The sequence below is a fragment of the Streptomyces sp. JNUCC 63 genome (assembly GCF_054366325.1).
Window position 1 is genome coordinate 7,402,703 of sequence record NZ_CM135963.1, and the last position, 56,267, is coordinate 7,458,969.

Genomic DNA, 56,267 nt, shown 5'->3' on the forward strand with positions numbered 1-56,267 from the left:
GTGCGCCGGCCCCGCCAGCAGGGTCAGCGCCAGCGAACCGAGCACCGCGCTCCGGCACACCGTCCGTGAGGCCATACGCTCCCTCTCCCGTCTCCGTCCGCGCGGCGATCCGTGCGGGATCGATCGCATTCGGGCGGGGCAAGCATCTCCCACCGCGTCAGGTCTCCACCGGCGACACACAGTTGGTCATTCGCCGATCACTGAGTGGGGTGGATCGGCGGAGGGGCGCCCTGGACGCCTGTATGTCCTACTCATGACAATTCAATAAGGCGGTGGACCGGGCCCGGACTGCGGTCGACGTCACCGCCGCCGGCACCCCGGCTCCGTCCCGGGAACGAGCCGGGCGGCTCAGCGCAGCATGTCCGCCCAGTTCGCGGGGACACGGCCCGCCGGGCCGGGCGTCGGCTGGTCCGCCGGGTGGCTCACCGGTGGCGCGAGCTCGGGGCCGGTCTCGTACAGCTCGTTCGTGTCGTAGTTCCAGAACCAGCCCTCGCCCGGCTCGTAGCTGCGGATCACCGGGTGTCCGGTGGCCCGGTGGTGGGCGGTGGCGTGCTTGCCGGGGGAGTCGTCGCAGCAGCCGATGTGGCCGCACCGCGCGCACCGCCGCAGGTGGAACCACCAGCCGCCGGCGGCGCCGCACTCGACGCAGCCGGTGCCGCTCGGCGGGACGCTGGGATCGATTCCGGTGTCGCTGGTCATGTCGGCTCCTGGGATGTCGTACGGTCCTCGGACGTGAGCGGCGGGCCGCCGGGCGCGGCGGAGGAGAGCGCCGTGCCGTCGGGTTCGACGGCGGTCAGGGGCAGCAGCACCCGGAAACGGGTGTCGCCCGGCACCGACTCCACGCCGAGGCTGCCGTGGTGCTTGTTGACGACGATCCGCCGGGAGATGTCCAGTCCGAGACCGGTGCCCCGGCCGACCGGCTTGGTGGTGAAGAACGGGTCGAAGATGCGCTCGCGGATCTCCGGCGGAACGCCGGGGCCGGTGTCCCGGAACTCCACCAGGAGCCGGTCGTCGTGGAGCGCGGTGCGCACGGTCAGCGTGCCGTCGCCGCCCGCGCCGTCCATCGCGCAGACCGCGTTGTCGATCAGGTTGGTCCACACCTGGTTCAGTTCGGCCGGGTAGGCGGGGATCCGCGGCAGCGTACGGTCGTACTCCTTGACGACCCTGATGCGCGGCCCGATCTTGCCCGACAGCATCAGCAGCGTGCTGTCGAGGAGTTCGTGCACGTCGGCGACCTGATAGGGGGCGCGGTCCAGCTGGGAGTACTGCTTGGCGGCGTCCACCAGCCGGGACACGCGGGTGGTGGAGTCCGCGATCTCGTCCATGAGCAGCTCGGTCTCCACCGTGTAGTTGAGCCAGCCCACGGCGCCCGGCAGGATCTCCTCCTCGACGGCCGCCGCGACCTGCTCCAGCCAGTCCACGTCGAGCCCGGCCTGTACGAAGGTCGGTGCGAGCTGCCAGCCCTGCTCGATGCCGTGGTCCTCGAGCCAGTCGGTGAGCGCGTCCTCGCGGTCGGCCGCCTCCAGCGGGGTGAGCGCCGGCGCCTTGGCGGCCCGCTCGGCGGTGCGTTGCTGGATGTCGATGAGGCTCGCCAACTGGTCCCGGGAGAAGGGCCCTTCGGCGATGAGGGCGAGCTTGTGCCGCATCCTGGCCACCCGCTCCCGCAGTGTCGCGGTGGCCCGGACGGCCGCCGACGCGGGGTTGTTGAGCTCATGGGTGAGCCCGGCGGACAGCGAGCCCAGCGCCAGCAGCCGCTCGCGCTGCCCGACGGCCGCCTGGGTGCTCTTCGACCCGAAGAACAGCCCCTCCAGCAGGTGCACCGCCATCGGGAACCACTCGCGCATGATGTCCGCGAACGTCTCGGCGGGCAGCACGAAGAACCGCGTCGGCTCGGTGACGCGCATCGAGTTGATGTAGACCTGGCGCAGCCGGTCCCCGAGGTACGCCTGCATGGCGCCCGCGTACACCCCGGGCTGCGAGGTCCGGGTGACCTCCACGTCGTCGCCGCCGACCCGGCGGGAGAGCACCACCGTGCCCTCGATCATCACGTAGAAGCAGGTGGCCGGCTCGCCCTCGGTGTAGACCGGACCGGGGTCGAACCGCTCCATCCGCCCCTCGCGGCACAGCCGGCCCAGCTGTTCGCCCGACAGCCTCTCGAACAGGAACAGCGAGCCGATCTCCTTCGGGCTGCACGGCATCGGCCGGCCGTTCACCGCGAACCTCCGAGGATGCCTGGTTCCTCAGGGCGAAAGACCGTCCATGGGACGGCTGATATGCCCTTTGGCGTGCTGAGCGAGAACCAAGCCGGCACGGCAACCCCTTTACTCGCAGTACCAGACCGGGCCGGTTCCACCCCGGCTGGTGTCGATCGTGCAAGACCTGCTGGTCCGCTGGGCCCGCAGGCGACGTGAGCCAGGAATCTCCCTGCTTCAGCCGGGGGAGGGTTCAAGACTGCTCCAGATACCGGTGGACGAGCATCACGGCCATGGCTCCCTCTCCTACGGCGGACGCGACCCGCTTGGCGGACTCCGCGCGCACGTCACCCGCGACGAACACGCCGGGCACATTGGTCTCCAGGTGGTACGGCGGCCGGTCCAGCTCCCAGCCGGCGGGCGGCCGCCCGTCGGGCGTGAGGTCGGGCCCGGTCAGGATGAACCCGCGTCCGTCCCGCAGCACCGTGCCGTCCAGCCAGTCGGTCAGCGGGGCCGCTCCGATGAACACGAACATCCACTGCGTGTCGACGAGTTCGCTCCGCCCGTTCGCCGTGTCGCGCAGGGTCAGCCGCTCCAGGTGGCCGGAGCCGTGCGCGGCCTCCACCACGGTGCCCGTGCGCACCGAGATGTTGGGCGCCTCCTCGATCTGCTGGACCAGGTAGTACGACATCGACGCCGCCAGCGACGGACCGCGCACCAGCAGGGTCACCGACTTGGCGCACCGGGCCAGGTACATCGCCGCCTGCCCCGCCGAGTTGGCGCCGCCCACGATGTAGACGTCCTGCCCCTGGCAGGAGGGCGCCTCGGTCAGCGCCGAGCCGTAGAACACCCCGCAGCCGGTCAGGTCCTGCGCGCCGGCCGCGGGCAGTTGCCGGTAGGACACGCCCGTCGCCAGGATCACGCTGTGCGCGGCGACCGCCGAGCCGTCCGAGAACCGTACGGTCCGCGCCGCACCGCTCACCTCCAGGCCCGTCACCTCGCGCGCGGTGAGGATCTCGGCGCCGAACCTGGCCGCCTGCCGGCGGGCCCGGTCGGTGAGCTGGGCGCCGGAGACGCCGTCCGGGAAGCCCAGGTAGTTCTCGATCCGGGAGCTCTGCCCGGCCTGCCCGCCGGTCGCCGAGCGCTCCACGAGCACCGTCCGCAGCCCCTCCGAGGCCCCGTACACGGCCGCGCCGAGCCCGGCCGGGCCGCCGCCGACCACGACGAGGTCGTAGAAGTCGGCCGCCGGTGTCGTCGCCAGCCCCACCCGGGCCGCGAGCTCGGGCGCCTCCGGCTCCAGCAGGGGCGTGCCGTCCGGGGTGACCACCAGCGGCAGCCGCTGCCCGTCCTGCCCGGCGGCGGCCAGCAGCCGCCTGCCCTCGGGCTCGTCGGAGGAGTACCAGCGGTAGGGCACCTGGTTGCGGGCCAGGAACTCCCGCACCTGGGACGACCGCGCGGACCAGCGGTGCCCGACCACCTTGGTGCTGGGCACCGGCCGGTAGTCGCTGCTCCGCCACGCCTGCAGCAGGTCGTCCAGGACCGGGTACAGCTTCTCCTCGGGCGGGTCCCAGGGCTTGAGGAGGTAGTGGTCCAGATCGACGACGTTGATCGCGTCGATCGCCGCGTTGGTGTCCGCGTACGCGGTCAGCAGCACCCGCCGCGCGCCCGGATACACGTCCAGGGCCTGTTCGAGGAACTCGATGCCGTTCATCCGGGGCATGCGGTAGTCGGCCAGGACGACGGCGACCAGGTCACCGCGCAGCTTCAGCTCGCGCAGCGCGTCCAGCGCGGACTCGCCGGACTCCGCGCGCACAATCCGGTACGAGGCTCCGTAGCGCCGCCTGAGATCCCGGGCGACGGCGCGGGAGACCCCCGGGTCGTCGTCCACGGTCATGATGACGGTCCGCATCGGCTCCACGGCCTGTGCCATGTTCGTTCTGCCACCCCGGGTGGTCGGATCGGCGGCCCGGTGCGCCCCCGCCGTCACCGCGCCGGCTCCCGCCCATCGTATGTTCGATCGTCCCGCTTCGCCCGCGTATGCGGCGGACGACTGTCCCGCCCGGCCGCTTCCGCGATCACCTGGTGGGGGAGACTGGGGCGAGGACGGCTCACCACACAGGGAGGCAGACGGCATGACGCGGCCGATCACGGCAGGGGTGGACGGATCGGAGGAGAGCCTCGCCGCGCTGGCGTGGGCGGGACGGGAGGCCGAGCGCCGCGGGCTGCCGCTGCGCCTGGTGCAGGCCTGGCGCTTCGAGGTGCACGACGCCTTCGACGCGGGCGACCGGGACACCCAGCGGCAGTGGGTGCGCGACGGCCTGGCCGAGGCCGCCCGGACGGTCACCGAACGCCACCCGGACCTGACGGTGACCACCGACGTCGTGGAGGACGGCGCCGTGGACGCGCTGCTCGCCGCCGCGGCGGAGTCGGAGATGCTGGTGCTCGGCTCGCGCGGCCAGGGCGCCCTCGTCGGGTTCCTGGTCGGTTCCGTCGGGCAGCAGGTGATCACCGAGGCCGTACGGCCCGTCGTCCTGGTGCGCGCCGGGGACGAGCCTGCCGTCGAGGCCGCGGGCCGCGAGATCGTCGTCGGCCAGCACGGCGCCCCGGAGGACAGCGCCGGTGCCCTGCGGTTCGCGTTCGAGACCGCCGCCGCCCGGGGCGCGACCGTCCGCGCGGTACGGGCCTGGACGCTGCCGCCGGTGTTCGCCTACAGCCCCGGCTCGCTCAAGCTGCTCGACGAGGCCGGCGGTCTGGAGCCGTACGAGCGCAAGGCGCTGGCGGCGGCGCTCCAGCCGTGGCGGGAGCGCTTCCCGGACGTCCCCGTCGTCGAGCACGTGGAGATGGGCAGCGCCGGCCAGGTGCTGCTGGCGGCGGCCGAGCGGCCCCAGTTGATGGTCGTGGGCCGGCGCGCCCACCGTACGGCGGTGGGCGCGCGGATCGGCTCGGTCGCGCACGGGATGCTGCACCACGCCGGCTGCCCGGTGGCCGTCGTCCCGCACACCTGAGTCACCGCGGCGCCGCGGGCGCCGGCGACTCGCGCGCCCTGGTCAGCGGCCACCCCGGCTCGCGTGTTCGCGGGCCCGCCGCGCGGCCTGCCGCACCGGGCCGTGGTGCACGGGGCCGTGTCCGGGCAGCGTCACGTCCGCGTCCAGCCTCTCGAGCACGTCCAACGAGGCCAGTGCCCGGGCGCGTTCGTGGTGGAACATGTCGGGCAGCAGCTGTGGGCCCCGGATGCGCGAGGTGGGGTGGCCGCTGACCAGGGCGTCGCCGGAGACCACCACGCCGGTGTCCGGGAGGTGGAAGACGGTGTGGCCCCGCGTGTGGCCGGGAGTGTGCACGGGCACGGGCCGCCCGGGCAGGTCCAGCGGGCCCGCCGCCGGGAACGGCTGGGGCGCGGCGACCGGGATGTGCGCGGTGCCGCCGACGCGGAGCGCGTGCACCGCCCAGGGCAGCACGCCCGGCCGCCAGCCGTTGCGCAGCACCCGCCCGACGCTGACCTGGTGCAGGAACTCCCGCCGAGCGTGCGGCACTTCGGCCTCGTGCAGATGCACCGGGGTGCCGTGGGCGGCGCGCAGGTACTCGGCCGAACCCAGGTGGTCGTTGTGCGCGTGGGTGATCAGCACGGCCGCCACCGCCTCGGGTGAACTGCCCACCGCGGCCAACGAGTCGAGCAGCCGCTGCCGGTCGCCCGGGTAGCCGGTGTCGATCAGTGTGGCCGCGTCGCCCTCGGTCAGGATCACCCAGTTGGTGTTGCTGCCGTGCACCAGGTAGGTGCCGTCGGCGACTTGCCGTACATCCGCGCTCATCGGTCTCCTCGCGTCCCAGGTGGCTGCCCGACGGGGGACAGCCAACCAGATCCGCCCGGGGACAGGGCGAGTGCGGGCACGGCCTCGCGCGTCGGATGCGGCGCCTTGCCGCCTCGGCGCACCGGCCGGACGGAACCGAACGCAGATCCGCGGCCCCGCGGCGCGGGCGGTCCTGGGTGCGCAGTGCTCCCAGGCGCCGCATCAGCCGCCCAGCAGTACCGCCGGCAGGTGCCGTCCTCCTCGCGCGAGGCCTCGGGACGGAGAACGCGGGGTCGGCCGGCCCGGGCGCGGCCCGCGGTCCGCCGCACGAGCTGGACCTGCGGGGCAACCGACGACGGCCCCGACGTCACCGGCCGGCGCTCCACCGTGGGACGCGCGCCAGGGCCGGGCGGGCCCCCGTATCGGCCCGGTCGGCCCTCCCCCTACCGGCCCGCACGCGGGATCCTGGTAGTGGCAAGGACAAGAGGAGGCCGAGATGAGCGGCGTGATCGAGCGGCTGCCTGCCTGGCCGACGCTGCCGGACCTGTTCGGCTGGGTCGAGACCGGATTCCCGGGTGGGCACGCCCCGGGTCTGCACGGCATCCGGATCGAGGAGCACATGGCCGACGGGACGTACGTCCTGAGGGCCGAACTCCCGGGTGTCGACCCCGAGAAGGACGTCGAGATCACCGTCACCGAAGGGGTCCTGACCCTGCGCGCCGAGCGCAGTGAGGAGTCCACGCAGAAGCACCGCACCGAGTTCAGCTACGGCACCTTCGCCCGTTCCGTCCGGCTGCCGGCCGGTGCCGAGGGCGACGAGGCGACCGCGGAGTACAAGGACGGAGTGCTGACCATCACGGTCCCGGTCCCGGAGGAGAAGGCGGGCGCCAGGGCCATCCCGGTACGGCACGCCTGAGAGCGGGAGGCGTCGATCCGTACCCCGAGTGCGCGGCCGGGGGACCACCGGCCGCGCTCTCACGCATCCGCGGCCGGGGGCACCCTGGGAAGCAGGTGGTGACGATGTATTGGTACCCGCATGGCATGAACGGCTGGGGCTGGTTCGCCATGAGCCTGGGGACGGTGCTCTTCTGGGCACTGCTGATCGCCGTCGGCGTGTTCTTCTTCCGGGCCCTGCAGCGCGGCGCCGAGCGGCCGCGTGTGCACGGCGACGCCTGGCACCCCACGCCCGAACAGCTGCTGGCCGAGCGTTTCGCCCGGGGTGAGATCGACGAGGACGAGTACCGGCGCCGGCTGGACGTCCTCCGGCAGAACTCCAGGCCGGCCGGGCACTCGCCCTGAACCTGGCGAGCACTGCGCGTGCGTCACGATGCAGGGCAACCGCGGTGCGCCACCGGAGCCGAACGGCCCTGCCGGGCTCCCGGAAGCAGCAGCCCCACGAGCGCCGCCCAGGGGCGGCGACGGCAGCAAGGACGGGAGCCGTGAGCCCGGGAACGGCGGCGGCCTCCCGCGGGTTCGGGCGGTCGCCGGTGAGCATCACGATCCGTCCGATGCCGGCCGTGCGCAGCCGGCGCAGTGGGCCGCGCCGCTCTCACCGGCGCCCGGGCCGGCGACAGCAGATGACGCTTCCGGCAGGCGCTTGAATCCATGCGTGTATCCGATACATTCGTGTATCGAACGGAGGTCCGGCATGGCGGTCGAGGGCGCACACCCGCGCGTCACCGGACGCCGGCTGCGCACGCGGGCCAAGCTGCTCGACGCCGCGTTCGCCGTCTTCGCCGCCAAGGGATTCGGCCGGGTGTCGATCGAGGAGGTCTGCGAGGCGGCCGGCTACAGCAGGGGCGCCTTCTACTCCAACTTCACCACCCTGGACGAGCTGTTCTTCGCCCTGTACCGGCAGCGGGCCGAGCTGATCGCCGACCAGGTGGCCGGGGCGCTCGCCGCCGACGGCCCCGACCTCGACGTGCCCGCCGCCGTCGACCGGGTCACCGAGGTGTTGCTGCTCGACCTGGACTGGCTCCTGGTCAAGACGGACTTCCTGGTGCACGCCGCCCGCCGCCCGGCCGTGGCCCGGACCCTGCTGGAACACCGGGCGCGGCTGCGCGGCGCCATCGCCGACCGGCTCGCCCGGGCCCATGGCCACACCGCACTGCCCGCCGTCCTCGGTGACCCCGACAGCGCCGCCCACGCGGTCGTCGCCGCGTACGACGGAGTCACCACCCGACTGCTGCTGGACAAGGACGTCGAGGGCGCCCGCGCCTGGCTGGGGCAGTTGCTCACCGCGCTGCTCACCGACGGCAGCGGCACCACCGCACCGTGAACACGAGAAAACCGAGAAGGGAACGGTCGCCATGGACGCGGACGTCATCGTCGTCGGAGCCGGCCTCGCGGGCCTGGTCGCGGCACACGAGCTGACCAGCCGGGGCCGCAGGGTCGCCCTCGTCGACCAGGAGAACGCCGCCAACCTCGGCGGGCAGGCGTACTGGTCCTTCGGCGGGCTGTTCCTCGTCGACTCCCCGGAGCAGCGCAGGCTGGGCGTCAAGGACTCCTTCGAGCTGGCCTGGAACGACTGGCAGGGCAGCGCCCGGTTCGACCGGCTGGAGGACGAGGACTCCTGGGCGGTGCGCTGGGCGCGCGCCTACGTCGAGTTCGCGGCGGGGGAGAAGCGGTCGTGGCTGCGGAGCCACGGCATCACGCTGCTGCCCACGGTCGGCTGGGCCGAGCGCGGCGATCTGCGCGCCGACGGCCACGGCAACTCCGTACCGCGCTTCCACATCGCCTGGGGCACCGGCACGGGCGTCGTGGAACCCTTCGCCGACCACGCCCGGCAGGCCGCCCGCGACGGGCTGCTCACCTTCCACCACCGGCACCGGGTGGACGAACTCGTCATCGAGGACGGCGCGGCGTGCGGGGTGCGCGGCACGGTCCTGGCCCCCGACGACGCGCCGCGCGGAGTCGCCTCCAACCGGGAGGGGACGGGCGCGTTCGAGCTCACCGCCCAGGCCGTGATCGTCACCACCGGCGGCATCGGCGCCAACCACGACATCGTCCGCCGCCACTGGCCCGCGAGACTCGGCACGCCCCCTTCGGAGATGGTCACCGGCGTCCCCGCCTACGTCGACGGCCGGATGCTCGACATCAGCGCGGAGGCGGGCGTCCGCCTCGTCAACCGCGACCGCATGTGGCACTACACCGAGGGCGTGCGGAACTGGAACCCGATCTGGCCCGGCCACGGCATCCGCATCCTGCCCGGCCCGTCCTCCATCTGGCTCGACGCACTCGGCCGCCGGCTGCCCGACCCCTGCCTGCCCGGCTACGACACGCTGAGCACCCTCAGACATCTGCGCACCACCGACGACCTCGCCGGCCACGACCACTCCTGGTTCGTGCTGACCCGGAAGATCGTCGAGAAGGAGTTCGCCCTGTCGGGCTCCGAGCAGAACCCCGACATCACCGCCAAGGACCGCAAGGCCGTGCTGCGCGACCGGCTGCTCGGCAAGGGCGCGCCCGGACCCGTACGGGACTTCCTGCGGCACGGCGCGGACTTCGTGATCGCCGACACCCTCGAGCAGCTCGTCGAGAAGATGAACGGCCTGACCGGCAAGCCGCTCCTGGACGCGGCCGAGGTCAAGCGCCGGATACAGGCCCGCGACCTGCAGATGACCAACCCCTACAGCAAGGACGCCCAGGTCCAGGGCATCCGCAACGCCCGCCGTTACCCGGGCGACCGCCTCGGCCGGGTCGCCACCCCGCACCGCATCCTGGACCCGGCGGCCGGCCCCCTGATCGGCGTCAAGCTGCACATCCTGACCCGCAAGACCCTCGGCGGCATCCAGACCGACCTCGACTCGCGTGCACTCGGCACCGACGGGCAGGTGATCGACGGCCTGTACGCGGCCGGCGAGGTCGCCGGGTTCGGCGGCGGGGGCGTGCACGGCTACAACGCCCTGGAGGGCACCTTCCTCGGCGGGTGCCTGTTCTCCGGGCGCGCGGCGGGGCGGGACGCGGCACGGCGGACCGCCTGACCGGGGCGGGGCGGCGGGCTCGCTTCTCCAGCAGGGCGGCCGGCACCGCGGCCCGGCTCTCCTCCGGTGCCTTGGAGGCGGTCAGCGGCGCCACATGGCCCCGGCGGGCCGGCTTCCTGAGGTGGTCGAGCGGTTCGGCGGCCTCGGGCGCGGCGAGCTCCGCCTCGTGAGGGCGCCGGAACTCGTCGTACGACCTCTCGCCGCCGTGGTGCCGGCGGCGCAGCTCGGTCGACGGCGTCATCGCCTTCGGCCACTCGTCGATGTGCGCGTCCTCCTTGGAGATGCCGCGCGGCCAGAGCCGGTTCACCGCCCGCCACCGCGCGAAGCGCGGAACGAGTGATTCCGGACTGGTTCCGGGCGCCTCGTGCGGGTACCCCGAGCGCCTGAGGGAGGAGGGAGATCACGAGATGAGCGCATCGGACGACGAGCTGCGGGTCGTGCACGAGCTGGCCGAGCTGGCCGCTCTCGTCGAGCAGCACCGGGGACTGTACGTCCGCTGGTCGCGTGGCCCCGGGACGGATCTCGGCGCCACCTCCAGCACCGACGAGCTCACGGGCGTCGCGATGACGGGCCTGTCGGCCAACCCCCTCGACGTGGAGGAGTGGTGGCAGGACCGGTCCCTGCGGCTGTGGGTGGCGCGCCGGCTGTACGACTACGCGCACCTGCCCCATGAGAAGGGCCCCGGCGTGCGCCCCTGGGTCCTCAAGGGCCATGAGCGGGGCCGGGGGCCCGACAACGAGCCGCTGGTGGTCGACGCGCAGCCGCTGTGCTGGATCGACTCCGGCGTCATCGGGGAGGCGCGGGCCGAGGTGGAGCGGCAGGAGGCGGAGTGGGGGCCGCTGCGTCGCTCCGGACACTGACGGCCCCCGCCGCTCCCCGCCGCTCCGGCTACCCGGAGCGGCGCCGCGCCGCCGCGCGCCGTTTCAGCGCGCGCCGTTCGGTCTCACTCGTGCCGCCCCACACCCCGATGCCCTGGTCCGTGTCCAGCGCCCACTGCAGGCACTCCTCCCGGACGGGACAGCGTCGGCAGACCGCCTTGGCCTGCTCGGCCTGCAGCAGCGCCGGACCGGTGGTTCCGAGCGGGAAGAAGAGGTCGGGGTCCTCGTGGCGGCATGCGGCGTGGTCTCGCCAGTTGCCCATGAAAAGTCACCTGCGATCGAATGTCGTCCGGCCTTGACATATACGTACTCGCCTTCGGGTCTCCGGACGACGCGCGGGTGAAACAGGGCATTCCATCAGACGGCGGACCTTCGCCGAATCCCCACACTCACTGCTCGCGCACGCCCCACGGGGAGCCGTACTCCGTCAGCAGGTCCAGGAAGGGGCGGGCCGGGAAGGCCTCCGGGCCGAGCACCCCCGCCCCGGTCCACGCCCCGGTGGCCACCAGTTCCAGGGCGACCACGGGGTTGACCGCCGTCTGCCACACCACGGCCTGGCAGCCGTACTCGGCCATGGACCACTGGTTGTCGACCACGTGGTACAGGTACACCTCGCGCGGCGCGCCGTCCCGGGTGCCGCGCACCCAGGTGCCCGCGCAGGTCTTGCCGTGCATCCGCTCGCCCAGCGTCGCCGGGTCGGGCAGACAGGCGGCGACGACGTCCCGGGGCGAGACGGCGACCGGCCCGTCCGGGCCCGGCACGGTGACCGGGTCGGTGCGGTCCAGGCCCAGCAGGTGCAGCGTCTTGAGGGTGTCGATGAACTCCCGGCCCAGCCCGTACTTGAAGGTCACGCGCTTCGCGTCGACCCAGCGCGGCACGAGCAGCACCTCCTCGTGCTCCACGTTCACGCACTCGACCTCGCCGATGCCCTCCGGGAAGTCGAACACCTCCGGCTCGCTGAACGGCTCGGTGGTGAACCAGCCCCGCCCGGACTCGTACACCACCGGCGGGTTCAGGCACTCCTCGATGGTGGTCCAGATGCTGAACGACGGAGCGAAGTCGTAGCCCTCCACGGTCAGGTTCGCACCGTCGCGGACGCCGATCTCCTCGATCTCGTCGAAGAGCTCGTCGGCCGCGTACCGCGCGAACACATCGGACAGGCCCGGCTCCACGCCCATGCCGACGAGCGCCAGCGCGCCCGCCTTCTCCCACTCCTTCGCCAGCGCGAACTGCTCGTCGCCGAGCTTGACCCCGCACTCCTCGTACGGCCGCTCGGTGTGCGGCCGGGACAGGGACATCGCCATGTCCAGATAGCCGGCGCCGGCCGCGCGGGCCGCCCGGAACAGAGGCATGACGAAACGCGGGTCGGTCGCGTTCAGCAGCATGTCGCAGCGGTGCCGGGCGAGCAGGTCGGCCACCGCCGCCTCGTCGCTCGCGTCGACGCGCTCGGCGACGAACCGGCGGTCGTCACCGACCGCCGCCACGGCGGACTCGGCGCGCCCCCGGTCGTAGTCGGCGACGACCATCGCCTCGAAGAACGGGCGGCGGGCCGCGATCCGGGTGATCGCGGTGCCCACACCACCGGCTCCCACGAGCAGTACACGCATGACGAGAACTCCCTCTCGGTCTCGGTCAGGGGATGGACTAGGAGGCCTCCGACCTCGATACAAGTGCGTCGCCCCGGTAAGGTCAATGGCGTTGGCATAAGAGCGGGGAGGCCCCATGCCCAAGCCGGTGGTTCCCGAGGAGAAGCGACGGCGCCGCCGCCCCACCCGGAGCGGCACCGTGCTGTCCGAGCACCTGATCGTCGACACCGCGCTGCGCCTGCTGCGCGAACACGGCAGCACGGGGCTCACCGCCCGCCGGCTCGGCCTGGCGCTCGACTGCGACCCGAGCACCCTGTACCGGTACTTCCGCGGCATGGACGATCTCACCCTGGCCATCGGCGACGCCCTCATCGGCCGGGCGCTGCACGGCTGGCAGGCCACCGGCGACTGGCGGGCCGATCTGCGCGAGGTGGGCCTGCGCATCCACTCCGCCTACGTCGCCCACCCGCAGGCCGCGCTGGTGACCGCCAACCGCGTCACCGGCCGGGCCAACGAGCTGGCCGCCGACGAGGCCGTCCTGGACGTGCTGCGCAGGGCCGGCTTCCCGCTGCCGGACACCGTGCGGATCTACCACGCCTTCGTCGACCAGACCCTGGCCTTCGCCGCCCTCGACGCCGCATCCCTGGCCCTGCCGAGCACCGCTCTGCGCGCCGACGAGGCGATGTGGCGCTCCACGTACGCCCGCCTGCCCGCCGCCACCCACCCGCGCATCGCCGAGGCGGCACCTCTGCTCGCCACCCGCATGGTCACCAGCGCCTACCCGACCGCCCTGGGCATGCTCCTGGACAGCGCGGCGGCCCAGCTGGAGCGCCTGCGCGCGGACAGGGCCGGAACCAGGGGGGCCGAGGGCACAGCCGGTGCTGAGATAGTGAATCCCCCACCGATAGATGTACTGACCAACCAGGAAACCCGTGGACACCAGCGAGAGCACCGACAGCAGCACCCCGCCGCACCCTGACGACACCGACGCACCGGAGCCCTCCAGAGTCGGCCGACACGGATGGCGCCGCTGGGCCATGGACACCCGCCCGCTGCGCCGCCCCGCCTTCCGCCGGCTGTGGTCCTCGACCATCGTCACCGCGGTCGGCAGCCAGCTCACCGCCGTCGCCGTGCCCAAGCAGATCTACGACATCACGGGCTCCTCCGCCTGGGTCGGCTACGCCAGCCTCGCCGGTCTGCTGCCGATGGTCGTGTTCGCGCTGTGGGGCGGCGCGGTCGCCGACACCATGGACCGCCGCAAACTGCTGCTGATCACCAACAGCGGCATCGCCGTCACCTCGCTGCTGTTCTGGCTGCAGGCCGTCGCCCGGCTCGACTCCGTCGTGGTGCTGATGGTGCTGCTCGCCGTGCAGCAGGCCTTCTTCGGGCTGAACGCCCCGGCCCGCAACGCCTCCATCGCCCGGCTGGTCCCGGCCGGGGAACTGCCCGCCGCCAACGCCCTCGGCTCGACCGTCATGCAGACCGGCCTGGTCGCCGGACCGCTGCTGGCCGGCGCGCTCATCCCCGTCATCGGGCTGCCCGAGCTGTACCTCATCGACGCCGTGGCCCTGTGCGCCACCGTGTGGGCGGTGCTGCGCCTCCCGCCGCTGCCGCCCCTGACGGAACCGGCCGCCCGCCGGGCGGGGCTGCGGGAGATAGCCGCGGGGTTCCGCTACATCTCCGGGCACAAGGTGCTGCTGCTGTCCTTCCTCGCCGACATCATCGCCATGGTCTGCGGCATGCCCCGCGCCCTGTTCCCGCAGCTCGCCGCCGAGACGTACGCCTCCTACGGCGAGGGCCTGGCGCTCGGCCTGCTGTTCGCGGCCATTCCCATCGGCGCGGTGATCGGCGGGCTGTTCTCCGGCACCTTCTCCCGGGCGCGACGGCACGGCTGGATGGTGATCGGCGCGGTCACCGCCTGGGGAGTGGCCGTCGCCGGTTTCGGGCTGAGCCGCAGCCTGTGGGTCGCGGTGGCGTTCCTCGCGGTCGCCGGCATCGCCGACATGGTCTCCATGGTCTTCCGCGGCGCCATCCTGCTGTCCGCCGCCACCGACGACATGCGCGGCCGGATGCAGGGCGTCTTCACGGTCGTCGTCGCGGGCGGCCCGCGCCTGGCCGACGTGCTGCACGGCACGGCCGGCTCGGCCTTCGGCCCCCGCGCGGCCGTCACCGGCGGCGGCCTGCTGGTCGTCGCCCTGATGCTGGTCCTGGCGGCGGCCGTACCGGCGCTGCGCCGCTACCGGATCTGACCCCTGCCGGCGGAGCGCCGGGACACCTCGTACTGCTCCAGCAGCTTGCCCCGGGTCATCTCCAGCCGGTGGGCGAGGACCTCGGCGACGGTGCGCACCAGTGACAGCCCGAGCAGCGGATCCTCCACACACAGGGCGAGCACCGCCGAGGCGTCGAACTCGTAGGCGCGCACCGGGCTGAACGCCTCCGCACCGAAGTCCCACTGGTACGGCGGGAACAGCCAGGACCAGCCGAGCAGGTCGCCCGCACCCAGGCTCGCCACCTTCACCCGGCGCGTGGGCGTCACCTGCTGGTCCAGGTGTACGTCGCCGGAGCGGATGACCCAGAAGCGGTCGGCCGTGCCGCCCGCCTCGAAGATCCTGGCGTCCTCGGGGAAGGAGACCTCCCGCGCGATCTCCATCAGGCGTTCGCGCTGCTTCTGGGGGAGGGCGGTCAGCAGTTTTATCGCTTTGGTCATGGCCCGGGGCTCCTCGCCGGCGATTGGTTCCGCGCATGTGCCTCATGCCCATTTCAGCGGCTGCGAGCGCCTCGGGCACCTCGGCGGAGGCGACTTGACGCTCACCGCGGCGAGGCCTGTTCGGGCGACCCGCGCTGGAAGGTGGCGTACAGCAGCCACAGCGAGGGCACCAGCACCACCGCGCCGACGCCCAGCGAGGCCAGGACCGCCGTCAGGACGGAGCCGTTCGCCGCGGCCTGGGACACCGTGGTGCTGCCGACCAGCATGGCCGGGTACTGGGCCGCACCCCAGGCCCACAGGATCGCGGCGACGGCCAGGGCGGCGGCTCCGCGGGCGGCCACGAAGCGGCGGCGGGCCAGCAGGGCGAGACCGGTCAGGCCCGCCACCGCGCTGAGGATCACCAGGGGCAGCGCCCGGTGGGTCAGCCCGTGGAACAGCTGCGGGGCGTCCGCGTGCAGCACACCGATGCCCGCCAGCGCCACGGCGCCCGCCGCCACCCCGCTGATCACGGCGTCGCGGGCGAAGGCCGCGGCCAGTTCGGGCCGCCCCTCGCGGTCCGCGTCGGCACACAGGTACACCGCCGCAAGGTGCGCACAGGTCACCACGGCCAGCACTCCGCCCAGCAGCGAGGTCGGATTGAGCCAGCCGGTCACCACATCGCCCCGGGCGAGGCCCGGCGGGACACGCCCTGAGGCGACACCGCCCGCGACCGTGCCGAGGAAGAACGGCGTGAGCAGCGACGACAGCGCGAAGCACGCCCCGAACAGCCGCTGCTGCCACAGTTCGGTGCTGGCCTTGCGGAAGGCGAAGGCGGCGCCCCGCGCGATGATGCCGAGCGCCGCCAGGGTCAGCGGGATGTACAGCGTGGACATCACCGCGGCGAACACCGGGGAGAACGCCGACCACAACATCACCACCACGAAGATCAGCCACACGTGGTTGGCCTCCCACACCGGCCCGATGCTGTGCTCGATCAGCCCGCGCCGCTCCCGCCCGCGCTCGGGGCCGCCGGCCAGCAGGTCCCACACCCCGGCGCCGAAGTCGGCCCCGCCGAACAGGGCGTAGCAGGTCAGTCCCACCCACATCACGGCGAGCGCCGCGTCCGTGAGCACGGTCACCTCCAAAGGGTCGTGGGAGGGTTCAAACGACGGGATACCGTGCGACGTCCCCCTCCTGCGGGGCGCGCGGCACCGGAGTGCCCCGGGCCAGACGGCGCAGTACGTACACGGTGGCCACGGTCATGGCGGCGTACACCGCCAGTACCAGCCACAGCCCCGTCATCAGTCCCGGAGCGGGGTTGACGGCGTCCCGTACGCTCATCACGCCGTACACGATCCACGGCTGACGGCCCAGCTCGGTCACGCTCCAGCCGCACTCCAGCGCCACCACCGCGGCCGGGCCGGTCAGAGCGGCCAGTGCCAGGAACAGGCGGGGTGTGGACAGTTCGCCGCCGGTGCGGCGGCGGTGCCACCACTGCCACAGCAGCCATACGCCCATGAGCAGCAGGAAGAAGCCGGCGGCGACCATCAGGTCGAAGGCCCAGTGCACGCCGGTGACCGGCGGCCGCAGAGCGGGCGGCACGCGGTCCAGGCCCCGCACGACGGTGCCGGGGGAGTAGCCGACCAGCAGGGACAGGCCGTTGGGGATCTCCAGGCCGTACTTCAGCCCGTGGTCGCCCGTCACGCCGCCGAGGGTCAGCGGGACGTGCGAGCCGGTCCGGTACACGCCCTCGGCCGCGGCGAGCTTGGTCGGCTGGTAGTCGGCCAGGAATCGCGCTGCCCAGTCACCGACGACGATCTGGAACGGAGTCGCGATCGCCCCCAGCGTGAAAGGGATGAAGAACCCCGCCCGGTGGTAGGCGTCGCGGCGCCCGCGCAGCAGGGCCACCGCGTACACGGAGGCCGCCAGGAACGAGGCCACCATGAAGGCCGCCAGGATCATGTGCACGGTCTGCGGCGGGCTGGCCGGGTTGAGCATCGCCGCCCACGGGTCGACGTGGACGACCCCTCCGTCGCGCAGGGTGAAGCCGCGCGGCTGGTTCATCCAGGCGTTGGCGCACACCACGAAGAACGCCGACACGGTGCCCGCGATCACGATGGGGACGCCGGTCAGCAGATGGCGGCGGGGCGGCAGCCGGTCCCAGGCGTACAGATAGATGCCGAGGAAGATCGCCTCGAGGAAGAAGGCGATGCCCTCCAGGGCGAACGGCAGCCCGATCACCTGGCCGAACCTGCCCATCAGCCCCGGCCACAGCAGCCCCATCTCGAAGCTGAGGATGGTCCCGGAGACGGCGCCCACCGCGAACAGCACGCCCATGGCGCGCGCCCACCGGCGGGCCAGCAGCCGGTGGGCCGGATTGCCGGTGCGGATGCCGTACCACTCGGCCAGCAGCGTCAGCGCCGGCAGCCCGACGCCGAGGCAGGCCACGATGATGTGCCAGGCGAGCGAGAAGCCCATCTGCGCCCGCGCCGCCGCCAGATCGCCCTCCGACACCCGGCGGGCCGCGTCCGCGGCGAGCACTCCCGGGCCGAAGAGCACAGTGCGCATCACGAGAAGTGCCAGTACCCGGATCGGACCGTACGAACCGGCGTCTACCGGAATGAAGCGGGCGAGCGTGAAAAAGCCCTGGCTGGACGGGGGAAGCCAGCCAGGGCCGTTTGCGGCGGCGTACGGGGGACGCCTCGGGTCGACCCCGTCCGCCGCGTATGGATGAACCGTAAACTATCTCGGTTCGATTCACGCAGCCGGGACCCGTTCACGTGATCGGACTCACTCCACCGGTCACCCGGCGTCACCCGCGACCACCCTGACCCTCTCCAGTTCGGGATCACTGGCGTCCGGGAGGTTCATTCCGGCCGCAAGGCCTGTCGTCAGGTAGCGGAGCACCGCCCTTGTCAGTCGCTCGCCCGGCAGAACGGCCGGGATCCCCGGCGGGTACGGTGTGATCGTCTCCGCGGCGATCCGCCCGGCGGCCTCGGCCACCGGTACGTCCTCGGTGGGACCGAAGAACGCGTCCCGCGGCAGCCGCGCCTGCCCCATGCGCAGCGCGGACGGCTCGGGCACGTCCACCCGCGGGGCGGGGGGGAGGTCCGGCGCGGCGCCGGCCAGGCTCTTCAGCGCGGCCGGCAACTCCTGGATCGTCTCGTGGTCGTCGCCGTGGGTGATCTGCACGCCGATGCGGCGATGGTCCGTCAGATGGGCGTCGACGCCGCGGTGTTCCCGCAGCCAGTCGGCCGCCTGGTAGCCGGTGACCCCGAGCCCGGTGACGTCGATGACGACGGGCAGGGGGTCGAAGTCGTCGGCCAGGCCGGGGCCGCAGAAGTCGTCGCGGTCGTTGACGTGCATCCCGTCGATCTCCTCGATCGCCGAGCGCACCTCGGCCGCCAGCTTCAGCGCGCCGCCCATGACCTCCTGCCCGCGCAGGGCCATCTGCCGGCGCCAGCCGTCCAGACCGGCGTAGATCAGCACCGACGGGCTGGTGCTGCCCAGCAGGTCCGCGCGCATCTTCAGCAGCGCGGGCGGGACGAGGTCGCCGCCCAGATGGAAGACGGATCCCTGTTCGAGGCCGCTGCCCATCTTGTGGATGCTGGTCACGCAGATGTCGGCGCCTGCGTCCATCGCCCAGGACGGCAGGTCCGGGTGGAAGGGCAGGTGCGCGCCCCATGCCTCGTCCACGACCAGCGGCACCCCGCGCCGGTGGCAGACCTCGGCCACCGACGGCAGGTCCGCGCAGGCCCCGTACGGGGTGGGGCTGGTGATCAGCGCGCCCTTGGCGTCCGGGTGGGCGTCGAAGGCCTGCTCGAACTCCGCGGACGACGGCGGATGGGCGATATGCCGCCCGGCGTCCCAGCGGGGCTCCACCCAGACGGGTTCGATGCCGGACAGGATCAGACCGGACGCGACCGACTTGTGGGCGTCCCGGCCGATCAGCAGCTTCTCGTGCGGGCCCGCGACGGCCAGCATCGCCGCCTTCACGGACAGGGAGCTGCCGCAGGTGGTGAAGAACGTGTGCTCGGCGTGGACGGCGTCCGCCATCAGCTCCTCGGCGCGCTCCAGCACCCGGCCCCGGGTGAGCCGGTCGTCCAGGCCGCCCGAGGCCAGTACGTCCCCCAGGAAGACCGCGTCGCCCAGCACCTCGCGCACCGCGGGATCGGCGCCGCGGGCCTGCTTGTGCCCGGGAGGCGTGAAGGACAGCCTGCCCACGCGGCGGTAGTCGACAAGTGCTTCCAGAACCGGTGCTCGGGTGTGGTCCACAGACATGGAGGCGCGGGTACCCCGGCCGCCGGCCGGTACGCGCCGCGCCGCCGCGGCCCGCGGGCGCCGGTCAGCCCTGTTCGGCGTGCCTGCCCGGGGTGAGGATCTCGTCCAGCACCCGCAGCACGGTCTCGTACGTCATGACCCGCACGGCCGCTTCGCGCGCGGCGTCCGGATCGGTCGCCCCGAGGGTGTCGCGGCGGTCCTGCCATCGGTGCTCCTCCTCCACCGCGCAGGTCCTGGCGCGCTGGATGCGCCGCAACAGCTCGTCTGAGTCCACGACTTCGGTCATGTCCTCCCCCTACCCGCTCGGGCGCACTGTGATGGCCCTCCCGTGTGCCGCCGATGTGGAGGTTTGGCGGGGCGTGCCGAGGCTAGCCGGACTGGGAGGACCCGCGACGCCGCACAGGCGCGGGTCTCCCGCCGGGTCCGGCTTCCTTCTTCACCACCCAGGGAGCGAGGAGAATGTGCGAGAAGCACTGGACCACCCCCGTCGTCGAGGTGCCGTGTGCCGCGGACGGCTCCGGGCAGTCCCGGCCGTGCCAACCGGCCGACGCCCGCCGGGCGGTGGAACGCGCGATCGACGAATGCTGCCGTGCGCGCCGCACCCCGTGTGACGTGCACGCCCTCTCCGACGCCCAGCTCGTCGCCTCGGAGCTCACCACCAACGCGATCCTGCACGGCGGCGGCGTGACCGGCTTCCACGTCGACCTCGTCGGGTGCGGTGTGCGGGTCTGCGTGAGCGACCGCAGCGACCGGCTGCCGGTGGTCCGGCCGCCCGTGGACCGCGAGGGCCGGCGCCGGGTCGGCGGGCGGGGCTGGCCGATCGTGTGCCGGCTGGCCCGTGACGTCCAGGTCTGCGACCTGCCATCCGGTGGCAAGTGCATCAGCGCAGTGGTGCCGCTGTCCTGAGCCACCCTGCCTCCGCCCTGGCCGCACACCGCCGGCGGCTTCCCGCAACTTGCCCGGTGCAAAGAATTCCGGGAAGCGGAGTTTGTCCCCTCCGCCGCCGGGCAGACGGAATCTCGTGCTTCGGACCGGAGGCGCGTCAGCGGGAGCGACACTGCTGCCCCGGTAGGCCCTCCGGGTGACCGGGCGGCATCACACCTTCCGCGGTAAGTCCCTGAAACCCCCATGTCCAGGAGCGATCCCGCATGCTCATTGACAGGTCGACAAGCCGTGCCGACACCCCCGAGGACCAGGCCGCTCCCGCCCGGCGGCCGCACGACGACGCCCCCGACACCGCCGCCCTCTTCAGGCGCCTGGCCGCTCTGGAGGACGGGCCGGACCGGGAGGCCGTCCGCGACGAACTCGTGACCGCGTGGCTGCCCATGGCGCACCGCATCGCCGGCCGCTTCCGCGACCGCGGCGAGTCGATCGAGGACCTGCGGCAGGTGGCGGCGCTGGGCCTGGTCAAGGCCATCGACCGGTTCGACCCGGACCGCGGGGCCTTCGAGAGCTACGCCGTGCCGACCATCACCGGCGAGGTCAAGCGGCACTTCCGGGACCGGATGTGGGCGCTCCGGGTGCCGCGCCGGGTGCAGGAACTGCGCAACAAGGTGCGCGTGGCGCGCCGCGAGCTCACCCAGAACCCCGGCAGCCCCGAGCCCTCGGCCGCCGCCATCGCCGCGCACACCGGGCTGACCGAGGACGAGGTCAACACCGGGATGGAGGCCCTCGACAGCTTCAGCACCCTGTCCCTGGACGCCGAGATGTCCACCGGCGGCGACGGGTACAGCCTCGTGGACACCCTCGGCGCCTCGGACTCCTCGTACGACGTCGTGGTCGACCGGGAGTCCGCCAAGGAAGGACTGCGCAGGCTTCCCGAACGCGAACGCGCCATTCTCTACATGCGCTTCTTTGAGGACATGACACAAAGTCGCATCGCGGACCGGCTCGGTATCTCCCAGATGCACGTCTCCCGGCTCATCAGCCGCAGCTGCGCCCGCGTACGCAACGAGGTGCTGGCCGAGCGGACCAACCGCCGCGGAGGCGGACCGCGGCCGGCGGCCGTCTGACAACCGACAGGAGAGCGATACCGAGTGCTGATGCCCCACCCCGAGTTCCTGCGTAAGCTCATCGCCGCCTACGGGACGGCGCCGGCCGAGAGCGCGCGGGCGCGGGACCTGGCGTACACGCTGTGCGTGTCGACCGGGACCCGCGACGTGAACCTCGCCCTGCGGACCGCCCACCGCATGCTCGCGCCCGCCGGAGCCGCCCCGCTGACGGTCTGACGGACGCCCACAGGCACGAGCTGCCCGTATGCGCACCAGGCGCGTACGGGCAGCTCGTGTGTGGAGCCGGGCGCCCGGGGCATCCGCATGGCCGGAGGTGGAGATGGACACGAGTGCCATGGCCCGCCCTGAACGGACGCGGGTCCGGCGGGTCGCGAAGGGATCGGTGATCGAGGGAGCCGCGCGGGCGGGACTGGTCGCGTGGGGTGCGATCTACCTGCTGGTGGGCGTGCTGGCGCTGCGGATCGCCTTCGGCGACGGTACGCGGCAGGCGGACCGCGGCGGTGCGCTCGCCGCGCTCGGGGACGAGCCGTTCGGGGCCGTGCTGCTGTGGGCGCTGGGCATCGGGCTGTCCGGCATGGCGGTGTGGCAGCTGTCCGAGGCGGTGTGGGGCACCACGGGCCCGGACGGCCGCAAGCCCCGCAAGCGGCTGGCCTCGCTGGCCCGCTGCGTCTTCTACGTCTGCGTGGCCTGGTCCGTGCTGTGCTTCGCGGCGGGCTCCGGCGGCGGCAGCCGGTCCGGCGACGCGCAGTCCCGTGACCTGACGGCCCGGGCCATGACCGTGCCCGCCGGTCAGTGGCTGGTCGGCGCGGTGGGCGTCGGGATCGTCGTGATGGGCGTGTGGATCGGAGTGCAGGCGCTGCGGCGCCGCTACCACGACGAGCTCAAGTCGGGGGCGATGTCGCCGAGGATGCGCCACCTGGTGGACGTGACCGGGGTCGGCGGGGGCGTGGCCCGCGCCCTGGTGTTCGCCGTGGCGGGGGTCTTCGTGGTGCGGGCCGCCGTCGACTACCGGCCCGAGCGGGCCAAGGGACTGGACGACACCCTCCGCTCCTTCGCCGACGCCCCGCTCGGCCCCTGGCTGCTGGCACTGGTCGCGGTCGGCTTCGTACTCTTCGGCCTGTTCTCCTTCGCCCTGGCCCGCTGGCGCCGGGTCTGAGCCCGCCTCGGGGTGCGGGCGGTGCCGCGTGAGCCGCGGTCTCCGGCGCGCCCTGCGTCTGAGCTCGCCCGCGCGGGGAACACGGAGCGGATGAACGAAGACGAGCTTCCGTCCGACGGCAGGGCCGTGGAGGTGTACCTCGACCTGCTCCGCGTCCGCATGCCCGAGGAGGACTACGAGCTGTTGCTGGGCGTCGTCGACCCCGTTCTGCGGGCGATCGAGGAACAGGGCGTGCCCTCCGCGGACCTCCCACTGGAGGGCGCCCACGCGCAGGGCCTGCCCCAGGAGATACGCGACGAGGCCGCCCTGGTCATCGCCACCGCGGTCACCGGCCGGCTGGACAACGAGCTGGTCGTCCTCGACATCGAGGAGACCGGCCCGGTCCGGGTGGTCACCGACGCCGCGACCGCCGCCGACCCGGCACGCCTCACCGAGATCGCCGACTACATCCGCGACCGCCACCGGGAGACCGAGGAACTGCGCGGAATCGCCGAAGCCAGCGACATGCCCACCGACTTCTGACCGCACCACTCCGCGGCCCGTCCCGGCAGGGCGTGCCGACCTGAACCGGCACGGCACGCGCCCCGCTCCCACCTGCCTCCCGGCCGGGCGGCTTCCCGCGATGCACTCCGCCCGGGCTCGGCGGCACGCGGGGTTGCCGGTGCCGGTTTGGCATGTCGGTCCGGCTGGTGTCCTGGTCCGGTCTGTGTCTCGGGCGGGCGGCTTTCCGCGATGCACTCCGCCTGGGCTCGGCGGCACGCGGGGTTGCCGGTGCCGGCCCGGTATGTCCGTCTGGCTGGTGTCCTGGTCCGGTCTGTGTCTCGGGCGGGCGGCTTTCCGCGATGCACTCCGCCCGGGCTCGGCGGCACGCGGGGTTGCCGGTGCCGGCCCGGTATGTCCGTCTGGCTGGTGTCCTGGTCCGGTCTGTGTCTCGGCCCGGCGGCTTCCCGTGATGCGCCCCGCCTGGGGCCCGGCCGGCCCGGCATGCGGCCAGGGCCGGCGGTGTGCGTCGCCGCGTGGGTCCCGGCACCGGAATGCCGAGTGGGCGGCCCATGCCCACGACCGCCTCGTGCAGGCGCTGCGGATGTCCTGGCATCCGGTCGGTGACGTGGTCGTACCGGTGGGCGCCGGGTTCCCCTCCGACTCCAGCCGGCCTGAGCCGGCACGGCACGCGTCCCGCTCCGGCCTGTGTCCCGGCAGGCCCGCTCCCGCGGCGCACCCCGCCCGGCCACCCGGCACGTGGCCAGGTGCGCGTCACCGCGTGGGCGCCGGCACCGGAACGCCCAGTGGGCGGGCCAGGCCCACGACCGCCTCGTCCAGGCGTTGCAGATGCCGTAGCACCCGGTCGGTGACGCGGCCGTACCGGGAGGTGCCGGGTGTCCCCTCCGAGTCCAGCAGGGAGGCGATGCTCGGGCCTCGTTCGACCTCGGTGGTGGTGTGCTCGCCGGTCAGGTGTGCGCTGATCGTCGCGATGTTGCGGGTGATCCGGGCGCAGGCCTGGCGCAGCCGGGGATCCCCGGCGATCGACGGGTGGGCGGGCAGCAGTTCGGCGGTCGCCGCCAGCGACCTGGCGTGATAGGCACAGGTCTCCAGGAGCGCCACGACGTACTGGACGGTGTTGCGCCGCGCCCGCATCGGCGTGATCGGATGCGTCAGCGGCTGGGTGGCCCCCCGCAGGTCACCGAGCGCCTTGTCCAGGTCGCGCGCCCGGTCGAGCAGATCGGCCGTCGGCGCGCCGCTGAGCTGCTCGACGGCGGAGTCGGCGACGTCGGCCAGCCGGTCCAGCACCGTGACGAGCAGCTCGTCCGTACGGCGGTGGGTGTGCACCGGCAGCACCAGCGCCGCCGCGATGATCCCGCAGGCCGCGCCGAGCGCCGTCTCCTGTACGCGCAGCACCAGCGTCGCCGCGCTGTACGTGTGCATCAGCGTGTACAGCAGCCCCAGTGCCGCGGTGACGAAGAAGGACATCAGCGTGTACGACAGCGGGGCCGTGTAGAACATCAGGAAGACGAACACCAGCACAAGGCCCAGCGCCGGCCACGTGTACGGCCCGATCAGCCCCGCCAGCACGATGCCGGCCACCACGCCGAGCACGGTGCCCACCAGGCGGCGATAGCCCTTGACCAGGATCTCGCCCGTGGAGGAGGTGTTGATGAAGACGATCCAGCAGGTCAGCACCGCCCAGTACCAGCGCTGGCCGGAGAGGAACTCGCCGCCGACGATGGCCAGCGCCGAACCCACCGAGACCTGCACGGCCGCGCGCGTGGTGGGCCGTTCCAGTCCGGTCGGGGCCTGCTCCTCCCGTTCGGCCTCCTCGGCGCCCGCGATGGCGGCGTTCTCGGCGTCCAGCTCCTCGCGGGAGCGGACCGTCGCGGGCGCGTCGTCGGACTCGTCCTGCGGCTCGTCCAGCGCGATCCTCAGGCCCAGCACCGCGCGGGCGGCCTCGCCGATACCGCGGAAGACGTCCTGCACGGCCGGCGAGGCGGGCGGCAGGTTCTCCTCGTCGCGATAGCCCAGGAGCCGGTTGCGCACGTGGGACATGGCGGTCCCGCCGCCCTCCCCGACGGGCCGCAGTACGAGCATCGCCAGCGCCCGCAGGTCGCGGCGCAGCGTCTCGGTCGCATCGCCCCGCACCGGCAGCCGGCCGCCCGAGGGGACGGGCGCGCCGGGCAGGTGGAGGGTGAGCGTGTTCGCCCGTTCGGCGCTGCGGGCGTTCAGCAGGAGCAGTCCCAGCCGCTCGGCGGCGAGCTCGGCGTCCGCGATCCGCCGCTGCACCAGCCGGGCCACGGCCTCGTCGGAGGCGCCCTCCTGAAGCCGGGACTGGATCATCATGGCCGTCTCGTGCAGCCGGGCCGTGCCCTCGCGCACCGCCTCCAGGACCTTCTCCACCTCGTCCGGGCCGGCGTCCAGCAGCTCCAACTGGGCGCTCACCAGCTGGGCCAGACGTGCCCGGAACGCCTCGCGCAGCCGCTGCAGAATGCCCGCCGGCGTCTCGTACACGATCACGAACCGGACCAGCGCGCTGCAGGCGAACGCGATCGCGATGACGCCGTACAGCCCGGGCAGCGTCGGCGCCGTGGCACCGACGAACAGCGACATGAAGTAGACCTGGAAGCCGATCAGCCCCAGCGCGTTGCCCCGGTCACCGAACCGGCGGCTGTAGACGGCGCAGAAGATCAGGACGACGAAGAAGACGTCCCCGGCCACGACGTACGGGTTGAGCAGCGCGCCGAGCGACAGGGACGCCAGCGCCACCGGAAGGCCGAGGGCGAGCGTGACGGCCTGCCGCCGACGCTGCTTCTCGCGGATGGCGAAGGTGGCCACCATCGACGAGAGCGCCCCGGCCACCAGATGCGTCACGGGCACGCGCAGCACGCCGAGCACGGCCAGCGTCAGCGCGAGCGAACCCGCCGTCCGCGACCCTGCGGCCAGCCTCAGCAGGCCGGGATCGGATGCCGCGATACGATCCCGCAGCCGCACCCAGACCGGCACCTGTGCTGCTCCCACGCCGCCGTACACTCCCGTCCTGCGTCGTGATCCGCTCGCCCAGCATGGCACGCCGCGGCCGGACCGCCCCTTCGCGGCCCGGCCGTCCCCGGCGGGATGGGTCCCGCGCGGTGTCAAAGCCGCCCGGAGTGTTCCCGCGCGACGTACTCCCGCACCTGGTCGGGCGTCATGTACGAGTCGGTGTACTCGAAGTCCTTCAGCTTGGCGGGTTTGCGGGCCTGGAATCCGGTGCGGACGAAATCGTCCCCGGCGACCGCGTTGAGCAGCCAGCTCGTCCCGACCCTGATCTTGGCGACGTTGGTGCGCAGCGCCCCCAGGTGGTAGCCCCGGGTCACCGCCTGGGCGGGCAGCCCGTGCAGTTCCAGGCCAAGGGGCTTGGCGACCGCGTCCTTGCCGCCCAGGTCGACGACCAGGCCCAGGTCCTTGTGCTCGTACGGCCGCATGGGCTGGTTGCGCAGGGTCGCGATGAGGTTCTCGGCGACCTGCTTGCCCTGCCGCGTGGCGTGCTGCGCGGTCGGCGGGCAGACGGCTCCGTCGCCCTTGGCCAGGTCCGGTACGGCCGCGGAGTCGCCGAGCGCGAACACCCCGTCGTAGCCGGGCAGGCACATCTCGGCGGTCACCGCGAGGCGCCCCTTGACCGTGTCCGCGCCGAGAGTGGCGATCAGCGGGCTCGCCACCACGCCCGCGGTCCAGATCAGTGTGCGGGTGGGCACCACCCGGCCGTCGGTGAAGGTGACCTCCTCCGGGCCGGCCTTGGCGATGGACACCCCCAGGGAGATCTCGATGCCCCGGCGGCGCAGGTCCTCCTGGGCGCTGCGGCCCAGCCTGTCGCCCAGCTCCGGCATCAGCTTGGGCGCGATGTCGATCAGATGCCACTTGATCAGCGACGGGTCCAGCCTGGGGTAGCGCTGGACGGCGGCGTGCGTCAGGCGCTGCAGGCAGGCGGCCGTCTCGGTGCCGGCGTACCCGCCGCCGACCACCACGAACTGCAGCCGCGAGGCGCGCTCCGCCGGATCGTCGCTGGCGTCGGCCAGGTCCAGCTGGGAGATGACGTGGTCGCGGATGTAGGCGGCCTCGGCGAGCGTCTTCATGCCGAAGGCGTGGTCCGTCAGGCCCGGGATGTCGAACGTCCGGGTGACGCTGCCGGGGGCCAGCACGATGTAGTCGTACGGCTCGTCGACGATGCGGTCGGTGATGGTGCGGATGACGCAGACCTTGGACCTCAGGTCCACGCCGATGGCCCCGCCCGGGATGATCCGGGTGCGGTACTTCGTGCTGCGGCGCAGGGAGAGGGCGACCGACTGGGGCGTCAGCACCCCCGAGGCGACCTGTGGCAGCAGCGGCAGATAGAGCTGGTAGGAGAACGGCGTCACCAGAGTGATGTCGGCCTCGCTGGGGGAGAGCCTGCGTTCCAGACGGCGGACGCACTCCACGCCGGCGAAGCCTGCGCCGACCACCAGGATCCTGGGTCGTGTCACGGTGTTCATCCCTTCTGCGGCTCCGGGCGGTCTGCCTGGACGTCATGCGACTGCCCTGGATCGCTGCCTTCGCACCTTCGGTCCCACCGTGCCGCCGGTCGCCGTCCGGCACGGTCACCCTCCACGGGTTCCCAAGATCGGGCGCGGTATCGCGCACATGGGTGCCCCAGGCCCCTCCCGGCGGATCAGGGGCGCAGGCGGGACGTGACCTCGGACGGGGGCCGTGCGGCGGGCAGTTCGGCCGCGCCGGTGATGTGCGACAGCAGCAGGCACACGTCGTCGTCGCGTTCGGAGTCGCTCAGCAGGGGGTCCAGGATGCGGTCGGCCGAGCCCTCCAGGTCGGTGTCCAGTTCCGCGGAGCCGAAGGAGCCGAGGGCCGCCGCGAGCCGCTGGATGCCCGGGTCTATGCCCCGCGCCCGCCGCTCCACCAGACCATCGGTGTAGAGCGCCAGCGTCGAGCCGGGGGCCAGGCGGACGGTGTGGTCGCCGATCTCCTGGCGCAGCGGGATGCCGAGCATGGCGCCGGGCCTGGCGTCCAGGATCCGCACCTCGCCGTCCGGCAGGCGCAGCACGGGCGGCGGATGCCCCGCCGCGGCCCAGGTGAGGGTGGGGTCGCCGGGGCGGAAACGGGCGATGACCGCGGTGGCGTACAGGTCGGGCTGCAGATGGTGCAGGAACACGTGCAGCCGGGTCAGCAGCTGGCCGGGGCTGCCGCCGTCGACCGCGTAGGCGCGCAGCGCGGTGCGCAGCTGGCTCATCATCACGGCCGCGTGCAGCCCGTGCCCGGTGACGTCGCCGATGACGGTGATCAGGCTGCCGTCGGGCTGCCGGAAGGCGTCGTACCAGTCCCCGCCGATGTTCAGCCCGTGCGTGGCCGGCAGATAGCGCGCCGCCAGGGCCAGGCCCGGCGTGGTCGGCAGGTCGGTGAGCAGCGCGCGCTGCAGCGTCTCGGCGATGTCGCGGTTGTGCTCGAAGCGGCGCGCGTTGTCGAGGGCGATGCTGGCCCGGCGGGTCAGCTCGATCAGCATCACGGCGTCGTCCGGGTCCCAGCGCTCCCCGGGCGGCGACAGCGTCAGCACACCCAGCGGCGCCCGCCGGGTGAGCAGCGGGATGCACAGCAGCGGCCGCTTCGGGTTCAGCGCCGACGGCGGCTGGTCGTCGACGCCCGGCAGGTTGCCGGAGTGGTCGGCCGCATACTGCGGGCGCCCGGTGCGGGCCGCGAGCACGGCGGCCGCCGGATGCGGCGCGGACGCGTGTCGCTCGTCCTCCTGGTCGAACAGCCATACGTCGAGGCTGCCGGCGTACCGGGGCACCAGCAGGTCCGGCAGCCGGCGCACGATCTCCTCGTGGTTGAGCGAGGCGTTCAGCACGGCACTGGCGTCCGCCAGGAACGTCAGTCTGCGCCGGGCGTCCTCCGCCTCGGTGCGTGCCTTGCGCTCGGCGGCGAACGCCTCGCGCTGCGCCCGTCCGGCCGCGTCCAGCTCGGCGTGCAGCGCCAGGACGCCCTGGTTGGTCTGGTGCAGCTCCTCCCGGTGGAAGGCGACCAGCTCCTCCTGCTCGGCGAGCTTCTCCAGCGTCAGCGCGGTGTCCTCGTCGGCGCCCAGCAGCGCCTCGGCCAGGACGGCAGGGTCGTCCGGTACGTCGGCGTCCGGCAGCCGGCCGTCCGGCACCTGTCCGGTCTCGGGGCAGGCGACGGAGGTCCGCCAGGGCGGTTCCCCGGCGGCGCTCGCCTCCCGGTCCGGGGTCAGCGTCAGGTGCAGGAGCCCCTCGTCGGCGCCGGATGCCGGGCCCTGGAGGGTGAGCCGCCAGGTGCCGCCCTTGGTCAGGCACTGGCGCAGCCGGGCGCTGAGGTCGGTGGCCAGCCGGGTGCGGCCGAGCGCGGGCACACCGCAGGCGGTGACCAGGCGGGCGACGGCGATACGGGCCCGCGCCGCGTCGGTGACGGTGCTGATCTGCCATGTACGCGTCATGGACGCCCCGCCGGGGTGGGGGCCAGAACGGCCACGGCGGTGTCGTCCCGTACCGGGCGGGCGGAGCTGCCGGCGTCCCGGATGGTCACGGCGGCCGTCACCGCCGGGTCGGCGGCGCGCACATCCGGCTCGGACGGCGGGGTCCAGCGGCTCGGCAGCCCGTCGCTGTGCAGGACCAGCAAGCTGTCGGCGGTCCAGTCCAACCGCGTCTCGGGCAGCCTCGCGGGCCGGTGCGCGCCGACGATGCCCGGCCGGGACAGCAGATGGCGCCAGGTGTCGCCCTCGCGCAGCCGGGCCCCGACGTTGCCGACGCCGGAGAAGCACAGCCGTCCGGCGTCCAGGTCGAGCTGGGCCAGGGCGACGGCCGCGCCCCGGGTGCCGCGCAGCGCCGTGTCGAGCCGGCCGAGCAGGTCCGCCGGGGTCAGATGGGCGGCGCCGCGCAGCGTTTCGACCGCCGTGGAGGAGGCGTGGGCGGCCTCCGGGCCGTGACCCAGGCCGTCGGCCAGCATCAGGGTGAGCCGGCCCCCGGCCCGCACCCACGTCCAGACGTCACCCGAGTGGTCCGCGCCCCTGAAGGGGATGTTGATCCCGCCCGCACGCACCGGGGCCACCGGCTCCCGGACCGCGGCCCCGGCACGCCGGTCGGCGGCGCCGATCCGGGCCAGCGCCACCGTGCCCCGGCCGGGTGCGCTGTGCAGGTGGAAGTCGTCGGCGGCCCGCCGGCAGGTGCCGAGGCCGGCACCGAGCGACCGGGTCGTGGAGAACCCGTCGCGCAGCGCGGCGGCGACGTCGGCGATGCCCGGCCCGTGGTCGACCGCCGCCACCTGCACCACCGGCGTCTGCTCCCCGCCTTCCCGCGGCGCGGGCGGCGGGACGACGTCGATGAGGACCTGGCCGCCCTCCGCGTGCTTCAGCAGATTGGTGGCGAGTTCGGTCGCCACCAGCGCGGCGGCAGCGGTACGCGGCTCGTCCAGGCCGGCCAGCGCGGCCGCGCCCTCCGCGGCGACCCGGGCGTCGCGCACCCGGGTCGAGTCGTGCACCGGTACGTCCCACACGCGCGGCATCAGGTCACCCCCCGCGGGTGCGGGGGCCGCGAGGCCCAGGACGTCACGGTGACGGTGGTGCCGGCGCCGGGGGCGCTGTCGATGGCGAACTCGTGCACCAGGCGCCGGGCGCCGCCCAGGCCCATGCCCAGCCCGTCGCCGGAGGTGTAGCCGTCGCTCAGCGCCCGCTCCAGGTCCGCGATGCCCGGCCCCTCGTCGCTGAAGGTCAGCCGCAGCCCGTGCACCCGCCCGCTGACCACGTGCGCCGCCTCCATCTGCCCGCCCCCGCCGTGCACCAGGGCGTTGCGGGCCAGCTCGCTGGCCGCGGTGACCAGCTTCGTCTGGTCCACCAGGCCGAAGCCGAGCTGGGCGGCCGCCTGGCGCACGTGCTGGCGCACCCATACCAAGTCCATGTCCGAGCGGATCGGCAAGCAGGCCTGAACGCCCGCCGCGGTGTCCATCACGGGCTCCCCGGGCGCGTGCCGCCGGGACGGAGCACCGGGTCCGTCCCGCCGAGCAGCCGCAGGGCGTCCTCGGTGGTCAGCGCCGTACGCAGCCCGGGCAGCGTCAGACCCAGCTCCACCATGGTGATCGCCACCGCGGGCCGCATCCCGGCCACCACCGTCTCCGCGGCCAGCAGCCTCGCCTTGGCCGCGATCTCGGCCAGCACCCGGCCGAGGAAGGAGTCGACGATCTCCACGCCGGAGACGTTGATCACCACACCGGTGGCCCGGTTGCCGGCGATGGCCTCGCCGAGGTCCTGCAGGAGCTGATCGGCCGTGCTGTCGTACAGGTCTCCCTGGAGGGTGATCAGGAGCACGTCACCGAGCCGGAGCACCGGCACGTGTCCCGCGGCGGGCCGGGAGAAGCCGGCGGTCACCGCTCACCCACTTTGCCGGCCGACAGGGTGACGATGTCCGTGCCCAGCTTGCGCAGGGCGTAGGCCAGGGCGTCGGCGAGGGTCGCGCGGGTGACCACCGTGCCCAGGTCCAGGCCCAGGTGGACGATGGTCTGCGCGATGGCCGGACGGATGCCGGAGACCACGCACTCCGCGCCCATCAGCCGGGCGGCGGCGACCGTCTTCATCAGGTGCTGGGCCACCAGCGAGTCGACCGTCGGCACCCCGGTGATGTCCAGGATCGCGAAGCGCGCCTGCTGGTCGATGACCGCCTCCAGCAGCGTCTCCATCACCACCTGGCTGCGGGCGCTGTCCAGCGTCCCGATCAGCGGTACGGCCACGACGCCGTCCCACAGCTTGATCACGGGCGTGGCGACCTCCAGCAGCTGCAGCCGCTGCCGGTCGATGAGGGCCTGGCCCTCGTGGAGCGCGGTCTCCAGCACCACCACCCGAAGGGTGCCCATCAGCACCGTCAGGAGGTTCGTGCACTCCCGCAGCAGCTCCGCCGGGGCGTCCGGGAGGTCGGCGAGCAGCAGGTCCAGCACCGGCGGACGCAGGGCGTCCACGTCGTTCGACACCTGTGAGGGAGTCAGGCCCGTACGGGTGCGTGCGGCCCCGATCCTGGCCAGCTGCTCGCGCACCACCACGAACCCACCGGCCTCCGGGTCCGCCGTCCGGCCCGAGGCGGCCACCTGGGCCAGGGCGTCGACCACGGCCCGGCCCGCTTCCACCGCCTCGTCCCGGGAGACGGTGAACACGGTCCGGAAGAGGGTCTCGTCGGCCCAGCGCTGGGCGATCTGCTCCCGGCGGCGGTGCAGGAAGTCCCCGACCTCCCGAGCCGGCGACCCCTGCTGTCCTACCGCTTCCTGCTCCGGCACCCTGTTCAACTCCTCAATCGCGTTCTTCCGCCGCCGGCCCGCCGCAGGCCGGGGAACGGCGGTATGACCCTTGCCGGACGACCACTGTAGTGGCGGGCATACGTCGTACGGCACCGCGTCCGCGGGCTCCGGGCCCGTGATCGAGCGGCGGCCGGGCAGGGGTGTGCGCCCCGGCCGGCGGCAGCCGCCGGGGCACGGCCACCGGGCGCACGCCCGGCGGCCACGAGTGTGTTCACGATGTCGTCGGTTCCGGTGAACCAGCCCCGCGGCGGCCCGCTCAGCCCTGCTGCTCCTCGTTCTCCTCCTGCTGCTGGTCCACCAGGACGAGTGCGTCGTCGGCGGTCTTGGAGACCGGGACCGTGATGCTGACGCCCGTGAGGTCGAGGATCCGGCGCACGGCCGGGGTGGGGTCGATGATGTGCACGCTGCCCGGCCGGTCGCGGACCTCCTGGTACACGCGCAGGATGATGTTCATGCCGGAGGAGTCCATGAAGGGCACGCCGGAGAGATCGAGCAGGAAGTGCCGTCGGCCGTGGTGGAGCTGGTTGGCCAGATGGGCCTGCAGCTCGGTCGCGGTGTCGACGTCCAGGTAGCCCTCGACCGTGAGCAGGGCGACGTCCTCCCGGGGCAGGGTGACCTCGACGGACAGCGGGTTCTGGGCAATGGGCACGAGTACCTCCAACGAGAGCCGACAGCCAGTGCTGGTTACCCCCGTCGGCGACTTCGATGCACACCGGTTTTGTGACCGAACTCTCACAGCCGCCGCCGGTGGTGACCGCACTGCGCCCCCGCGCCTACCCCCGGGCCGAAGGCTCATGCGCGCCCGGGCGAAGCCCCTGGGGCAGCGGTGTGCCCCCGGCGGCGTTGAGCACCTCGGCCGTGATGAAGCTCGCCCGCTGCGAGGCGAGGAAGACGTACGCCGGCGCCATCTCGGCCGGCTGCGCGGGCCGCCCGAGCGGTGCCTGCTTGCCGAACTCCTTGGTGTCCGGCAGCGTCGCGGGGGTCAGCGGTGTCCACACCGGCCCCGGAGCGACGGCGTTGACGCGGATCCCGTCCGACGCCACCATCTGCGCCAGCCCCTGGGTGAACGTGACGATCCCGCCCTTGGTCATGGCGTAGTCCAGCAGGTGCGGGCTCGGCTTGTACGCCTGCACGGACGTGGTGTTGATGATCGAGGCCCCGGCGCTCATGTGCGGCAGTGACATTTTGCACAGCCAGAACATGCCGTACAGGTTGGTGCGCACCACCCGGTCGAACTGCTCGGTGGAGAGGGCGCCGATGCCGTCCGGCTGGGACATCTGGTACGCCGCGTTGTTGACCAGCACGTCGATGCGGCCGAACTCCGCGACCGTACGGTCCAACAGCTTCCGGCACTGCCGCTCCTCACGGATGTCGCAGGCCACCGGCACCGCCGTGCGTCCGGCCTCCTCGACCAGCCGGGCGGTCTCCCCGGCCTCCTTCTCCTCCTCCGGCAGGTGGGTGAAGACCACGTCGGCTCCCTCGCGTGCGAAGGCGATCGCCACGGCCCGGCCGATGCCCGAGTCGCCGCCGGTCAGCAGGGTCTTGCGGCCGGTGAGCAGACCGCTGCCCCGGTACGACTCCTCCCCGTGATCCGGCGGCGGGTCCATCGGCCCGGTCCAGCCCGGGTGCTCCTGCTCCTGCTGAGGGAACTCCGGCTGCGGATGCCGGGTCGTCGGGTCCTGCGGGCGGCCGTCGGTCATGGTGCACCCCCGTGGGGTACGCCCGTGATCGGCGGGCGAGCGTGCGTAGCCGCGTCCAAGTGCCCCGACCCGCACGACACCCACCCGACGAAACGGGCACCACCGCCGGACCCGGACCGCCTGCCGTGATTTTCCGCCGCGACGGCACCCGGCCACAGCGGCGCAGCCCGGCGGTGCCGAACCGGCATCGGCCCGCCGGCACCCCCGACCCTGCCCGACCGGGCTGGTGAGGCTCCTGTGCGGAGCCGGACCCGTCCCCGCCGGACGGGCGCCGCGCGGCTCAAGGCGCCGGCCCCGAACGGAACTACCCGACCCGGATGCCCACGATGCAGGTGTCGTCGTCCGTGTCCGACCTGCCGTAGGTCAGCAGGCGGTCCAGTTGCTGGTCGAGGGTCTTGGGCGCGCTGCTGGCCGTGGTGAGCAGGTGGGTCAGCGACTCCTCCACGGAGCGGTCCCGGCGCTCGATCAGGCCGTCGGTGTACATCAGCAGCGTGTCCTCCGGCGCGAACTGCACCTCGGTCTCCTCGTAGGAGGCCTCCGGTACGGCACCCAGCAGCATGCCCTTGACCAGCGGCAGCGCCGCCGCCTCCCGGCCGCGGACCACCACGGGCGGCAGATGGCCGGCCCGCGCCCAGCGCAGCATGCGCCGCCGAGGGTCGTACAGCGCGCAGACCGCGGTCGCGGTGACGGCACCGGTCAGGTGGTGCGCCACGATGTTCAGCCACGACAGCAGCTGGCCCGGCCCGGCCCCGGTCACGGCGAGCCCCCGCAGCGCGTTGCGCAGCACCACCATGCTGGTCGCGGCCTCGATGCCGTGGCCGGCCACGTCGCCCACGCACAGCAGCACCAGCCCGGAGGGCAGCACCACGGAGTCGTACCAGTCGCCGCCCACCAGCTGCTCGGTCTCCGCCGGCCGGTAGCGCACGGCGATCTCCAGACCCGGCACCCGCAGCGGCGCCTGGGTCGGCGGCATGATGGCGTGCTGCAGCTGCAGGGTCAGCCGGTTGCGCTCGGTCGCCTGCTGCTCGGTGTGGGCCAGCTGGTCCCGCGTGGCGGCGAGCGCCACCTCCGTCCAGTGCTGGGCGGAGATGTCCTGGTAGGCCCCGCGGACGACGAACAGGCGGCCGTCGGTGTCCAGCACCGGCTCGGCGACCACCCGGATGTGCCGGGTCACCCCGTCGGGCCGCTGCAGCCGGAAGGCGGCCGAGGCCGGCCGGCGGTGGTGCAGCAGGGTGCGCAGGAACCGGCCGATGGCCACGGCGTCGTCCGGGTGCGCGTGCGCCTGCAGCTCCTCCAACGGCACCGGAGGGCTCGACGGGGCACGGCCGTACAGGTTGAACAGCTCGTCGTTCCAGGTGATCTCACCCGTCAGCAGGTTCTCCTCGAACCCGCCGATCCGGCCCAGCCGCTGCGCGTGCTGGAGCAGGCTGGCCAGCCGGGCCGTCTCGTCCTCGATGCGCCAGATCAGCAGCACGCTGTTGCCGTGCCGACTGATGCTGATGTCCGCGACCGCCGACAGCGACACCTGGTCCACCAGCGCGGTCAGCTGCATGCGGTGCGTCCGGAACGGCTCACCCGTGGCGTACACCCGCTCCACCCGCTGGAACAGCTCGCTCTTCCCGGCGGCCATCGGGTAGGCCTCGAGCAGCAGCGCGCCGCTGATCACCGCGCGCGGCCGGCCGGCCGGGTCGAGGAAGCGGCTGTTGACGTGCTGGATACGGAAGTCCACCAGCTGCCCCGAGCCGTCGATGTACGGCACGAGCACCAGCGCCGGGTCGTGCAGCCCGTCGGCCAGGTCCATCAGCTCGGCGGCGTCCGGCAGGACCCGGGGCTCCTGGCCCAGGTCCTGGCGCAGCGTGTACGTCTCCAGGGTGTGCGCGCACAGTTCGGCCAGGGCCTCCACCTGGCGCACGACCTGCGGCGGCTGCGGCTCGAGCGGCCCCGGCCAGACGATCTCCAGTACCCCGTGAATACGGCCCCCGGTGCCGGCCGGCACCGCCACCCGGCCGCCGTCCGGGTACACATGCCGGCCGATGGTGGGCAGGCCGGTCTCGGCGAGCGAGGCGAACCACTGGCCCGTGCGCTCGGTGAGCCCCCGGCGGGCCACCGTGGCCACCTCCGGCGGCACATACCGCCAGCGGGTGGCCTCGGCCGGGGAGAAACCGGCGCTGCCGGCCAGGGTGAGCGAGCCGTCGGCGCCCGCCGCCCAGACCGCCACCGCCACCGCGCCGAGCGGGCGCAGCGCGTGCTGCAGCAGGGAGTCGGCGACGGCCTGAGTGTCGTCCGCGGCCAGTGCCCCGCTCTCCGCGGCGCGCAGCCGCACGGCCGAGTCGCGCTCGGAGGCTTCCGCCGCGGTGGCCAGGAAGGCGTCGGTGACCTCGGTCACCCGGTCGCGGGCGGCCTGGTTGATGACCTCCACCGCGAACTCCAGCGGCGTCACCTTGGCCTGCTCGGTCAGCTCCGCGAGCTGCCGGGCGGCCTGCGCCGGACCGCAGCCCAGACGCTCGACCAGAATGCCCTTGGCGAGCTCGATCAGGGCCCGGCCCTCGGCCTCCGCCTGCGCCGTGCGGACCTCGCGGCGCAGCCGCTCCACCGTCGCGGCCAGTCTGCCGACGGGAGAGGTCGGGGAGAGGCCCGCCAGGTCCAGCGGCTCCGGACGAGGCTCGGCGGCGGCCGGCTCACGTGGCTGCTCGGTCGTGCTCACGATGCGAAAGCTCCTCGGCTGGACGACGCTGGGGCGCGGACCGTGCCGCGCCGGGCTGAGCCCGCCCCGCCGGCGGGCGGGACGGGCACCGGCGCGCTCACGCGTTCAGCCAGCGCCGGACGCAGGCGATCAGGTCGTGGGTGTCGACGGGCTTGGTGACGTAGTCGCTCGCGCCCGAGGACAGGGACTTCTCCCGGTCTCCCGGCATCGCCTTGGCGGTGACGGCGATGATGGGCAGGTCGGTGTACTGCGGCAGCTTGCGGATCTCCGCCGTGGCCGTGTACCCGTCCATCTCCGGCATCATCACGTCCATCAGCACCAGCGCGATGTCGGGATGGGCGAGCAGCGTCTCGATGCCCTTGCGCCCGTTCTCCGCGTGCAGCACCCGGAAGCCGTACATCTCCAGGATCCCGCTGAGCGCGAACAGGTTGCGCGCGTCGTCGTCGACGACGAGGACGGTACGGCCCTGGAAGGTGCCGTCGACGGGCGGCGCGAGGTCCTGCGGGTCCTCGGACCGGACCAGGGACAGTACGTCCCCGGGCTCCTCCGCCGACAGGTGCAGGGCGATGCGTTCGCGCAGCTCGTCCAGGCTGGAAAGGAATTCCAGGGAGCCGTCGTCCGCGTGCGACCGCAGCGCCTCCGCCCGGGCCGCGTCCGGGCGGTGACCGCTGTGCACGAGCACCGGAACGCCCGTCAGCCCCGAGTCGCCCTGAAGCGCCCGCAGGAACCGGGACGCCTCACCCTCGGGCATGTCCAGGTCGAGGACCACGCAGTGGCACGGTTCGGCGGCCAGCGCGCCCGCCGCCTCCTGCGCTCCCACGGCGGTGATGACGTCCACCGCGGGCAGCCGGCCGCCGTCGTCCGGGCTGTGCCGGGCCACGTCCGTGACCACGCTCTCGGCGACCAGGGTCAGCAGCCCGCGTGCCCGCTCCTCCACGACCAGCAGCCGGCGTCGGCGCTGTCCGGCCGCCGGGCCCGCGGGCCGCGGCACGGCGACCGGGGTGGCCGTGGCCGCGGAGACGAGCTCGGCCGGCTCCTTCTGCGGGGAGTGACCGGTGCCGAGCAGCTGCTCGAAGTCGGGCCGGGCCACGGGCAGGAAGAGCGTGAAGGTGCTGCCCCGGCCGGGCGCGCTGTCCACGGCGACACCGCCGCCGAGCAGATGGGCGATCTCCCGCGTGATGGACAGGCCGAGGCCCGTCCCGCCGTACTTGCGGCTCGTGGTGCCGTCCGCCTGCTGGAAGGCGCCGAAGATCGACTCCAGGTGCTGCTCCGGGATGCCGATGCCGGTGTCCTTGACCCGGAACGCCACGACGGCGCCGCCCCGGACGACCCCCTGGGGCACCTCGTCGTCCGCCGCCGGTTCGACGCACAGCTCGACACCGCCCTGCTCGGTGAACTTCACCGCGTTGGACAGCAGGTTGCGCAGGACCTGACGCAGTCGGGACTCGTCGGTGAGCAGGTCGGCGGGCGCGCCCGCCGCGGTGCTCACTCCGAACTCCAGGCCCTTCTGGGTCGTCATCGGCCGGAAGGTGGCCTCGACGTACTCGATGAGCCGGCGCAGCGACACCCGCTCCGGGGTGACGTCCATCTTGCCGGCCTCGACCTTCGACAGGTCGAGGATGTCGTTGATCAGCTGCAGCAGGTCGCTGCCCGCGGAGTGGATGATGCCCGCGTACTCCACCTGCTTGGGGGTGAGGTTGCGCGAGGGGTTCTGGGCGAGCAACTGGGCGAGGATGAGCAGGCTGTTGAGCGGAGTGCGCAGCTCGTGGCTCATGTTCGCCAGGAACTCCGACTTGTACTTCGAGGCCAGCGACAACTGCTGGGCGCGGGTTTCGAGTTCCTGCCGGGCCTGTTCGATCTGCAGGTTCTTCGCCTCGATGTCGCGGTTCTGCGCCGCCAGCAGCGAGGCCTTCTCCTCCAGTTCGGCGTTGGAGTGCTGCAGCTCCTCCTGCTGGGCCTGCAACTCGGCGGAGCGGGCCTGGAGTTCGGCCGTCAGCCGCTGCGACTCGTCCAGCAGCTCGTCGGTCCGGGCGTTGGCCACGATCGTGTTGACGTTGACCCCGATGGCCTCCCGCAACTGCTCCAGGAAGTCCCGGTGGATCGGCTTGAACGGGGTGACCGCCGCCAGCTCGATCACACCGAGGACCTGGTCCTCGAACAGGATCGGCAGCAGGACCAGCGCGGCCGGCACGGCCTCGCCGAGACCGGAGGAGATGGTGACGTAGCCCTGGGGCAGCTCGTCGACCGTGATGGTACGGCGGCTGCGCGCGGCCTGGCCGACCAGGGAGCGGCCGAAGGAGAAGCGGGTGGGGCGGGTGTCGTCGTCGGGGCGGCCGTAGGAGCCGACGAGCCGCAGCTCCGCTCCGCGCTCGCCCTCCTCGGCGAGGTAGAAGGCGCCGTACTGGGCCGACACCAGGGGAGTGAGCTCCTCCATGATCAGCTCGGCCACGACGGGCAGGTCGCGGTGGCCCTGCATCAGGCCGGTGATCCGCGCCAGATTGGTCTTGAGCCAGTCCTGCTCCTGGTTGGCCCGGGTGGTCTCGCGCAGGGACTCCACCATGGAGTTGATGTTGTCCTTGAGCTCGGCGACCTCGCCGGAGGCCTCCACGGTGATCGACCGGGTCAGATCGCCCTCGGCCACGGCGCTGGCCACCTCGGCGATCGCCCGCACCTGGCGGGTGAGGTTGCCGGCCAGCTCGTTGACGTTCTCCGTCAGCCGCTTCCAGGTGCCCGAGACGCCCTCCACCTCGGCCTGGCCGCCGAGGCGTCCTTCGGTTCCGACCTCGCGGGCGACGCGGGTGACCTCGTCGGCGAAGGCGGAGAGCGTGTCGACCATCGTGTTGATGGTCGTCTTCAGCTCCAGGATCTCCCCGCGCGCGTCGACGTCGATCTTCTTCGACAGGTCGCCCCGGGCCACCGCGGTCGTCACCAGCGCGATGTTGCGCACCTGGCCGGTGAGGTTGTTCGCCATCGAGTTGACGTTGTCGGTGAGGTCCTTCCAGGTGCCCGCCACGTTCGGCACATGGGCCTGGCCGCCGAGGCGTCCTTCGGTTCCGACCTCGCGGGCGACGCGGGTGACCTCGTCGGCGAACGCGGACAGCGTGTCGACCATCGTGTTGATCACGTCGGCGAGGGCGGCGACCTCGCCCTTGGCCTCGATCGTGATCTTGCGGGACAGATCGCCACGGGCCACGGCGGTGGCGACCTGCGCGATGGAGCGGACCTGACCGGTCAGGTTCGACGCCATCACGTTGACGTTGTCCGTCAGATCCTTCCAGGTGCCCGAGACGCCCTTGACGTCGGCCTGGCCGCCGAGGCGTCCTTCGGTGCCGACCTCGCGGGCGACGCGGGTGACCTCGTCGGCGAAGGCGGAGAGCTGGTCGACCATCGTGTTCATGGTGTTCTTCAGCTCGAGGATCTCGCCGCGGGCGTCGACAGTGATCTTCTGGGAGAGGTCGCCCTCGGCGACCGCGGTCGCCACCTGGGCGACGTTGCGGACCTGGCCGGTGAGGTTGCCGGCCATCGAGTTCACCGAGTCGGTCAGATCCCGCCAGGTGCCCTTGACGCCCTTGACGTCGGCCTGGCCGCCGAGGCGTCCTTCGGTTCCGACCTCGCGGGCGACGCGGGTGACCTCGTCGGCGAAGGCGGAGAGCTGGTCGACCATCGTGTTGATGGTGTTCTTCAGCTCGAGGATCTCGCCGCGGGCGTCGACGGTGATCTTCTGGGAGAGGTCGCCCTCGGCGACCGCGGTCGTCACCTGGGCGACGTTGCGGACCTGGTTGGTCAGGTTGCCCGCCATGAAGTTCACCGAGTCGGTGAGGTCCCGCCACACGCCGGCGACACCGGGCACCTTCGCCTGGCCGCCGAGGCGTCCTTCGGTGCCGACCTCGCGGGCGACGCGGGTGACCTCGTCGGCGAAGGCGGAGAGCTGGTCGACCATCGTGTTGACGGTCTCCTTCAGCTGCAGGATCTCGCCGCGCGCCGGCACGTCGATCTTCTGCGACAGATCGCCCTTGGCCACCGCCGTCGCCACCTGGGCGATGTCACGGACCTGGGTGGTCAGGTTGCCCGCCATGGCGTTGACCGAGTCGGTCAGGTCGGCCCAGGTTCCGGAGACACCGGGCACCTCCGCCTGCCCGCCGAGCGTCCCCTCGGTGCCGACCTCCCGGGCCACTCGGGTGACCTCCGAGGTGAACACGGACAGCTGATCGACCATGCCGTTGAACACGGTCGCGATGTCACCCATGAGCCCGTCGGCGTCCTCGGGCAGACGTGTGCCGAAGTCGCCGTCCCGCACGGCCGTCAGACCCGCCAGGAGCTGCCTCAGCTCCCGGTCGCCCGGCACGGTGTCGACGGCCTCGGTCCTGTCGCTGGTCATGCGTACCCTCGTCCCGCTCCCCAGGGAGTCCTCAACAGTGAGAACTCGTTGTATTTCCGCATGTCACAGATCTGCGCGATGACAAAATACGAGGCAGGCTAACCCACTCGTACGGCGCCGGACAAAGCACTGCGCCCATGACCTCGCTTTTCTTCCGGCGGGAGCCGCCGCCGCGCCGAATGCGACCGTCCCGGCAGGGTAGTTGCTGCTGTGAGAGCCGATGGAGTGGAAGGAGCAGTGTGACCATCGACATCATCTGGTCGTATCCGCCGCGGGTCGGTCCTGCCGAGGGGCTGGAGCTGACCGGCTTCACCGTCGTCGCCGCCGACGGCACGATCGGCCATGTGGACAGGGAGGCCGACCCCTTCGGGATGCGGCATCTGGTCGTGGACACCGGAGCGTGGGTGTTCGGCCAGAGTGTGCTGGTGCCGGCGGGCGTGGTGACCGGCATCGACCCGGAGGAGCGGCGAATATCGGTGGCCTGTTCCAGGGGTGAGATCAAGGCGGCGCCGCGCTTCAGGACCGACAGCGAGACGAGGGACCGGGACTATCTGACGCGCGTGGGGGACTACTACCACCGGCTTCCGCCCCGCGAGCCGAGCACGGCCTGACGGCGGGACACCGTCCCGCCGTCACCAGGGCAGGAAGACGTGCACGTCCTTGCCGTGGTCGTGCACGACCACGCTGACCTGGTCGCACAGGGTGTGCACCAGGTGCCAGCCGATACCGCCGCCGCCCCGGCTGGGATGGAACGGGCGCGGGGCCGGCGGCGTGGTGCTGGTGTCGCTCAGCGTGACGTGCACCCCGTCGAAGGTCCGGCGCATCCGCAGCGCGAAGGGGCCCGGTGCGTACTGCACCGCGTTCGCCGCGAGCTCCGTGACGACCAGCAGGATGTCGTCCCAGTGTTCCGGTGCCGTCGGCAGGGAGGCCCGCGCGAGGTCGTCGAGGAACTCCTCCGCGGCGAGGCGCGCACCCGTCACGTGGTGCAGCTCACCCGTGAAGCGGGCAGTGCGACTCGGAATCCCCTCGGTAGCCAGTGTGTTGTCCCAACGCGGCTCGGTTGCCATATCGCCTTCCCGGCCCGGCGTGAGCAGGGCATCGTCCTTTCTTTCCCTTCCGTCCCACTGTCTTGTTCCCGTGCGCGCGGACCCTACGCGTGCGCATCCATCCGCAAGGGACGCCCTGCCTCCGGGAAAGGTTCCGGTACCGCGCGGGCGCCGGTCCCGGGCGTCAGGCGGCTGCTCCGCGGGTGTACATACGGGAGTCGTGGAGCGTGCCGTGGGATTCCCAGGCGGGAAGGCAGCAGGCCTCGTAGAGGTCCTGCCAGGCGCGGGCCGTGGGGGAGTTGTTCCCCGGCACCCGTGCCGCGCGGAGGGCGAGGAGACGGCGGTGGGAGCGGCCCGCACGGGTCGCCGCGGTGAGCAGGAGCAGGAACGCCACGGTCAGGACGGCGGCGGGCTCGCGCAGGCGGCCGGCGATGCTCCACGCGTCCACCGCGCCCACGGCGACGGCCGGCAGGCCCCAGAGGAGTTGACGGCGGCGGTGGTGCGTCATGGCGAGCTCCTTCGCGCGGATCGGCGACACGGGTTCATTCCTCCGCCTACGACGAACCGGCGGATGCAAACCCGCGCCGCCCGGGTGCTCAGCCGAGGACCGTCCAGGACACGCCGTGGTCGACCGCCAGCAGGACCGACAGGAGCAGCAGGTCGGCGATGCCGAGGGCCAGCCCGAGCCGGGCCCGGAAGGGCCGCGGGGTGCCCCGGCGCAGCGCGATGAGGGCCAGGGCGATGGCGATGGGCCCCAGGATCGGATTGAGGGCGACCAGGCCGATCAGGCCGAGGACGAAGGAGGCGACAGCCATGCCCTCGGCGTCCCGCCGGCCGGTGTTCCGCCGAGGCGGTGCGGTCAGCCGCATCGCTCACGCCCTCCCCGCTCGACCGCGCCGACGGCGTTCACGGACGGTGAACACCGCCAGCCATACGACGACGACCGTGCTCAGGGCCAGGGTGACGGGCCACGGGAGGTAGGCCACCGACCCGAGGACGACGGCCAGCAACAGCAGTGCCGCGACGAGGAACAGCACGGCTCACCTCCCGTTCCGGGCACGAACGGGACCACAGGCATGCGGGGTTGTCGGGTACATGAAACAACAGGTTTCCCGCGCGGCCGACGTCACTCCTGCCGCCGGCGACGTTGTCCGAGACCCGTGCCCGACCCCCTTGACGGCAAGGCGGCTCGCCCGCGCTCAGCGGAAGACGCTGTCGGAGTCGTCCCAGTCGGCCGCCGGGTCGTTCGCCGCGGGCCGCCGCGGAGCGCGCGCACGCGCCGCGTACATGGCGTCGATCTCGGACGCGTAGTGCGCCACTATGGCGTCCCGGCGCAGCTTCATGGACGGTGTGAGCAGCCCGCTGGCCACGTCGAAGGGCTCCGGCAGCACCCGGAAGACCCGGATGGACTCCGAACGCGAGACGGTGCTGTTGGCCGCGGCGACCGCCCGTTCGATCTCCTCTCGCAGCGCGTTCTCCTCGCGCGCCTCACGCCCCGGCGCGTCGCCCTGCAGGACCTGCGCCGCACGCCAGTGCGACAGGAAGTCCGGGTCCAACGTGATCAGCGCCCCCACGCACGGCCGGTTGTCGCCCACGACCACCGCCTGGTGGATCAGCGGATGCATCCGCAGGCGCTGCTCCAGCGGGGCCGGAGCCACGCTCTTGCCGCCGCTGGTGATGATGATGTCCTTCTTGCGCCCGGTGATCGTCAGATAGCCCTCGGAGTCCAGGTGCCCGATGTCACCGGTGGCCAGCCAGCCGCCGTGCAGCGCGGCCCGGGTCGCGGCCTCGTCGCCCACGTACCCCTGGAACACCGACGGCCCCCGCACCAGGATCTCCCCGTCGTCCGCGACCTCGATCGTCGTGCCCGGCAGGGCCTTGCCGACGGTCCCCGACTTCTCCCGGCCCAGCGGCTGCATGGTGATCCCGCCGGCGGTCTCCGTCAGCCCGTACCCGTCGTGCACGTAGATGCCGATGCCCTCGTAGAACAGGGAGAGTTCACGACTGAGCGGGGAGCCGCCGGAGGTGGCGCGGAGCACTCTGCCGCCCATCGCGGCCCGCAGCTTGCGGTACACCGTCCGTTCGTACAGGGCGTGTTGCAGCCGCAGGTCGAACCCGGGACCCGAGCCCCGGCCCAGCCGCCGCCGCTCCTGCGCCGCGGCGAAGTCCCGCGCCGTGCCGGCCGCCCGCTCGAACAGCGCGCCGCGGCCCGCCTGCTGGGACGCGCGCAGGAAGTTCTTGTAGATCTTCTCGAAGACGGACGGCACGGCGTAGAAGTACGTCGGCCGGAACGTCCGCAGCGCCGACGCCAGCGCCTCCTCACTGAGCTCGGGCTCGTGGCCCATCAGGAAGCCGCCGCGGATGCAGATGCCCTGGATCATCAGCCCGTACGCGTGCGAGAACGGCAGGAAGGTGAGCACCGACGCCTGCTCGCCGGGCGGCGCCGTGGTGTGCCTCCAGCCGGCCAGCAGCGTGTCGCAGGGGCTCGCCATCGCACGGTGGCTCAGCGCACAGCCCAGGGCGCGGCCCGAGGTGCCGGAGGTGTAGGCGATCGCGGCGGTCGCGTCCGGCAGCACGATCCGGCGCAGCGAGTCGACGGTGGTCGGGGGTATCACGGCACCCCGTCGCACCAGCTGCTCCAGCGCCCCGGCGTCCAGCTGCCACACGTGCTGCAGCCGGGGCAGCCCCGCGCACACCGAGCCGACCGTCATCACGCCCTGCTCGTCCTCGATGACGACGGCCACGCACTCGGAGTCCCGCAGGATCCACTCGACCTGGTCGCGCGAGGAGCTCGGATGGACCGGGACGACCTCCGCGCCGACCGCCCACAGTGCGTACGCGAGGACCGTCCACTCGTACCGGGTGCGGGCCATGACGGCCACGCGGTGCCCCGGCGAGATCCCGGAGGCGACCAGGCCCCTGGCCAGGTCGCTCACCTCGTCGCGCAGCTCCACGGCGGTCACCTCCTCCCACACCGGGGAGGAGGGGTCCCTGCGGCGCGCGAGCACCGGCAGGGTGGGACGTGTCTCCGCGGTCTCGAAGACGCTGTCGGCGAGCCCACCGGCCAGCGAGGTGACCGCGGAGGGAGCGAGGGCGAAGTCGCGCATGCGCTGCTCCTGGGGTTTACGGAGGGTGACCCCGCCGATGAGTACCGTTGTCGACGCGGGTCGAATGTAGCCCAGGTCAGCGCGTCGGGGCCACGGAACCGGGAAGTGACGCCGTTTTGTTGATCTCGTCCCGTTCGGGGGACCCGGCAGGTATGAGTTACGTCAATCCCGATCCAGAACCCGAACGGACCCCCGGACTGGAGTCCGGGGGCGGTGTACCGCCCGGCGAGACCCCGCCCGCCGAGAGCAGCATGCCCGAGGCGGGGCCCCGGCAGCCGGACAGCACGTCCAGGGGCTGGGCGAAGGCCCCGCTCATCCTCATCCTCATCCTCGTCCTGGTGGTCGCCATCGGCTTCCTGACGTACGCCCTGGGCCTGATCCTCTGACTCACCCCTGGGTGCGGCGCACGCACTCCGTGACGACCTCCCGCAGGCTTCCGGTCCGCTCCATCAGCTCGCGCTGCACCCGGGCACCGCCACCGTCGCGCAGCAGCCCGTCCACGGCCTCACGCGCCCGGTCCAGGTCACCGGTGCCGGCGAGCGCGTCGGAGACATGGTCCAGCAGGCCCCGCACCACCGACCGAGCGGGCAGCCGCCGCATGGTCACCGGGTGGAGCAGTTCCCGGGCCGGCCCCGCCCGGGCGGCCTGCCACGCCGCCAGCCGCAGCAGACTCACACTGTGGTCCACCGGCTCCCGCCCGGCCCGCCACTCCCGGGCGGCGGTCTCCACCAGGCCGCGGGCGAGGGTGGCGAGGAGCTGGGCGGTCTCCGCGTGCAGACACACGTCCGCGACCCGGATCTCCACCGTCGGGTACCGCTCGGACAGCCGCGCGTCGAAGTACGCCATCTTCTCGTCGAGGATGACGCCGGTGGCCACCATGTCCGCCACCCGCCGGTGGTACCGCTCCGGCGACCCGAACAGCTCGGTCGGTCCGGCCGACGGCCAGCGGTCCCACACCCGGCTGCGGTAACTGTCGTAGCGGGTGTCCTCGCCCTGCCAGAACGGGGAGTTGGCGCTGATCGCCAGCAGCACGGGCAGCCAGGGACGGATGCGGTCCAGGACCGCGACGCCCTCCTCGTCCGACTCCACGGCCACGTGCACGTGCATGCCGCAGACGAGCTGTTCCCGGGTGGCGATGCCGTACTGGTCGGCCAGCCACTGGTAGCGGCGGTTCATGCTGATGGTGGGGCTGACCGGCAGCGGGGAGGAGGCCAGCGCGGCCACCGCGCAGCCGATCTCCCCGGCGAGCCGGGCCGCCTCCTTGCGGCAGCGGACGATCTCCGCGCCGAGTTCCGCCATGTCCGTGCGGGGATGCGTGGCGAACTCCAGCATCTGGCCGTACAGCTCCTTCTCGAACACGCCCCGGTCCGCGTCGTCCGCCTCGGCCCGCGCGAGCACCGCCGCGGACAGCGCCTTCGGCTCGCCGCTCTCCGGGGCGACCAGGAGAAGTTCCTCCTCCACTCCGACGGTCCGCACCTCTTGCCGCCTTTCCGTCCGTCCGCCGCGACCGCGGCGGGGCACCGGGTCGTACGACCCCGACTGCCCCGGGACGGCGGCCGGACACCTGGGTGCGGAGAAGGATCCCGTGGCCGGCCTCGGGGAGCCGTCGCTCAGCCGGCGTACGGCGTGAGCCAGACCGTGGCCAGCGGGGGCAGCGTGAGGCGGAGGTGCCCGTCCTCCGGTTTGACCGGGTCGGGGTTGGTGACGTCGCTGCCGCCGTAGCGGGCCGCGTCGGTGTTGAGGACCTCGCACCAGGCGGTGACGTCGACGGGCACGTCCAGGCGGTAGCCGTCGCGGACGACCGGGGAGAAGTTCGACACCGCGAGCAGCGGGGTGCCCTCGGCGTCGTGGCGCAGGAACGCGTAGACGTTGTCGTCGGCCGCGTCCACGGCCACCCAGCGGAAGCCCTCGGGCCGGGTGTCGCGCTGCCACAGGGCCGGGGTGGCCCGGTAGAGCGCGTTCAGGTCGCGCACCAGGTCCTGCACGCCGCGGTGGTCGCCCGCGGCGCAGTGGTCCTCGTCGAGCAGCCACCACTCGGGCCCGTGCTGCTCGGAGAACTCGCCGCCCTGGGCGAACTCCTGGCCCATGAACAGCAGCTGCTTGCCGGGATGGGCCCACATGTAGCCGAGGTAGGCGCGGTGGTTGGCGCGCCGCTGCCACCAGTCGCCGGGCATCTTCGACACCAGCGCCTGCTTGCCGTGCACCACCTCGTCGTGGGAGATCGGCAGCACGTAGTTCTCGCTGTAGGCGTACACCATCGCGAAGGTCATCTCGTGGTGGTGGTACTTGCGGTGCACCGACTCCTTGCTCATGTACTGCAGCGAGTCGTGCATCCAGCCCATGTTCCACTTCAGCCCGAAGCCGAGGCCCCCGGAGTCGGTCGGCGCGGTGACCCCGCCCCAGGCGGTGGACTCCTCGGCGATGGTGACCACGCCCGGGGCCCGCCGGTACACGGTGGCGTTCATCTCCTGCAGGAACGCCACCGCGTCCAGGTCCTCCCGGCCGCCGTGCACATTGGGCGTCCACTGGCCGGAGTCCCGCGAGTAGTCCAGGTAGAGCATGGAGGCGACCGCGTCCACGCGCAGGCCGTCGATGTGGAACTCCTCGCACCAGTACACGGCGTTCGCGACCAGGAAGTTGCGCACCTCGGTGCGGGCGAGGTCGAACTCGTACGTCCCCCAGTCGGGGTGCTCGGCGCGCTGCGCGTTCCCGGGCTCGTACAGCGGGTCCCCGTCGAAGCGGGCCAGCGCCCAGTCGTCCTTCGGGAAGTGGGCCGGCACCCAGTCCATGATCACGCCGATACCGGCCCGGTGGCAGGCGTCGACGAAGTACCGGAAGTCGTCGGGGGAGCCGAGGCGGGCGGTCGGTGCGTAGTACGACGTGACCTGGTAGCCCCAGGAGGGGCCGAACGGGTGCTCGGCGACCGGCATCAGCTCCACATGCGTGAAGCCCATGTCCCTGACGTACGCCGGGAGCTGCTCGGCGAGCTGGCGATATGTCAGTCCTGGTCGCCAGGACGGCAGATGGACCTCGTACACCGAGAACGGCGCCTCGTGCACGGGCGTGTCCCCGCGGTGGGCCATCCACTCCTGATCGCCCCACTCGTGGTGCGCGGTCGTCACGATCGACGCGGTGTCGGGCGGCACCTCGGTGCGCCGCGCCATCGGGTCGGCCTTCAGGAACCGGCTGCCGTACTGCGAGGTGATCTCGAACTTGTACCGGGTGCCCTCGCCGACGCCCGGCAGGAACAGCTCCCACACGCCCGCGGCACCGAGCGAGCGCATCGGGAACGCCGTGCCGTCCCAGTGGGTGAAGTCCCCGGCCACCCGCACGCCCCGGGCGTTGGGCGCCCACACCGTGAACCGGGTGCCGGTCACGCCCTGGTGGGTCATCGGCTCGGCGCCGAGCGCCTTCCACAGCTGTTCGTGCCGGCCCTCCCTGATCAGGTGCAGGTCGAGCTCGCCGAGGGCGGGCAGGAAGCGGTACGGGTCGTGGACCTCGTACACGTCCTCGCCGTAGACCACCACCAGCGTGTACGCGGGAATCTCCGGCAGCGGCAGTACGGCCGAGAACAGGCCGTCGCCCTCCGACACGAGCGCAGTGCGCTCGCCGTCGACCACCACGCCCACCGCGTCGGCGAACGGACGCAGCGTCCGGAAGGCGATCCCGCCCGGTACCGGATGCGCGCCCAGCAGCGCGTGCGGGTCGTGGTGGGCGCCGGACAGCAGGCGCTCACGGTCGGCGGGCTCCAGGGGCGGGGCCGCGGTGCCCGCTCCCGCTGCGGGGGGCGGGACGGGGCCGGACGGCTCGGGACGTGACGTGTCGCGCAGTGCCACCGGTTCAGCCTCCTCTCACGGCGAGACGTTCGATCGCCGCCATCGGTACGGCGAGCCAGTCGGGGCGGTGCCGGGCCTCGTACAGCACTTCGTACACGGCACGGTCCGTCTCGTAGGCCCGCAGCAGGGCGTGTTTCTTACGGGGATCCCAGCCGGCCCGGGACGCGTAGCCGGCGCAGTACGCCTCCCGGCAGCGGCGCGCCCACTCCGGCCTCCAGGGGTGGCGCTGCCGGGCGGCGTAGTCGAATGAGCGCAGCATGCCCGCCACGTCCCGCACCGGGGACTCGGCCAGGCGGCGCTCGGCGAGCGGACGGGACGGCTCACCCTCGAAGTCGATGACGAACCACTCGCGCCCCGCCCGCAGCACCTGCCCCAGGTGCAGGTCGCCGTGCACACGCTGGGCGGGCGGCCCGGCGTCGCAACTGGCCAGCGCCGCGAACGCGGTCCGCAGCCGGGTCGTGTACGGCCTGAGCGCGGGCACGCTGTGCGCCGCGGCCTCCAGGCGCTCCGTCATCCCCGCCGCCGTCCGCGCCACCTCCCGGTGCCCGCCGGTCGGGAAGGCGCCGGCCAGCGCCAGGTGCACCTCCGCGGTCGCCTGCCCCAACTGGTGCGCCTGCGGGGTGAAGTCGTCACCGGTGGCCAGCGCCCGCAGGGCCAGCGTCCAGCCGTCGGCCGCGTCGCACAGGAACGGCTGGAGCACACCGAGCGTCGCCGCCTCCGGCTCGGTGGTACGGAACCACGCCACCGGAGCGGGGACGCGGGCGCAGTCCTGCCGGGCCAGCGCCCAGGGCACCTCCAGGTCCGGGTTGACGCCCGGCTGGATGCGGCGGAAGACCTTCAGGATGAACTCGTCGCCGTACACGATCGAGGAGTTGGACTGCTCGGCGTCCAGCAGCCGGGGCACCAGACCGCCGGGGATCAGCACGGACGGGTCCGCCTCGAAGCGCAGCGGGCCGGACATGCCGGGGTGGCGCAGCCGCTCCAGGAGCAGCTGCGCCGAACGCGGGTCGCACAGCGCGTCGTAGATCGCGAGGCCGGCCAGCGGGCCCTCCACGGGACGGCCGATGAAGGCCCGGTGCGGGCGCGGGGCCGGCTGCTGCCGTACGCCGAGCAGCAGTTGGTAGCAGTCGGCGGGCGGCGGCACGGACGTGCCGGCGGGGGCGGGCACGGTGCCGTGGCCGGTGGGGACTCCCGCGTGTTCGGCCTGGACCAGCAGGTGCAGACAGCCCGGGAACAGCTCCGTCATCGACAGCATGCGCAGGTCGGTGACGGGCCGGTCCTTGCCGGCGAACCAGCGCTGATGCGGCAGCCACTCGCGCAGCAGCGAACCGAGCGAGGCCATGGGCCCGGCCAGGCTCCTGACGGTCGGAGCCAGGGATGCGGTCTTCGGCATGGTCACGCCTCCTTTCGTCGGCTGCGCGGTGGTCAAACCCGTCGGCCGATCCGGGATGCGACGTTGGTGAGCCGGAACCAGTAGAAGCCGTGGCCCGCGAGGGTCAGCAGATAGGGGAGTTCACCGATCGCGGGGAAGCGGACCCCACCGATGAGCTCGACCGGGTGCCGGCCGTCGAAGGCCCGCAAGTCGAGTTCGGTGGGCTGGGGGAAGCGGGAGAAGTTGTTGACGCACAGGACCAGGTCGTCCCGGTACTCGCGCAGGAAGGCGAGCACGGCCGGGTTGGAGGACTGCAGTTCGGTGTACGAGCCGAGTCCGAAGGCGCGGTTCTGCTTGCGGATCTCGATCATGCGGCGGGTCCAGTGCAGCAGCGACGAGGGGGAGGACATCGACGCCTCGACGTTGGTGACCTGGTAGCCGTAGACCGGGTCCATGATGGCGGGCAGGAACAGGCGGCCGGGGTCGCAGGAGGAGAAGCCGGCGTTGCGGTCCGGGGTCCACTGCATGGGGGTGCGCACCGCGTCGCGGTCGCCGAGCCAGATGTTGTCGCCCATGCCGATCTCGTCGCCGTAGTAGAGGATCGGGCTGCCGGGCAGGGAGAGCAGCAGGGCGGTGAAGAGTTCGATCTGGTTGCGGTCGTTGTCCAGCAGGGTGGCCAGGCGGCGGCGGATGCCGATGTTGGCGCGCATGCGGGGGTCCTTGGCGTATTCGGCCCACATGTAGTCGCGCTCTTCGTCGGTGACCATCTCCAGCGTGAGCTCGTCGTGGTTGCGCAGGAAGATGCCCCACTGGCAGCCGGAGGGGATGGCGGGGGTCTTGGCGAGGATCTCGGAGACGGGGTAGCGGGATTCGCGGCGGACGGCCATGAAGATGCGGGGCATGACCGGGAAGTGGAAGGCCATGTGGCACTCGTCGCCGCCGGCGGCGTAGTCGCCGAAGTAGTCGACGACGTCCTCCGGCCACTGGTTGGCCTCCGCCAGCAGCACGGTGTCGGGATACTGGGCGTCGATCTCGCGGCGCACCCGCTTGAGGAACTCGTGGGTCGCGGGCAGGTTCTCGCAGTTGGTGCCCTCTTCCGCGTAGAGATACGGCACCGCGTCCAGCCGGAAGCCGTCGATGCCCAGGTCCAGCCAGAAGCGGAGGGCGGCCAGGATCTCCTCCTGCACCGCCGGGCTCTCGTAGTTCAAATCCGGCTGGTGGGAGAAGAACCGGTGGAAGTAGTACTGGCCGCGAACCGGATCGAAGGTCCAGTTCGAGGTCTCGGTGTCCACGAAGATGATCCGCGCGTCCGGATAGCCCCTGTCGTCGTCGGCCCACATGTAGAAGTCGCCGTAGGGGCCGTCGGGGTCCTTGCGGGACTCCTGGAACCACGGGTGCTGGTCGCTGGTGTGGTTCATCACGAAGTCGATGATCACGCGCATGCCGCGCTGGTGGGCGGCGTCGACGAACTCCACGAAGTCGGCCAGGTCGCCGAACTCCGGGAGGACGGCGGTGTAGTCGGAGACGTCGTAACCACCGTCCCTGAGGGGGGACTTGAAGAACGGCGGCAGCCACAGGCAGTCGACGCCCAGCCACTGCAGATAGTCGAGTTTGGCGGTCAGGCCCTTCAGGTCGCCGACGCCGTCGCCGTTGCTGTCCTGGAAGGAGCGGACGAGGACCTCGTAGAAGACGGCGCGTTTGAACCACTCCGGGTCCCGGTCCCTGGCCGGGGCGTCCTCGAAGATGTCCGGAACGGGCTCGTTGACAGTCATGGCGCTGGGGGCCTTCCGATCTGCGGGGTGGACGGTCGCTGGACATGGAGCACGTGCGCGGGCCGGCGGCCCGGATCCAGGCGGACGTAGTCGGTGCTGCCCCAGTGATAGGTATCGCCGGTGAGCTCGTCGCGCACCGGCACCGACTCGTGCCAGTCCAGGCCGAGTTGCGGCATGTCCAACGAGACCGTGGCCTCCTGGGTGTGGTGAGGGTCGAGGTTGGCGACCACCAGAACCGTGTCGGAGCCGGCGCTCTTGCTGTAGGCGATCACGGCGTCGTTGTCCGTCGGGTGGAAGCGCAGGTTGCGCAGGCGGTGCAGCGCGGGATGGCGGCGGCGGATGTCGTTGAGTTGGGTGATGAGGGGGGTGAGGGTGCGGCCCTCGCGTTCGGCGGCTGCCCAGTCGCGGGGTTTGAGCTGGTACTTCTCCGAGTCCAGGTACTCCTCGCTGCCCTCGCGCAGGGGGATGTTCTCGCACAGTTCGTAGCCGCTGTAGATGCCCCAGGCGGGGGAGAGGGTGGCGGCCAGCACGGCGCGGACCTCGAAGGCGGGCCGGCCGCCGTGCTGCAGGTAGGCGTGCAGGATGTCGGGGGTGTTGGCGAAGAGGTTCGGCCGCATCCAGGCGGCCGCCTGGCCGGACAGCTCGGTGAGGTAGTCGGTCAGCTCCTGCTTGGTGTTGCGCCAGGTGAAGTAGGTGTAGGACTGCTGGAAGCCGATCTGGGCCAGGGTGTGCATCATCGCCGGGCGGGTGAACGCCTCGGCCAGGAAGATCACGTCGGGGTCGGTGGCGTTGATGCCGGCGAGCACCCGTTCCCAGAAGACCACCGGCTTGGTGTGCGGGTTGTCCACCCGGAAGATCCGCACCCCGTGCGCCATCCAGTGCCGCAGGACGCGCAGGGTCTCGGCGACCAGGCCGTCCGGGTCGGCGTCGAAGGCCAGGGGGTAGATGTCCTGGTACTTCTTCGGCGGGTTCTCGGCGTAGGCGATGGTGCCGTCGGGGCGGTGGTGGAACCACTCGGGGTGCTTGTGCACCCAGGGGTGGTCCGGGGAGCACTGCAGGGCGAGGTCCAGGGCGACCTCCAGGCCCAGCTCGCCGGCCCGGGCCACGAAGCGGTCGAAGTCCTCCAGCGATCCCAGGGCGGGGTGGACGGCGTCGTGGCCGCCGTCGGGGGAGCCGATGGCCCAGGGCACGCCGACGTCGTCGGGGCCGGCGTCCAGGGAGTTGTTGCGGCCCTTGCGGAAGGTGGTGCCGATGGGGTGGATGGGGGGCAGGTAGACGACGTCGAAGCCCATCGCGGCGATCGCGGGCAGGCGGCGGGCGGCGGTGCGGAAGGTGCCGTGCGGCTGCTCGGCGGTGCCCTCGGAGCGGGGGAAGAACTCGTACCAGGCCCCGTACAGGGCCCGCTCCCGCTCCACCAGCAGACGAAGCGGCTCGGAGGCGGTGACCAGCTCCCGCAGCGGATACCGGGCCAGGACCGCGTCCACCTCCGGCGTCAACGCCGCCGCCAGACGCGTCATGACCGGCAGCGAGTCGTCCCCCAGCACCTCGGCGGCGGCGAGCACGGTGTCGCGCTCCGGTCCCTCGGGGGCCCCGGCCGCCGCACGGGTGTGGAGTCCGGCGCCCTCCTCCAGCACCAGCCCGGTGTCGATGCCGGCCGGGACCTTGACGGAGGCGGTGTGGCGCCAGGTGGCGACCGGGTTGCTCCAGGCCTCCACGTGATACGTCCAGCGGCCGGTCGACCCCGGTGTCACCTCGGCGCCCCAGCGGTCGGTGCCGGGGCTCAGTTCGCGCATCGGCGTCCAGGGGCCGGGGCGGCCCTCCGGATCCGTCAGCACCACGTTCGCGGCCACCGCGTCGTGGCCCTCGCGGAACACGGTGGCGGTGACCAGGAACGTTTCCCCTGCGACCGCCTTGGCCGGTCGCCCGCCGCACTCCACGGCCGGGCGGACGTCCCGCACGGGAATGCGGCCGATGGCCGGGACCGAACCGAGGGCCGAACCCGGGGTCGAACTCATGGGTGTCACCTCCACCGTGCTCGAGGCCGGGCTCGCGCCCGGCCGGGATCCTGGTTGCCGCCGGAAAGTCCTACAGCCCGGCGCGGGTACGTCGCTCCGTCGCCACCGGTGGACCCCGGCGGGCGACGGCGCTGCGGCGCGGCCGGCCGCTCTGCTCCCGCAGGTAGGTGACGAGGGTGGTGCGCAGATAACGCTCGGCGGCGTCCGCGGCCTCCCGCGCACACCGCTTCCCCATCAGCACGCACAGGGTGTAGCCCGAGTCCTCGAAGGTGGACCGCACTCTGCGGTCGTCGGGCCGCGCGAGCATCGCGCGTTCCCACGCCCGGTAGCGCCGCAGATGCCGGGCGACTTCGGCTTTGGCGGGTAGCAGCATGGCGCCGTTCACCTTTCGGATGCGCTCGATGGGCACGTTTCCCCGACAGCCGGAGCGGCGGCCGCGCACGCGTGTGCACGGTCCCGTTTACGGCGCTCGAGACTTTCACTCATGGTGCATGTTCAACGACTCACCGTCCTGTTGGCACTTCAACAAGCCTGCTGACCTGCTCGTGTTGCACCAATGGCGTAGCGCGCTCACTGTGGATTCCACTCAGAGGCAACGCGTGCTCACGCTTCGTGCTCGGGGCCTCGTCCGCAAGGGCGGCAGGGGAGCGCGAGCCTCGCCGGTGAGGAGCCAACGACGATGAAGACCGCAGTGCCCTGCTACTACCACCTCGACGTGGAAGTCAGCCCGGAACGGGTCGGGCAGGTCAGGCGCATCCTGGCCGCCCACCTTCGGTTCTGGGACCTGGAGGACCTCGTCGACCCCGTGTGCGGCGGCGCCGAGATGCTGCTGAAGGCCATCGACGAGCACGCCACCGACAAGCACACCTCCATCGAGATGTGGTGGACCGGTCAGCACCTGATCACCGCGGTCGGGGAGAACAACCACGACCTGCGCCCCGACCAGGACCTGCGCGGCTGCCTGGCCCGTATCGCGGCGACGAGCCACGGCTGGGGCTGTTGCGCCTCCGAGACCGGCAGCAAGGTCATCTGGTTCTCGCAGCGGGCCCGCGCCGGGGTGCGCGTCCCGCTGGTCCCGAAGGCTCCCGAGCCGACCCTGTGCGAGGGCCTGAAGACGCCCCGCGAGCTGCCGGTCGCCGCGCTGGCCTCCCCGGCGAGCGACGGTCGGGCCGTCCTGGAGGAGGCCCGGTGACCGGACGGGCGCGCCGGAAAGGGGTACCCCTGCCCGTGTGGCGGGGGTACCCCTATCCGCTGGGCGCCGCGTACGACGGGGAGGGCACCAACTTCGCGCTGTTCAGCGAGGTGGCCGAGCGCGTGGAGCTGGTCCTGGTGGACGACGGCGGCGCCCGTCGCGAGGTCCCGCTCACCGAGGTCGACGGCTTCGTGTGGCACGGCTATCTGCCCGGCGTCGGACCGGGGCAGCGCTACGGCTACCGGGTGCACGGCCCCTGGCACCCGGCGGCCGGCCACCGGTGCAACCCGAGGAAACTGCTCCTGGACCCCTACGCCAGGGCGATGGACGGGCGGATCGACAACCACCCCTCGCTCTACGAGCGCGCCCCGCACGGCCCGGACCCCGCCGACAGCGCCGGGCACACCATGCTGGGCGTGGTGACCGACCCGGCCTTCGACTGGGGCGACGACCGCCCGCCGCGGCGGGGGTACTCCGACACCGTGATCTACGAGGCGCACGTGCGCGGACTGACCCGTAACCACCCCGACGTGCCGCGCGAACTGCGGGGGACGTACGCCGGGTTGGCGCACCCCGCGGTGATCGGTCACCTGACCTCGCTGGGCGTGACGGCGGTCGAGCTGATGCCGGTCCACCAGTTCGTGCACGACGGCGTGCTGCAGGGGCGGGGCCTTTCCAACTACTGGGGCTACAACACCATCGGCTTCTTCGCACCGCACCACGACTACGCCGCCCACGGCACGCGCGGTCAGCAGGTCACCGAGTTCAAGTCGATGGTCAAGGCGCTGCAC

Annotated in this window: 50 protein-coding genes and 2 pseudogenes (2 of these 52 running past the window's edge); 17 read left to right on the forward strand and 35 right to left on the reverse strand. The window is 72.7% G+C overall.

The window, feature by feature from the left end; translation table 11 throughout:
- The 4 genes from ACX25U_RS34205 to ACX25U_RS34220 form a co-directional block, all read right to left on the reverse strand.
- A protein-coding gene (locus tag ACX25U_RS34205) for a serine hydrolase domain-containing protein (RefSeq protein ID WP_454385822.1) crosses the window boundary here: on the reverse strand, window positions 1–75 show its start. Its footprint begins 1,161 nt before the window's first position; only the first 75 of its 1,236 coding nucleotides appear in the window; the start codon lies at window positions 73–75; the stop codon falls past the left edge of the window.
- A gap of 273 nt (window positions 76–348) precedes the next feature.
- The gene (locus ACX25U_RS34210; RefSeq protein ID WP_454385823.1) at window positions 349–699 is read right to left on the reverse strand and encodes a UBP-type zinc finger domain-containing protein; all 351 of its coding nucleotides are present in this window, start codon (window positions 697–699) and stop codon (window positions 349–351) included.
- Window positions 696–2,198, reverse strand: a complete 1,503-nt coding sequence (locus tag ACX25U_RS34215; RefSeq protein WP_454385825.1) for an ATP-binding protein — start codon at window positions 2,196–2,198, stop codon at window positions 696–698. Before ACX25U_RS34215 ends, ACX25U_RS34210 begins: the two co-directional genes overlap by 4 nt.
- A gap of 247 nt (window positions 2,199–2,445) precedes the next feature.
- Window positions 2,446–4,122, reverse strand: coding sequence for an FAD-dependent oxidoreductase (locus ACX25U_RS34220; protein ID WP_454385827.1), 1,677 nt, complete (start codon window positions 4,120–4,122; stop codon window positions 2,446–2,448).
- A gap of 202 nt (window positions 4,123–4,324) precedes the next feature.
- Here ACX25U_RS34220 and ACX25U_RS34225 point away from each other — a divergent pair, with 202 nt between their 5' ends.
- Window positions 4,325–5,197 carry a universal stress protein gene (locus ACX25U_RS34225; protein ID WP_454385829.1) on the forward strand — a complete coding sequence of 291 codons (873 nt, stop codon included), beginning with the start codon at window positions 4,325–4,327 and terminating at the stop codon, window positions 5,195–5,197.
- Between the two features lie 42 nt (window positions 5,198–5,239).
- Here ACX25U_RS34225 and ACX25U_RS34230 read toward each other — a convergent pair whose 3' ends face one another.
- Window positions 5,240–5,998 (reverse strand): MBL fold metallo-hydrolase, encoded by a 759-nt coding sequence (locus tag ACX25U_RS34230; protein ID WP_454385830.1) that lies wholly within the window; start codon window positions 5,996–5,998, stop codon window positions 5,240–5,242.
- A 475-nt stretch (window positions 5,999–6,473) separates the two neighbouring features.
- Here ACX25U_RS34230 and ACX25U_RS34235 point away from each other — a divergent pair, with 475 nt between their 5' ends.
- The 4 genes from ACX25U_RS34235 to ACX25U_RS34250 all read left to right on the forward strand — a co-directional run bounded on the left by ACX25U_RS34235 (window position 6,474) and on the right by ACX25U_RS34250 (window position 9,960).
- On the forward strand, window positions 6,474–6,893 hold the full coding sequence (locus ACX25U_RS34235) for an Hsp20/alpha crystallin family protein (protein WP_454385832.1): 420 nt from the start codon (window positions 6,474–6,476) through the stop codon (window positions 6,891–6,893).
- Window positions 6,894–7,018: 125 nt separating this feature from the next.
- A complete protein-coding gene (locus ACX25U_RS34240; RefSeq protein WP_454385834.1) occupies window positions 7,019–7,276 on the forward strand; it encodes an SHOCT domain-containing protein in 258 nt (85 codons plus the stop codon).
- 349 nt (window positions 7,277–7,625) lie between these two features.
- Window positions 7,626–8,255, forward strand: coding sequence for a TetR/AcrR family transcriptional regulator (locus ACX25U_RS34245; protein WP_454385836.1), 630 nt, complete (start codon window positions 7,626–7,628; stop codon window positions 8,253–8,255).
- A gap of 31 nt (window positions 8,256–8,286) precedes the next feature.
- On the forward strand, window positions 8,287–9,960 hold the full coding sequence (locus ACX25U_RS34250) for an FAD-binding dehydrogenase (protein WP_454385838.1): 1,674 nt from the start codon (window positions 8,287–8,289) through the stop codon (window positions 9,958–9,960).
- A 19-nt stretch (window positions 9,961–9,979) separates the two neighbouring features.
- Here ACX25U_RS34250 and ACX25U_RS34255 read toward each other — a convergent pair.
- Window positions 9,980–10,267, reverse strand: a pseudogene (locus ACX25U_RS34255) (DUF488 domain-containing protein); the annotation flags it as partial.
- A gap of 100 nt (window positions 10,268–10,367) precedes the next feature.
- Between ACX25U_RS34255 and ACX25U_RS34260 the strand changes: the two are divergent.
- Window positions 10,368–10,820 (forward strand): DUF6098 family protein, encoded by a 453-nt coding sequence (locus tag ACX25U_RS34260; protein WP_454385840.1) that lies wholly within the window; start codon window positions 10,368–10,370, stop codon window positions 10,818–10,820.
- A 28-nt stretch (window positions 10,821–10,848) separates the two neighbouring features.
- On the opposite strand, the gene ACX25U_RS34265 is transcribed toward ACX25U_RS34260, so the two are convergent.
- Together ACX25U_RS34265 and ACX25U_RS34270 are read right to left on the reverse strand one after the other, a co-directional pair.
- The gene (locus ACX25U_RS34265; RefSeq protein ID WP_388349574.1) at window positions 10,849–11,100 is read right to left on the reverse strand and encodes a WhiB family transcriptional regulator; all 252 of its coding nucleotides are present in this window, start codon (window positions 11,098–11,100) and stop codon (window positions 10,849–10,851) included.
- 127 nt (window positions 11,101–11,227) lie between these two features.
- Complete coding sequence (locus tag ACX25U_RS34270) at window positions 11,228–12,445, reverse strand: saccharopine dehydrogenase family protein (RefSeq protein ID WP_454385843.1); 1,218 nt, start codon at window positions 12,443–12,445, stop codon at window positions 11,228–11,230.
- 115 nt (window positions 12,446–12,560) lie between these two features.
- Between ACX25U_RS34270 and ACX25U_RS34275 the strand changes: the two are divergent.
- Window positions 12,561–13,256 (forward strand): annotated as a pseudogene (locus tag ACX25U_RS34275) (TetR/AcrR family transcriptional regulator); the annotation flags it as partial.
- A gap of 100 nt (window positions 13,257–13,356) precedes the next feature.
- Window positions 13,357–14,673, forward strand: a complete 1,317-nt coding sequence (locus ACX25U_RS34280) for an MFS transporter (protein WP_454385845.1) — start codon at window positions 13,357–13,359, stop codon at window positions 14,671–14,673.
- Here the strand turns inward: ACX25U_RS34280 and ACX25U_RS34285 are convergent.
- From ACX25U_RS34285 to ACX25U_RS34305, 5 genes are all read right to left on the reverse strand, one after another.
- Window positions 14,661–15,131: a cyclic nucleotide-binding domain-containing protein gene (locus ACX25U_RS34285; RefSeq protein ID WP_454385847.1), complete on the reverse strand. Its 471-nt coding sequence runs from the start codon at window positions 15,129–15,131 to the stop codon at window positions 14,661–14,663. The two genes, ACX25U_RS34280 and ACX25U_RS34285, sit on opposite strands and share 13 nt — an antisense overlap.
- 101 nt (window positions 15,132–15,232) lie before the next feature.
- Window positions 15,233–16,243 (reverse strand): cytochrome d ubiquinol oxidase subunit II, encoded by a 1,011-nt coding sequence (locus ACX25U_RS34290; RefSeq protein ID WP_454394645.1) that lies wholly within the window; start codon window positions 16,241–16,243, stop codon window positions 15,233–15,235.
- A 28-nt stretch (window positions 16,244–16,271) separates the two neighbouring features.
- Complete coding sequence (locus ACX25U_RS34295) at window positions 16,272–17,678, reverse strand: cytochrome ubiquinol oxidase subunit I (protein WP_454385849.1); 1,407 nt, start codon at window positions 17,676–17,678, stop codon at window positions 16,272–16,274.
- Between the two features lie 234 nt (window positions 17,679–17,912).
- The gene (locus tag ACX25U_RS34300; protein ID WP_454385851.1) at window positions 17,913–19,391 is read right to left on the reverse strand and encodes an aminotransferase class I/II-fold pyridoxal phosphate-dependent enzyme; all 1,479 of its coding nucleotides are present in this window, start codon (window positions 19,389–19,391) and stop codon (window positions 17,913–17,915) included.
- A gap of 64 nt (window positions 19,392–19,455) precedes the next feature.
- Window positions 19,456–19,677 carry a 3-deoxy-D-manno-octulosonic acid transferase gene (locus tag ACX25U_RS34305; protein ID WP_454385852.1) on the reverse strand — a complete coding sequence of 74 codons (222 nt, stop codon included), beginning with the start codon at window positions 19,675–19,677 and terminating at the stop codon, window positions 19,456–19,458.
- A 173-nt stretch (window positions 19,678–19,850) separates the two neighbouring features.
- On the opposite strand from ACX25U_RS34305, the gene ACX25U_RS34310 reads away from it, so the two are divergent.
- From ACX25U_RS34310 to ACX25U_RS34330, 5 genes are all read left to right on the forward strand, one after another.
- The gene (locus ACX25U_RS34310; RefSeq protein WP_454385853.1) at window positions 19,851–20,297 is read left to right on the forward strand and encodes an ATP-binding protein; all 447 of its coding nucleotides are present in this window, start codon (window positions 19,851–19,853) and stop codon (window positions 20,295–20,297) included.
- Window positions 20,298–20,539: 242 nt separating this feature from the next.
- Window positions 20,540–21,403: a SigB/SigF/SigG family RNA polymerase sigma factor gene (locus ACX25U_RS34315; RefSeq protein WP_454385854.1), complete on the forward strand. Its 864-nt coding sequence runs from the start codon at window positions 20,540–20,542 to the stop codon at window positions 21,401–21,403.
- Between the two features lie 30 nt (window positions 21,404–21,433).
- Window positions 21,434–21,619: a DUF5133 domain-containing protein gene (locus ACX25U_RS34320; protein ID WP_454385855.1), complete on the forward strand. Its 186-nt coding sequence runs from the start codon at window positions 21,434–21,436 to the stop codon at window positions 21,617–21,619.
- Between the two features lie 103 nt (window positions 21,620–21,722).
- Window positions 21,723–22,559 carry a DUF1206 domain-containing protein gene (locus ACX25U_RS34325; RefSeq protein WP_454385856.1) on the forward strand — a complete coding sequence of 279 codons (837 nt, stop codon included), beginning with the start codon at window positions 21,723–21,725 and terminating at the stop codon, window positions 22,557–22,559.
- 90 nt (window positions 22,560–22,649) lie between these two features.
- On the forward strand, window positions 22,650–23,081 hold the full coding sequence (locus ACX25U_RS34330) for a hypothetical protein (RefSeq protein ID WP_454385857.1): 432 nt from the start codon (window positions 22,650–22,652) through the stop codon (window positions 23,079–23,081).
- Window positions 23,082–23,813: 732 nt separating this feature from the next.
- Here ACX25U_RS34330 and ACX25U_RS34335 read toward each other — a convergent pair.
- From ACX25U_RS34335 to ACX25U_RS34385, 11 genes are all read right to left on the reverse strand, one after another.
- Window positions 23,814–26,066 (reverse strand): FUSC family protein, encoded by a 2,253-nt coding sequence (locus tag ACX25U_RS34335; protein ID WP_454385858.1) that lies wholly within the window; start codon window positions 26,064–26,066, stop codon window positions 23,814–23,816.
- A 113-nt stretch (window positions 26,067–26,179) separates the two neighbouring features.
- A complete protein-coding gene (locus tag ACX25U_RS34340; RefSeq protein ID WP_454385859.1) occupies window positions 26,180–27,553 on the reverse strand; it encodes an NAD(P)/FAD-dependent oxidoreductase in 1,374 nt (457 codons plus the stop codon).
- Window positions 27,554–27,729: 176 nt separating this feature from the next.
- Window positions 27,730–29,514 carry a SpoIIE family protein phosphatase gene (locus ACX25U_RS34345; RefSeq protein WP_454385860.1) on the reverse strand — a complete coding sequence of 595 codons (1,785 nt, stop codon included), beginning with the start codon at window positions 29,512–29,514 and terminating at the stop codon, window positions 27,730–27,732.
- Window positions 29,511–30,578, reverse strand: coding sequence for a SpoIIE family protein phosphatase (locus tag ACX25U_RS34350; protein ID WP_454385861.1), 1,068 nt, complete (start codon window positions 30,576–30,578; stop codon window positions 29,511–29,513). The genes ACX25U_RS34345 and ACX25U_RS34350 overlap by 4 nt, the downstream gene beginning before the upstream one ends.
- Window positions 30,578–31,018: an anti-sigma regulatory factor gene (locus ACX25U_RS34355; protein WP_454385862.1), complete on the reverse strand. Its 441-nt coding sequence runs from the start codon at window positions 31,016–31,018 to the stop codon at window positions 30,578–30,580. Before ACX25U_RS34355 ends, ACX25U_RS34350 begins: the two co-directional genes overlap by 1 nt.
- Window positions 31,018–31,437 (reverse strand): STAS domain-containing protein, encoded by a 420-nt coding sequence (locus ACX25U_RS34360; protein WP_454385863.1) that lies wholly within the window; start codon window positions 31,435–31,437, stop codon window positions 31,018–31,020. The genes ACX25U_RS34355 and ACX25U_RS34360 overlap by 1 nt, the downstream gene beginning before the upstream one ends.
- Entirely contained in the window at window positions 31,434–32,333 is a 900-nt protein-coding gene (locus ACX25U_RS34365) for an STAS domain-containing protein (RefSeq protein WP_454385864.1), read from the reverse strand. The genes ACX25U_RS34360 and ACX25U_RS34365 overlap by 4 nt, the downstream gene beginning before the upstream one ends.
- 277 nt (window positions 32,334–32,610) lie before the next feature.
- Window positions 32,611–33,003, reverse strand: coding sequence for an STAS domain-containing protein (locus ACX25U_RS34370; protein ID WP_454385865.1), 393 nt, complete (start codon window positions 33,001–33,003; stop codon window positions 32,611–32,613).
- 124 nt (window positions 33,004–33,127) lie between these two features.
- The gene (locus ACX25U_RS34375; protein WP_454385866.1) at window positions 33,128–34,054 is read right to left on the reverse strand and encodes an SDR family oxidoreductase; all 927 of its coding nucleotides are present in this window, start codon (window positions 34,052–34,054) and stop codon (window positions 33,128–33,130) included.
- A 304-nt stretch (window positions 34,055–34,358) separates the two neighbouring features.
- The gene (locus ACX25U_RS34380; RefSeq protein WP_454385867.1) at window positions 34,359–36,758 is read right to left on the reverse strand and encodes a SpoIIE family protein phosphatase; all 2,400 of its coding nucleotides are present in this window, start codon (window positions 36,756–36,758) and stop codon (window positions 34,359–34,361) included.
- Between the two features lie 97 nt (window positions 36,759–36,855).
- On the reverse strand, window positions 36,856–41,136 hold the full coding sequence (locus tag ACX25U_RS34385) for a HAMP domain-containing protein (protein WP_454385868.1): 4,281 nt from the start codon (window positions 41,134–41,136) through the stop codon (window positions 36,856–36,858).
- Between the two features lie 239 nt (window positions 41,137–41,375).
- Here ACX25U_RS34385 and ACX25U_RS34390 point away from each other — a divergent pair, with 239 nt between their 5' ends.
- Window positions 41,376–41,747, forward strand: coding sequence for a PRC-barrel domain containing protein (locus ACX25U_RS34390; protein ID WP_454385869.1), 372 nt, complete (start codon window positions 41,376–41,378; stop codon window positions 41,745–41,747).
- Window positions 41,748–41,768: 21 nt separating this feature from the next.
- Here ACX25U_RS34390 and ACX25U_RS34395 read toward each other — a convergent pair whose 3' ends face one another.
- The 5 genes from ACX25U_RS34395 to ACX25U_RS34415 form a co-directional block, all read right to left on the reverse strand.
- Window positions 41,769–42,203, reverse strand: a complete 435-nt coding sequence (locus ACX25U_RS34395) for an ATP-binding protein (RefSeq protein WP_454385870.1) — start codon at window positions 42,201–42,203, stop codon at window positions 41,769–41,771.
- Between the two features lie 163 nt (window positions 42,204–42,366).
- On the reverse strand, window positions 42,367–42,690 hold the full coding sequence (locus ACX25U_RS34400) for a hypothetical protein (RefSeq protein ID WP_454385871.1): 324 nt from the start codon (window positions 42,688–42,690) through the stop codon (window positions 42,367–42,369).
- Window positions 42,691–42,778: 88 nt separating this feature from the next.
- On the reverse strand, window positions 42,779–43,051 hold the full coding sequence (locus ACX25U_RS34405; RefSeq protein WP_454385872.1) for a DUF4190 domain-containing protein: 273 nt from the start codon (window positions 43,049–43,051) through the stop codon (window positions 42,779–42,781).
- 3 nt (window positions 43,052–43,054) lie between these two features.
- Window positions 43,055–43,219: a hypothetical protein gene (locus ACX25U_RS34410; protein WP_454385873.1), complete on the reverse strand. Its 165-nt coding sequence runs from the start codon at window positions 43,217–43,219 to the stop codon at window positions 43,055–43,057.
- 162 nt (window positions 43,220–43,381) lie between these two features.
- Window positions 43,382–45,289 (reverse strand): AMP-dependent synthetase/ligase, encoded by a 1,908-nt coding sequence (locus ACX25U_RS34415; protein WP_454385874.1) that lies wholly within the window; start codon window positions 45,287–45,289, stop codon window positions 43,382–43,384.
- A gap of 152 nt (window positions 45,290–45,441) precedes the next feature.
- Here ACX25U_RS34415 and ACX25U_RS34420 point away from each other — a divergent pair, with 152 nt between their 5' ends.
- Window positions 45,442–45,675 carry a DUF6480 family protein gene (locus ACX25U_RS34420; RefSeq protein ID WP_454385875.1) on the forward strand — a complete coding sequence of 78 codons (234 nt, stop codon included), beginning with the start codon at window positions 45,442–45,444 and terminating at the stop codon, window positions 45,673–45,675.
- A gap of 1 nt (window position 45,676) precedes the next feature.
- On the opposite strand, the gene ACX25U_RS34425 is transcribed toward ACX25U_RS34420, so the two are convergent.
- The 6 genes from ACX25U_RS34425 to ACX25U_RS34450 all read right to left on the reverse strand — a co-directional run bounded on the left by ACX25U_RS34425 (window position 45,677) and on the right by ACX25U_RS34450 (window position 54,657).
- Window positions 45,677–46,765, reverse strand: coding sequence for a glutamate--cysteine ligase 2 (locus ACX25U_RS34425; RefSeq protein WP_454385876.1), 1,089 nt, complete (start codon window positions 46,763–46,765; stop codon window positions 45,677–45,679).
- 134 nt (window positions 46,766–46,899) lie between these two features.
- Entirely contained in the window at window positions 46,900–49,125 is a 2,226-nt protein-coding gene (gene glgB, locus ACX25U_RS34430) for a 1,4-alpha-glucan branching enzyme (protein WP_454385877.1), read from the reverse strand.
- Between the two features lie 4 nt (window positions 49,126–49,129).
- Window positions 49,130–50,518, reverse strand: coding sequence for a maltokinase N-terminal cap-like domain-containing protein (locus tag ACX25U_RS34435; RefSeq protein ID WP_454385878.1), 1,389 nt, complete (start codon window positions 50,516–50,518; stop codon window positions 49,130–49,132).
- Window positions 50,519–50,550: 32 nt separating this feature from the next.
- The gene (gene treS, locus ACX25U_RS34440; protein ID WP_454385879.1) at window positions 50,551–52,269 is read right to left on the reverse strand and encodes a maltose alpha-D-glucosyltransferase; all 1,719 of its coding nucleotides are present in this window, start codon (window positions 52,267–52,269) and stop codon (window positions 50,551–50,553) included.
- The gene (locus tag ACX25U_RS34445; RefSeq protein WP_454385880.1) at window positions 52,266–54,284 is read right to left on the reverse strand and encodes an alpha-1,4-glucan--maltose-1-phosphate maltosyltransferase; all 2,019 of its coding nucleotides are present in this window, start codon (window positions 54,282–54,284) and stop codon (window positions 52,266–52,268) included. Before ACX25U_RS34445 ends, treS begins: the two co-directional genes overlap by 4 nt.
- Before the next feature lie 70 nt (window positions 54,285–54,354).
- Window positions 54,355–54,657 carry a DUF5133 domain-containing protein gene (locus ACX25U_RS34450; protein WP_454385881.1) on the reverse strand — a complete coding sequence of 101 codons (303 nt, stop codon included), beginning with the start codon at window positions 54,655–54,657 and terminating at the stop codon, window positions 54,355–54,357.
- Window positions 54,658–54,963: 306 nt separating this feature from the next.
- Here ACX25U_RS34450 and ACX25U_RS34455 point away from each other — a divergent pair, with 306 nt between their 5' ends.
- Together ACX25U_RS34455 and glgX are read left to right on the forward strand one after the other, a co-directional pair.
- On the forward strand, window positions 54,964–55,476 hold the full coding sequence (locus tag ACX25U_RS34455) for a pep a2 (protein WP_454385882.1): 513 nt from the start codon (window positions 54,964–54,966) through the stop codon (window positions 55,474–55,476).
- Window positions 55,473–56,267, forward strand: the 5' portion of a protein-coding gene (gene glgX, locus ACX25U_RS34460) for a glycogen debranching protein GlgX (protein WP_454385883.1). 1,356 nt of this gene lie beyond the right edge of the window; the window shows 795 of its 2,151 coding nt (coding positions 1–795); its start codon is at window positions 55,473–55,475; its stop codon lies off the right edge, out of view. Before ACX25U_RS34455 ends, glgX begins: the two co-directional genes overlap by 4 nt.

Coding starts and splice junctions, on each gene's coding strand:
- ACX25U_RS34270 (WP_454385843.1), bottom strand. CDS start 12,445: ATGCGTGTACTGCTCGTGGGAGCCGGTGGTGTGGGCACCGCGATCACC.
- ACX25U_RS34435 (WP_454385878.1), bottom strand. CDS start 50,518: ATGCCGAAGACCGCATCCCTGGCTCCGACCGTCAGGAGCCTGGCCGGG.
- ACX25U_RS34310 (WP_454385853.1), top strand. CDS start 19,851: ATGTGCGAGAAGCACTGGACCACCCCCGTCGTCGAGGTGCCGTGTGCC.
- ACX25U_RS34245 (WP_454385836.1), top strand. CDS start 7,626: ATGGCGGTCGAGGGCGCACACCCGCGCGTCACCGGACGCCGGCTGCGC.
- ACX25U_RS34455 (WP_454385882.1), top strand. CDS start 54,964: ATGAAGACCGCAGTGCCCTGCTACTACCACCTCGACGTGGAAGTCAGC.
- ACX25U_RS34415 (WP_454385874.1), bottom strand. CDS start 45,289: ATGCGCGACTTCGCCCTCGCTCCCTCCGCGGTCACCTCGCTGGCCGGT.
- ACX25U_RS34400 (WP_454385871.1), bottom strand. CDS start 42,690: ATGACGCACCACCGCCGCCGTCAACTCCTCTGGGGCCTGCCGGCCGTC.
- ACX25U_RS34420 (WP_454385875.1), top strand. CDS start 45,442: ATGAGTTACGTCAATCCCGATCCAGAACCCGAACGGACCCCCGGACTG.
- treS (WP_454385879.1), bottom strand. CDS start 52,269: ATGACTGTCAACGAGCCCGTTCCGGACATCTTCGAGGACGCCCCGGCC.
- ACX25U_RS34445 (WP_454385880.1), bottom strand. CDS start 54,284: ATGAGTTCGACCCCGGGTTCGGCCCTCGGTTCGGTCCCGGCCATCGGC.
- ACX25U_RS34315 (WP_454385854.1), top strand. CDS start 20,540: ATGCTCATTGACAGGTCGACAAGCCGTGCCGACACCCCCGAGGACCAG.
- ACX25U_RS34320 (WP_454385855.1), top strand. CDS start 21,434: ATGCCCCACCCCGAGTTCCTGCGTAAGCTCATCGCCGCCTACGGGACG.
- ACX25U_RS34260 (WP_454385840.1), top strand. CDS start 10,368: ATGAGCGCATCGGACGACGAGCTGCGGGTCGTGCACGAGCTGGCCGAG.
- ACX25U_RS34215 (WP_454385825.1), bottom strand. CDS start 2,198: ATGCCGTGCAGCCCGAAGGAGATCGGCTCGCTGTTCCTGTTCGAGAGG.
- ACX25U_RS34450 (WP_454385881.1), bottom strand. CDS start 54,657: ATGCTGCTACCCGCCAAAGCCGAAGTCGCCCGGCATCTGCGGCGCTAC.
- ACX25U_RS34385 (WP_454385868.1), bottom strand. CDS start 41,136: ATGACCAGCGACAGGACCGAGGCCGTCGACACCGTGCCGGGCGACCGG.
- ACX25U_RS34350 (WP_454385861.1), bottom strand. CDS start 30,578: ATGCCGCGCGTGTGGGACGTACCGGTGCACGACTCGACCCGGGTGCGC.
- ACX25U_RS34325 (WP_454385856.1), top strand. CDS start 21,723: ATGGACACGAGTGCCATGGCCCGCCCTGAACGGACGCGGGTCCGGCGG.
- ACX25U_RS34330 (WP_454385857.1), top strand. CDS start 22,650: ATGAACGAAGACGAGCTTCCGTCCGACGGCAGGGCCGTGGAGGTGTAC.
- ACX25U_RS34345 (WP_454385860.1), bottom strand. CDS start 29,514: ATGACGCGTACATGGCAGATCAGCACCGTCACCGACGCGGCGCGGGCC.
- ACX25U_RS34220 (WP_454385827.1), bottom strand. CDS start 4,122: ATGGCACAGGCCGTGGAGCCGATGCGGACCGTCATCATGACCGTGGAC.
- ACX25U_RS34305 (WP_454385852.1), bottom strand. CDS start 19,677: ATGACCGAAGTCGTGGACTCAGACGAGCTGTTGCGGCGCATCCAGCGC.
- ACX25U_RS34210 (WP_454385823.1), bottom strand. CDS start 699: ATGACCAGCGACACCGGAATCGATCCCAGCGTCCCGCCGAGCGGCACC.
- ACX25U_RS34285 (WP_454385847.1), bottom strand. CDS start 15,131: ATGACCAAAGCGATAAAACTGCTGACCGCCCTCCCCCAGAAGCAGCGC.
- ACX25U_RS34235 (WP_454385832.1), top strand. CDS start 6,474: ATGAGCGGCGTGATCGAGCGGCTGCCTGCCTGGCCGACGCTGCCGGAC.
- ACX25U_RS34295 (WP_454385849.1), bottom strand. CDS start 17,678: ATGCGCACTGTGCTCTTCGGCCCGGGAGTGCTCGCCGCGGACGCGGCC.
- ACX25U_RS34300 (WP_454385851.1), bottom strand. CDS start 19,391: ATGTCTGTGGACCACACCCGAGCACCGGTTCTGGAAGCACTTGTCGAC.
- ACX25U_RS34230 (WP_454385830.1), bottom strand. CDS start 5,998: ATGAGCGCGGATGTACGGCAAGTCGCCGACGGCACCTACCTGGTGCAC.
- ACX25U_RS34225 (WP_454385829.1), top strand. CDS start 4,325: ATGACGCGGCCGATCACGGCAGGGGTGGACGGATCGGAGGAGAGCCTC.
- ACX25U_RS34265 (WP_388349574.1), bottom strand. CDS start 11,100: ATGGGCAACTGGCGAGACCACGCCGCATGCCGCCACGAGGACCCCGAC.
- ACX25U_RS34340 (WP_454385859.1), bottom strand. CDS start 27,553: ATGAACACCGTGACACGACCCAGGATCCTGGTGGTCGGCGCAGGCTTC.
- ACX25U_RS34240 (WP_454385834.1), top strand. CDS start 7,019: ATGAACGGCTGGGGCTGGTTCGCCATGAGCCTGGGGACGGTGCTCTTC.
- ACX25U_RS34250 (WP_454385838.1), top strand. CDS start 8,287: ATGGACGCGGACGTCATCGTCGTCGGAGCCGGCCTCGCGGGCCTGGTC.
- ACX25U_RS34405 (WP_454385872.1), bottom strand. CDS start 43,051: ATGCGGCTGACCGCACCGCCTCGGCGGAACACCGGCCGGCGGGACGCC.
- ACX25U_RS34355 (WP_454385862.1), bottom strand. CDS start 31,018: ATGGACACCGCGGCGGGCGTTCAGGCCTGCTTGCCGATCCGCTCGGAC.
- ACX25U_RS34395 (WP_454385870.1), bottom strand. CDS start 42,203: ATGGCAACCGAGCCGCGTTGGGACAACACACTGGCTACCGAGGGGATT.
- ACX25U_RS34375 (WP_454385866.1), bottom strand. CDS start 34,054: ATGACCGACGGCCGCCCGCAGGACCCGACGACCCGGCATCCGCAGCCG.